Below are 47,487 nucleotides of genomic sequence, written 5' to 3'. Positions count from 1 at the left end.
CGAGCTACCGGGCTGCTCCACCCCGCGTCAGAAAAAATATTCAAACAGCGACAATAAATAATATACAGTACAAATTGGGTCTACGTCAAGGAAGAATTTATAAAAGTTCTCAAGGCAGAAATCTAACTCCGTATCTTCCCTTACGGGAACGATAAATTTCTACAAAACGTGGGTCATGATAACCGTAAATCCAGCCATCTTGTTCCAATCTTTTAGCCAAACAACCTGCTTGAAATCTGGTCCTGAACAGTTTCGCGAAGTATATCCAATTCATGATGCCCTCTTCTCCTTTTCGCAAATTTATGATACACCGCTCTGAACTTATCATGCCCAAGTTCCACAAAATAAGCCACCAGAAAACTGGTGGCTAAGGGCATATTCCATAGTCAATCACCGAGCGAGTCGAAATAGACCGTCGGATCCTTTCCAAGTGTATCCAGCATGGTATTCCCATGCTTCTCCCAAGCTTTGAGTGCATTCTCGACGGTTTTCTTCCCCTGATAAACTTCAATGAATAATTGACGTCCAACATCGCTAATCCGGCTAATCCCAGGCTTCTGCATCTGTAAACTGATCAATAAAGGATCCGTTGCAGGTAAAGGCTTAAGCGTATAAAAAGCTTCCAAATTTGCAGAAGGGGTTTGAGTGGTAATATAATCCTTACGGGAAGTCAGTTCACTCTTGTTATGGGCTTTAATTTTCGCAACCTCATTACTGTTGACGAACTTAATCAAATCCCAAGCATCTTCCTTATTAGTAGCCATAGAATTAATAGCCATCATATTACCAAGCCATGTTCCTATGGCAACATCCGGTTTTTCCAGAAAGGTAGGTACAGTAACCACGCCCCAATTGATGGGACTGTAATTTTTGATCTTAGCAGCATTACGGGCCACTCCCGCCAGTTCATTGAGATAACCATATTCTCCCATGACCATTGCTGCTTTTCCTGTGAGGAACAGATCGCCTTGGATTGGACTGTAGGCATTCCCTTCTGTTCCTGCAAAATCCAACCCATTGAACTCAGGTACAATTTGTTTCTTAACCAACTGGCTGTAAGTAGTCCAAGCCTGATTCCACTGTGTAGTATTTACAGTCATGTGCTGACCCTTATTATCGTACATCGTAAGTTCCAACGGTGCGACATAGCTCTGCATATCCCAAAATGGATCACTTAAGTAACGGTTCATCGAGAACCCGTATATCCGAGTTTCTTTATTAGATGACTTCTTCGTAACCTTATCTGCCAGCGTAAACAATTCATTCCAAGTCATCTTGTCCGTTGGATAGCCCACACCAGCAGCATCAAAGATTCCCTTGTTATAAAAAAGTGCACTAGACGAGAAGATCGGCGCCAACGCAAAAAGACTTCCTCTACCCAGCTCACGAACTCCATTCAGCATTGTAGGCGCCATATTGCTTAAATCATACTGATCACGCGCTATAAGCGGCTCCAGCGATTGGAGAAGATTATGATCCACCAAACTCTTCACTAATGCGCTATCACCGACGATCACATCAACAGGCTTATCCCCGCCCATAATCGCTCGGATATTTTCCAAATTGTCAGAGCTTACGTCTGAGGAGCTGTTATTGTATCGAAGGTCATTCGTATCTATAGCCGGAATAATCTCCAATTTGATTTCTGGATGCTGCAACTCATACATATCCGTAAACTGCTGACGAAAAAACGTATCGTCCTCCCCAGACCATAGACTCCCAATACGCAATACACGCTGCTCCACTGAAGACTTAGAAGGCTCAGCCCAAGCCGTATTCCACCCATCAGAGATTAGTGGTAGTATCAGCGCAGCGCATACCCCAAAACATAACCAGCGGCGCCACAGCCGTTTATTGTTGTTTATATGATTCATTATTATTTCCTCCCATAAAATACTTGATTCTTCTACATCGAATGGATAAATAATCCATATTTCTAGTAACAGTATAATGCTTTAATCAAGAAGGGAAGTTACAGGACGTTTAAAGTTATACTACGATTTCTTCATATTATTCTCATAAAAATGTTACTAGGAGCTTTTGCAGATACTTATCTCAACTTTACCACTCCTTACTACCTTTCCTATGAGCGAACATTCCTACCCTTTACGACTGGATAATTGCACTTTCTGCAGCTATTAGAGCCAAGTTTATTTTATTTCTCTTTTTAATTGCACTCTGTACAGTTAAAAACCGTTACTAGAAGGTTTCGGCGGATACTAGGCTGATTATAATTGCACAAAGTGCAACTATAGTGCCAATTCCTCTAAGAAAAGTTAGTTTAAATGTACGAAATACAACTATTCGTGTCTTGGATGGCAGTTGAGTATGTTGTGTCTCTCTTTTTAATCCCACTCTATGCAATAAAGAAATAAAAGCCCCTCACTGAAAAGTGAGAGGCTCGCCCAAACCAGGCTCATTTATTTAAGCTTAAACACCAAATGATGACGGATCTTTTCTCCAAGACTTCAGTGCTTCTACGTCCGTCAATTCAATTTTGCCTTGTGCAAGAGCCACATCAATCAATGTGCTGTAGTTGGACAAGCTTTGTAATGGCATTTCAGCTGCAGCAAAAGCATTCACTGCACGGTCCAGCTCATAGCTGAAGATTGCGAGTACAGCCAGCACTTCTGCGCCAGCTTCTTGCACGGCCTGAGCCGCTTTGATGGAGCTTCCACCTGTGGAGATCAAATCTTCAATAACAACAACCTTTTGTCCCGGCTTAATCAGACCTTCAATCTGATTCTGCTTGCCGTGGCCTTTAGCTTTATCACGGATATAAGCCATAGGCAGATTGAGCTTATCTGCTACCCAAGCCGCGTGTGGAATACCCGCGGTTGCTGTACCTGCAATCACTTCAGCGTCCGGATACTCGCTCTTAATAAGCTGGGCGAAAGCATCTGCGATATAGTTACGAACTTCCGGGTAAGCCATAGTCAGACGGTTGTCGCAATAGATCGGCGATTTGATACCAGAGGTCCATGTAAAAGGCTCCTGGGGACGCAGTGCTACTGCTCCAATCTCCAGCAGATAACTTGCTACTTGTTCACTTCTATTTAATGAGCTCATGCTAGGGTCATCTCCTCAATAATGTTTAGTGCTGCTTGACGTGGATCTGGTGAAGCTGTAATCGGCCGTCCTACTACAAGGTAGTGACTACCCTGACGAATGGCTTTTCCAGGTGTCATAACCCGGGACTGATCGTCCAAGGAAGCACCTGCTGGCCGGATACCCGGTGTAACCGTGCAAAATGCCGGGCCGCAAGCTTCTGCGATAGCTGCAGACTCTTGTGGCGATGCTACTACGCCATCTAGACCCGCATCGGCAGCCAGCTTGGCGTATCTTACCACAGTAGCTGCTACCTCTCCAGCGATCCCAATTTCGTTATTCATCACTTCTTGACTCGTACTGGTTAGCTGGGTAACTGCAATAATCAAAGGCATCTTCAGGGCTGCATTAGTACTAACTGCTGAAGCCGCTCCTTCGCGCGCTGCCGCCATCATAGCTGTTCCCCCTGCCGCATGTACGTTAAACATATCAGCGCCAAGATTCGTAAGACTTTGAGCGCCACCTTTTACCGTGTTAGGGATATCATGCATCTTCACGTCAACGAACACAGAGTAGCCACGAGATTTCAGCTCTTGAATAAAGTCTGGTCCTGCCGCATAGAACAGCTGCATACCTACCTTCATGTAGCAAGGAATTCCTTCCAGCTTATCGATTAAGGCTCTTGCTCCAGTCACATCAGGATAATCCAAAGCGATCATCAGACGATTCGCCATTGCTTTCCACTCTACTTCTTCAACTCCCATAACCATGCTCCTATCCAGTGCAGACTACATCCACACTGTTTATTTATTTGACCCTAGGCATAGCGGAACGGTCTGCGTAAACGCAAACCGCCCTATGCATCTTTATGAGATTAGTTCAATTGTCCTACAAAAGCAGGCATGGACTGTGACGAGAAGTTAATCGTCTGCAGCATTCTGAGAAGTGCCGCCACTGTATCCAGTGAAGTCATACATACGACGCCATTCTCAACCGCTTCGCGGCGGATACGGAATCCGTCACGTTCTGGCGTTTTACCTTTAGTCAGGGTATTAAAGACGAAGTTTGCTTGCCCACCACGAATCAAGTCGAGAATGTTTGGCGCACCTTCATCCAGCTTATTCACATTCATTACGTTAAGGCCTGCATCTTCAAGTGCTTGTGCCGTGCCTCCAGTAGCAATGATTTTGTAACCCATGGAATGGAAGCCCTTCATAAGTTCTACAGCTTCTGCTTTATCTTTATCTGCCACCGTAACAATGATAGCGCCTGTAGCTGGAATTTTCATTCCTGCTCCTACCAGACCTTTGTATAAAGCTTTTGCGTACAATTTATCACGGCCCATAACTTCACCAGTTGATTTCATTTCAGGTCCAAGCGTAGGTTCTACTCTGCGCAGTTTGGCAAAAGAGAACACTGGTACTTTAACCGATACATAATCGCTTTCCGGCCACAAACCTTCTGTATAACCGTCATCCTTCAGCTTGCTGCCGAGAATGATTTTGGTTGCCAAATGCGCCATTGGAATTCCAGTCACTTTACTCAGGAAAGGAACTGTACGCGAGGAGCGTGGATTTACTTCGATTACGTATACTTCGTTCTGATAGATAACAAACTGGATGTTGACCAGTCCAATCGTCTTCAGTTCCTTAGCGATCTTGATAGTGATTTCAGCGATTTTTGCTTTTAGACCTTCATCCAGATATTGCGGAGGATATACAGCGATAGAGTCACCGGAGTGAACACCTGCGCGCTCAACATGCTCCATGATGCCCGGAATAACTACCGTCTCACCGTCACAAATCGCATCTACCTCAACCTCTTTACCTAACATGTAACGGTCAATCAATACCGGATGCTCTGGATTCACTTTAACCGCTTCTACCATGTAGCTAAGCAGTTCAGTATCGTTATATACAATTTCCATTGCGCGTCCGCCTAGTACATAGGAAGGACGAACCAGTACCGGATATCCAAGGGATTGTGCGGTTTCTACGGCTTGATCCACATCGGTAACTGTCTTACCTTTTGGTTGAGCGATATCAAGACGACCCAGCAAAGCTTCGAATTTCTTACGGTTCTCAGCTTCATCAATGCTATCGAGGCTAGTTCCGAGAATCTTCACACCAGCAGCACTTAGGGGTGCCGCAAGGTTAATCGCGGTCTGACCACCGAATTGAACGATAACCCCAATCGGATTCTCTTGTGCGATTACGTTCATAACATCTTCAAAGAATAGAGGTTCAAAATACAACCGGTCCGAAGTATTGAAGTCTGTAGATACAGTCTCAGGGTTATTATTGATGATAACCGCTTCGTATCCAGCCTTTTGAATCGCCCATACCGCATGCACTGTGGAATAATCGAACTCAATTCCCTGACCGATCCGAATTGGACCAGATCCCAGCACGATAACTTTTTGCTTATCAGAATGAATGACCTCATTCTCAGTCTCATAAGTCGAGTAATAGTAAGGTGTAGAAGCTTCAAACTCAGCCGCACAGGTATCTACCATCTTGAACACAGGTGTTAATCCTTGCTCCAAACGTAGCGCGCGCACATCTGCTTCTTTAGTATACTTGCCGTCCGCTTGTCCTTCTGCACGAATCTCAGCAATCGCACGGTCTGTAAAGCCTTTGCGTTTCGCTTGGTATAGCGTTTCCGCTGACAAGGTTTCTTCTCCGCGAATCACATCTTCAAAGTTAATCAAACCTTCAATTTTGGAGAGGAACCACCAGTCCACGTTCGTAATATCCTGAATTTCTTGCAGCTCATAGCCACGACGGAAAGCTTCAGCAACCAGGAACAGACGCTCGTCATCAGGCTTCGCAAGACGTTCACGCAGCACATTCTCTTCCAATGCTTCTGCACCTGGCAGACGGAAACGATGAACACCAATCTCCAAGGAACGAATTGCTTTATGAATGGACTCTTCAAAAGTACGGCCGATTGCCATTACTTCACCAGTTGCCTTCATCTGCGTACCAAGCTTACGGTTCGCATGAATGAACTTATCGAAAGGCCAACGTGGAATTTTACTTACGATATAGTCAAGTGTAGGTTCGAAGCATGCATAAGTCTGTCCGGTAACCGGATTGACGATTTCATCCAGCGTGTAGCCCATTGCGATTTTAGCAGCCATTTTGGCAATTGGATATCCAGTTGCTTTGGAAGCCAAAGCCGAGGAACGGCTGACACGCGGGTTTACTTCGATTACATAGTACTGATAACTTTGTGGATCAAGTGCGAATTGTACGTTACATCCACCCTCAATATTCAGGGCCCGAATGATTTTGAGCGAAGCTGTACGCAGCATTTGGTATTCGCGATCTGACAGCGTTTGGCTAGGTGCCACAACAATACTGTCACCTGTATGTACGCCTACAGGATCAAAGTTTTCCATATTGCAGACAACGATACAGTTGTCATTAGCATCCCGCATAACCTCGTATTCAACTTCCTTCATGCCGGCAATACTTTTCTCCACTAGACATTGTCCGATCGGGCTATAACGAATACCTGCTTTGACGGTTTCACGCAGTTCTTCTGCGTTATCGCAGATCCCGCCGCCTGTGCCGCCAAGTGTATAAGCTGGACGTACAATCAGAGGAAAACCAATCTCTTCAGCGAAATTCATTGCTTCATCTACAGTAGTGATAATGGTGCTATCCGGTACAGGTTGTTCCAATTCACGCATTAGGTCACGGAACAAATCGCGATCCTCTGCTTTCTCAATGGAATCAAGCTGTGTACCGAGAAGCTTAACATTCTCTTGCTCAAGTACACCTGCACGAGCCAATTCTACAGCCATATTTAGGCCGGTTTGGCCACCTAGCGTTGGAAGCAATCCATCGGGACGCTCTTGGCGAATAATCGCAGTTACGAATTCAAGCGTAATAGGCTCGATGTACACTTTATCAGCAATATTTGTATCAGTCATAATTGTTGCTGGATTGCTGTTAATCAGTACGACTTCCACGCCTTCTTCTTTAAGGGCTTGGCAAGCCTGAGTTCCTGCGTAGTCAAACTCCGCTGCTTGACCGATGACGATCGGTCCGGAACCGATCACTAGTATTTTTTTAAGCTTATCGTTCTTTGGCATGTTATAGAGCTCCTTTCACGGCTTCAAGCTGTAAGTTAGTTTTTGGCGCCGTGATTCTGGCGTTTGCCGCAAGTTGTGCCTGACGTGAAATAACAGGTGTCTTTGCTTTATGATCTGCAATCAATTGAAGGAAGCGATCGAATAAGTAGCTGCTGTCATGTGGTCCTGGCGCTGCTTCTGGATGATATTGCACCGAAAATGCAGGGTAACGAGTATGTTTAATTCCTTCAACCGTCTTATCATTATTATTAATGTGAGTAACTTCTAGTTCAGTGTTCTTCACAGATTCCTCATTTACGGTATAACCATGGTTCTGAGAAGTGATGAAGCAGCGTCCGCTTTCCAGTTCCTTCACAGGGTGATTGCCACCGCGGTGACCGAATTTCAGCTTCTCTGTGTCCGCTCCACAAGCCAGTGCAAACAACTGATGACCTAAGCAGATGCCGAAGATCGGATATTCGCCAAGCAATTCAGAAATGGTCTTAACAGCGTGAGGCACATCTTTCGGGTCCCCAGGGCCATTGGACAGCAGGATACCATCCGGGTTCAGGCGGCGAACTTCTTCCGCTTTTACATCATGTGGCACTACAACAACATCACAACCACGTTCGTTAAGCTCACGCAGGATACCGGCCTTCGCACCGTAATCCACAAGTACAATTCTTTCTTTGTTGCCTGGGCTGCTGTACGAACTTGCAGTTGATGTACGAGCTACCTGATTGCGCAATTCCTCAATCGTAGTATTTCCCATCATTTCCATCAGTTCCTCTACACGTTTGTTAGAGGTAGTTAGGATGGCTTTCATTGTTCCGTAGTGGCGAATAATCCGAGTCAACATCCGAGTATCAATCTCGCTGATCCCTGGAATATCGTATTCCTTTAGCAGATCGTCCACACTATATTCAGCACGCCAGTTACTAGGTACTTCTTCATGACGACGCACTACAAAGCCGTGTACGAAAGGTCGAACAGATTCAAAATCATCCCGAGTAATCCCGTAGTTCCCGATCAATGGGTAAGTCATTGTAACGATTTGTCCGCAATATGAAGGGTCAGACAGCACCTCTTGATATCCTGTAATTCCTGTATTAAAAACAACCTCGCCTGTCTTTTCGCCCTCAGCGCCAAATGCGGTACCTGTAAATAAAGTTCCGTCTTGCAGCAGCAATCTCGCCTGCATTCCATTCCACTCCTTCTTGTTTCTGTAGTCTAATGCTTATGCCTTACAAGCCTTCCGGAGTGAACGTGTACACAATCACTGCTCCGTAAAGATCAGCAACTCCGCCCCACCAGTCCGCTAGTTTTTCTCAGTCCATACGGCTTTGCCGTCTACCCATGTCATTACTGGCCAGCCCTTAAGCTTCCAGCCACCAAAAGGAGTATTCCGTCCTTTACTTGCGAAAGATCCTGGGTCTACTTCTTTCTCCTGCTCCAAATCAATCAGTGTCAAATCTGCAGGAGCTCCGATATCCATCACACCGGTGTTCAGTCTGAATACCCGTGCAGGATCAGCTGTCATTCTTTGTACCAGTAAGGATAAATCCCATTTCCCCGTTGCTACAAACGCTGTGTATAGTAGTGGGAAGGCTGTTTCGAATCCAACGATACCAAAAGGTGCAAGCTGCATGCCTTTAGCCTTCTCTTCTTCACTATGCGGCGCATGGTCAGTAACAATCATATCTAGTGTGCCGTCTAGCAAACCTTCGATACATGCCTCAACATCGCGGCGGGAGCGAAGCGGCGGGTTCATTTTCCAATTGGCATCAAGGCCTGGAATATCTTCTTCAGACAGCAGCAAGTGATGCGGACACACCTCAGCAGTCACTTTAATGCCGATTTCTTTCGCTTGGCGTATCAGGCGTACCGATTGTTCAGTACTTACATGGCATACATGGTAATGAACGCCTGTTGCTTCAGCCAGCAAAATATCGCGTCCAACATGGATCGCTTCCGACTCATTTGGAATTCCTTTCAGGCCATGCTTTCTTGCGAACTCACCCTCGGCTACACAGCAGCCTTCAACCAGTGAATTATCCTCACAGTGAGCAATGACTGGCATATCCAATGCTGCGGCGATGTTCATAGCATCTTTCATCATTTGAGCACTTTGCACGCCCACGCCGTCGTCGGTATAACCAATCGCTCCCGCTTCTTTAAGCGCTGCAAAATCAGTCAGCTCACGTCCAAGCTCATTTTTCGTAATGGCTGCATAAGGAAGTACTTTTACGAGTCCTGCTTCACGCGCTTTGTCTTTCACAAATTGTACGATTTCCGGGGTATCTGTTACTGGACGGGTATTAGGCATACAAGCGATGGTTGTAAATCCGCCTTTGGCAGCCGAACGACTTCCGGTTTCCACGGTTTCCTTGTGTTCAAATCCCGGTTCGCGTAAGTGCACATGCATATCAATGAGTCCTGGAATGAGCAGTTTGCCTTCAGCATCAATGATCTCTCCAGCTTCTGGAGCAGCTTCATTTCCATCGATGAAGGCCGAGATAACACCTTCTTCAAGTACAATATGTTTCCGCTCTAACAAGCCTTCCTTATTCAATACGCTGGCGTTTCTAATAATCACTGTCATGATTCTACCTTTACCCACAGTTCCCGGCTGTGAGCCCTCTCATTATTATATAATAAAAATTCATGTTTGTGTATATTTATTAGTCCTTATTCATCATCATTCTTTGATCTTTATAGTAAAGCTCTTTCGAGAACCGCCATCCGAACCGGAACTCCATTAGACATTTGCGGGAAAATCCTTGATTGACTGCACTCTACAACTGCATCATCAATCTCGACATTCCGGTTAACCGGAGCTGGGTGCATAATGATTGTATCTTTTGCGAGCTTAGCTGCGCGTTCTTCCGTTAAACCGTACTGTCTGCGGTAATCTTCCGCGGAAAGTATGATGCCAGAAGAATGGCGTTCCAGCTGCACACGAAGCATCATGACTACGTCTGCTTTAAGAGCTTCCTCTATGGTTACATAAGGTGCGTATTCCATAAGCTCAGGAGCCTTCATATTCTCCGGTGCGCAGAATTGCACTTTAGCTCCTAGCTTTGTAAGTCCCCATAGATTGGAACGTGCTACCCGGCTATGCATGATGTCCCCGATAATTGAAACCGTGAGGCCCTTTAAATCTCCAAACGTTTTGGTCATGGTGTAAAGATCAAGCAGCGCTTGTGTTGGATGTTCATTGTTGCCGTCACCCGCGTTAATAAGCGGTATGGACACCTTCTCAGCTAACTGCTGCAGCACACCTGCAGGCTTCAAACGCACAACTCCGGCATCGATCCCCATCGATTCCAGTGTGCGTACTGTATCGTAGATCGACTCCCCTTTTTCTACACTAGAAGCTGCAGCCGTAAAATTCAGTACTTGTGCACCCAGTCGTTTCTCTGCCATTTCAAAGGAGAAACGTGTGCGTGTGCTGTTCTCAAAGAACATGTTAGAAATAAAATGCGAGTTCAAAATGGGGGTTAGCTTTGCACTTTGATTGTCCCAATAAGCTGTTCTGTCCAGCAACCCAGTGATTTCCGACCGATCAAGCTCTTTTATTCCCAGCAGACTACGTTCCTTTACCTTTGTAAGTGTCATGATGTTATCGTTCCTCCCGGTTTGAAATAATGTAGACCTCGTCTTTGCCGTCGTATTCCTTCAGCGCCACTTCAATCTGCTCATGCTTTGAGGTAGGTACATTCTTACCGATGTAGTCTGGTCTGATCGGCAGCTCGCGGTGTCCACGGTCGGCAAGTACTGCCAGTTGAATCATTCGGGGGCGTCCACAATCCATCAAAGCGTCCATCGCTGCGCGGATGGTGCGTCCGGTGTAAAGCACATCGTCGAACAAAATGACCTTCTTATCATGGATGCCATCACTGCCGGAAGTAATAATGACGTTACTCTTCACTACCGCTTCACTGCCTCCTACTTCGCGGTCATCCCGATAATGCGTGATGTCGAGCTCGCCGTAAGGAATCTCGACGCCTTCAATTTCCTTGATCCGCTCAGCGATGCGCTGTGCCAGGTATACGCCTCGTGTCCGGATACCGACCAGCAGACAATTCTCAATCCCTTTGTTCTTCTCCAAAATCTCATGAGCAATACGCGATAATGCCCGGCGGATAGCCGTTTCGTCCATAATTACATTTTTCTCAGTAACCATAATCTTGTCACCCTCCACTTGTTTCGCCTGTTCAAGTTCCTGGAAATCAAAAAACTCCTTGCCTATAACAGGCAAGGAGTGAAATCCGCAGATGAAGAAGATGGTGGCCGCGCGCATAAAAAGACAGTCCGGTGTATACACACGGATACCTTTCTAAGAGTCGCGAACCTCGATTCACGTTACCTTGCCAGCCTCACAGGACTGAATTAAAGGCGCTATTCATTTAATGAGAATTATGACAGAACAAACACGGCATGTCAACTTTATCTGCCTAAACTACAACACTTTCCAAGGCTGCTTCTATTAACAACAAAAGGAAGGCGGTATTATAGGGAAAACCTCCCTATAATTAGGCAACAATAGTCATTATGATCAGGTTATGCGGAATTCCTCCCTATAAATTGAAGTATTTCCTTGAATACAACCAAATATGCTGAAATAGAGGGGGAAATTCCCAATAATCTAGCGGATTGAAGCTAAAACACAAAATTAGAGGGAAGAATTCCCTATCTTACAGTAGCTCTATTCTACAGTAGTCTAATCCACAGTAGACTAGCCACTATATAAAGAAAAGCCACCCAAGGTTTCCCCTAGGCAGCTTCAATGTCTAACTAATGATTAAAATTCAAACTCCACATCGCTTAAGCGTCTTTGGATCTCAGAGATGACACGTCTTTCTTCCTCTTCCCCTTTAGCAATGAAGGTAACAGAGAAACGTACAAATGGACCTGCATCATCCCAAGGCACGGTAGAGATTAGCTTCTCACGGATCAGGAATTGCGAGAAATCCTCACCGGATTCGAAACGGCGGCCACCCTTGACACCCTTCGGTGCAGCCACATAAAGGAAGAAGGAACCCTTTGGTTTCTCAGCTTGGAAGCCGAGGCTGTTCAGTGCATCCACCAACAGGTTGTGACGACGAGAATACTTGGCAGCAATTGCTTCTGTAATCTCTGGATGCGCAAGGCCGTAAGCAGCAGCTTTTTGAATCGCGATAAATTGACCAGAATCGTTATTGTCCTTCACATCACTGAAGGCTTTTACCACTAAAGGATTTCCGGCAACAAAGCCGATTCTCCAGCCCGTCATATTGTAGGACTTGGACAAGGAATGCAGTTCCACCCCTACGTCCTTGGCACCTGGCACAGAGAGGAAGCTAAGTGGCTTCAAACCGTCATAGGTCAAGGCAGCATATGGTGCGTCATGAATTACGACTACATCATATTTTTTAGCCCATGCAACGACCTCAGCAAAAAACTCAGGCGTCGCACTAGCGCCCGTCGGATTGTTTGGATAGTTCAAGTAAAGAAGCTTAGCTTTATGAGCAACCTCTTCCGGAATTTCGTTCAAATCTGGAAGGAATTTATTCTCCTTCTTCAGCTCTACCGTAAACACTTGTCCACCCAAGTATTTAGTATGTGTACCCAGCACTGGATAACCCGGCACCGTCATGATCGTAATATCCCCAGGATTGATGAAGCAAGAAGGCAACATCGCCAGCGCAGGCTTTGATCCGATAGAATGGACTACCTCCGTAACGGGATCAATGCCTTCAACACGGAATACTTCCCGCAAATAATCAGCTGCAGCTGTCTTAAACTCAGCAATTCCATTGTCCGCATAACCACGATTTTCTTCCTTAGCTGCTTCTTCCGCCAGCTTAGCCACGATACCTGCATCAGCCATCTCGTCTGGCTCTCCTACGCCCATATCGATCAATTCAATATCAGGAAAATCCTGTTTTGCGGATGCTTTCGCACGTTTGATCTTCTCAAATTTATAAATCGAAGTGTCCTTGCCGTAGTTCGCACCGCCGATGCGGTCTGCAAAATTAGTCTGAATGAAGCTGTCTTGGTATTGTTCAATACTCATACTTTCATCTCATCTCCTGGCTATCTATTCTCATTTTAGAAGAAACGGCTTCGCCGTCCCTTGGATGGCTTATGTTTCTAGAGATCCGTTTCAGTTATAAAAATAAGGATAAAGAATAAGGCATAACCTTCTCTTTATCCTTATGTTATTAAATATGATGGAAAGCAGAGTTCAATTCCATAGACTAATTATCACTTCATTTGTACTTATCTGCTGCGCAATGTGAACAGAACCTCTTCCATGTCTTCCGGAATAGGTCTGCTGAATTCTTTATATTCACCTGATGTAGGATGAATAAATCCAAGCACCGCTGCATGTAACGCCTGTCCATTCATAGCTGTTCCTTTGCTGCGTCCATAAACCGGATCACCTACAAGCGGATGACCAATGAATTTCATATGCACCCTGATCTGATGCGTGCGGCCAGTCTCCAGTTGCAGCTCCAGTAGAGTACATTCACCAAAGCGCTCCATCACCGTAAAATGGGTCACAGATTTCTTACTGTTCTTTTCCGTGACAGTGTATAGCTTGCGATCATGTGGATCTCTACCGATCGGTGCATCAACCGTACCTTTGTCATGCGACAAGTTGCCGTGTACAACAGCTATATAGCGGCGTGTTACACTGTGCTCTTTAAGCTGTGCTGCGAGCGACGCGTGACTGGCATCATTTTTAGCCACCATAATAAGACCAGAGGTATCCTTATCAATACGATGTACAATACCTGGACGAATCTCACCATTAATACCGGATAGATCCTTACAATGATACATCAGTGCATTTACCAAGGTGCCAGACGGATGCCCGGCAGCCGGATGCACAACCATACCACGCGGTTTATTAATCACAATGACATCACTGTCCTCGTAGACAACATCAAGGGGGATATTCTCCGGAATCAAATCGGTCACTTCTGCTTCAGGAACGATGATGGAAACTACATCGCCTTCTGAGAGCTTATAATTAGCTTTCACGGGTGCTCCATTAACCGTAACATGGCCACCACTGATCCACAGCTGCACCTGAGAACGTGAAACATCCTCTTCCCAAGATTCCGTAATATATTTATCGATACGCTCCTTCGCGTTCTCCGCCGAAACAGTCCACTCCGTGACGTCCCTCTCTTCTTCGCTCGTAGTTGCCGCTTGGTGATTGACGTCTTTATTCAAATCATTCATTCCCTTCCCTTACTTCCTTTGCTTCTTTTACTTCTTTAATTTCCGTAATTTCTTCACCGTTCTTAAGATCGCGGAAGGAGTCCAAAAGAATTAAACCAACCCCAATGACGATACACGAATCTGCAACGTTAAAAATCGGGAAGCTATAGCTTCCAAAATTAAACAGAAGGAAATCAACAACCTCACCACTAATCATCCGGTCGAGGAAGTTACCTATCGCTCCACCCAGAACAAGTCCAAGGGCAACCGACAGCATCTTCCGCGAATGTCTAGTTTTGTTCAAGTACCAAACGATACCTGCAACCACTACAACCGTAACTAAAAAGAAGAACCATTGCTGACCTTGTAGGATCCCAAAAGCAGCTCCGCGATTACGATGTGAGGTAATTAGGAAAAAATTCCCGATGACCGGAATCTGTTCCCCGAGCTCCAGACGTGTGGCAATGAGATACTTCGTTCCCTGATCCACCAAAAATACAATAAGAGCAATCAAATAGTACACCACAGAAGTTGTCACTCCGTTCTTATTTTTCCCGCCAAATGCGGTACAAATACTGTTATAAGACTTGTATATTGTAGCACAGCCCTTAGAAGATCGTCTATTGCGTGACACCTCTCGGGCGCTTAATCTTGGGGACTATTTTCCATCGCTAAAATAACGCCTCTCAGGTCAACCTAACAAAGAACCATCCGGTGCAAATTGGTTAGTCGGAAGGATTCTTAGAAAAAGTACAGAAAGGAGCTTACTCATCATGACGCACCTGACAGTACAGCAGCTCTCAGAGCTGCGCGCCCGATTAGAAAAAGACCGTGATACTATTCAGCACAGGCTTCAGAATAATGAAAATTACGGCTTACAGGAATCCATGCGGGATGGCACCGGAGAACTTTCCGAGAATGACAACCATCCAGGAGATGCAGCCACCGATTTGTATAACCGCTCCATGGATATTTCACTGCTAGAGCGGGACGAGCATGAGTTAGATGATATTGAAGCTGCGCTCACCGCCATGGATGACGGCACCTATGGGATATGTAAGGCTAGCGGTCAACCGATCCCTTTTGAGCGTCTATCCGCCATTCCCTCCACACTTTATTCTAAAGAGCACGCCCCACGTCAAAATGCACCCTTTACTCGGCCCATTGAAGAAGAATTTTTATCTCCTCCATTTGGGCGAACTAGTCTCGATGAACGAGAGGATCAAAATGGCTTTGATGGTGAGGATGCCTGGCAGATTGTAGAAAGCTATGGCAGCTCCAATTCCCCCGCTATGGCGGAGGGCAATAATATTGACTCCTATAATGATATGGAAATTGAAGCGGATGAGCTGGAAGGCTGTGTGGAGCCTTGGGAGAACTTTATCGCTACCGATATTACAGGTAATCATTTAATGGTAGTGCCGGGACGTAGCTACGAGCGTTATAAGGATAGCGACGAGGGAAGTTTCATGCTTGATCCACTCGAAGGCGAGGAGTAAAAGCATTGTCGCTACAAGAAAATGAACAGCGCGCGGTTCCAGTATCATGATGGAATGGCCCGCTGTTTTTTTATTTTTTCTGCTCTATGTCATTTTGTTAAGAAAATGTTCAGATTCAGCTGGTAAACTGATCTAACGGATGCAGAAATGGACATACAAGGAGTGTAACGTAAGTGAATCAGGAGTATTTTAAAAATGTACAGAAACTCAGTCATGAAGATGATAGACGATATTTATTATTAATGAGAGGTTTGCGTATCATACACAAGAAAAAAAAGCAGTGCAGCCCTCTCCAAAGATTAAAGAACGAAAGATACGGACTGAGGAGAAACGTAGAAGCCCAAGGCTGGGTAAATACACCTAAGAAAATAGACCGAACCCTAATCACCCTACAACCGGAGTAAAGACCACTTTAAAAGCTATTTGAATTCCAGCTGACGCTGTACAATTCGTACAATATCCGCAATATAATCTCCGATGATCGGCAGATTCAAGGCTCCTAGCCCCTGAAGGACATAAATGATCGTTGCTGCAAAAAAAGTAAAGCCTAGCGCGATCCCAACGCCACGAGCCGTTCCATATAAGATATTTTTCCAAATTAAAGTCCAAGGTGAATGTAACAGCTCTGTATATTGATAAATTCGTGATTTCTCCAATATATTAGCCCATTCAAAGGTTAATCGATACATCGTATTCATTTTTTCTTCCAGTGGAATATCTTCTGGATTACGATGATCTGCTGTTAAACGCTCAGGGTTTTCCTCAGGAATAACCTTTTTCTCCGCTCCCTTATCTGGGCTGTTCTTGTTGTCGGATGTCTTGACGGAGATTCTGTTCTTCTGATCCTCCACAGCCACAGCTCCTCTCATACGTCTATATTCGCCACAAAGTAAACGAGCCCGGTCAAAGAGAATGAATCTCCTTGAGCACGGGGCTCGTTATTTTTGCGGGCGAAATATAAAGACTATATTTCCCGCATAAACAGAAGTTCTCTGTTTACACTTGTGCCGCTAGTATATGCTGTTTTGGGACAGGTAATGCAGATTTACGCTCCAATATGAATACCGATGGATTTACCACCGACATCTACCGATTCAAAAGCATGTTCTCCGCCAAAATCAACCGTAGTTACAAGTACATTGTCTCGCAATACATTCTCAAAGGCTGTAACTGCTGCTTTAAGCTCATCGTCTACATTCAGCGTGAGTGCGATCCGTTTCTCGATCGGCAGATCCAAACGTTTACGGTAATCTTGAACCGCACGAATGATCTCACGAACCCAGCCTTCTTGTTCAAGCTCAGGTGTGATTTCAGTATTGAGCGCAACCGTAATTCCATATCCGGAAGCTGCAGCGAAACCTGCTTTAGCTTCTTTTTCAACGAGTAGCTCATCAGAAGTGATCACCAGCTCTTCTCCCTCTGGTGTCGCAATCGCGATTGAGCCGTCTTGCACCGCTTTGCGGGTGGAGTCACTATCCAAAGCTTTCAGGAAGCCTTGCAGGAAGCCGACGTTTTTACCGTATTTTTTACCCGCAACTTTAAGATTCAGCTTGAGTGTGAAGTCAACAAATCCACTGTCGCTAGTCTCTAGCACGATGTTCTTGATGTTGATCTCGTCTTTAATGATCTCTTCATACTCAGCCAAATGAAAGTCGCGGTTCATCGAAACGATCAGCTCAGACAGCGGTTGACGATTCTTAATGCCTGTTTCGTTACGCACATTACGCGCCAGCTCAACAATTTGTCTCGCACTTTCCATATCCTCTTCCAGCTCTTTATCGATCAAGCTTTCATCAGCAACCGGATAATCTGCTAAATGCACACTTTCTCCGCCGCCAAGGTTCGTGAAGATATCTTCAGACAACATCGGTGTAAATGGAGCCATCAAAGACGCTGTCTTTAAAAGCACATGAGTCAGTGTACGGTAAGCATCCAGCTTATCTTCACCTAGACCACTACCCCAGAAACGGTCACGGGAACGACGGATATACCAGTTGCTCAGCTCATCTATAAAGTTCTCAATACCTTTGGATGTATTCACGAAGTCATTTACTGCAAGTCCTTTGTCTACCAAAAGAATCAAGCTGTTCAGACGGGACAAAATCCAGCGGTCCAGCTTATGTTCCGATACTTTAAAAGGATGATCGGCAGGATCATAACCATCGATGCCTGCATAAAGCGTCAAGAACGCATGCGTATTCACCAGTGTATCTACAACTTTGGATTTGGTTTCCCCTACAAGACCACGAGAGAAACGTTTGTTATTCCACGGTGCACTATCGGACAGAATTGCCCAACGGAAAGCATCCGTGCCGTAATCGTTCATGATATCCCAAGGATCAATAACATTGCCTTTTGATTTGGACATTTTTTGACCATTCTCATCAAGGATATGACCGTGAGCAATAACAGCTTTATATGGAGCTTTACCTTTAAACAAGGTAGATACAGCTAGTAAGCTATAGAACCATCCACGTGTCTGATCGATCCCTTCACAGATCATATCTGCTGGATATTGATCATTCAGCTTATCCTCGTTCTCAAATGGATAATGACTTTGCGCAAATGGCATCGAACCACTATCGAACCAAACATCGATAACCTCCGGTGTGCGAACCATCTCTGCACCTTCGCTGAAAGGACTGCGCAGCTTGATCTTATCTACAAAAGGCTTATGCAGCTCGATATCCTCAGGTACATCGCCAATCGCCATCGCTCTCAGTTCTTCAATGCTGTGTGGAGCGAACTCTTTGCCCGTTTCTTGACATACCCAAACATTAAGCGGTGTGCCCCAGTAACGATTACGGCTGATATTCCAGTCCACCAGTTCATCCAGGAACTTCCCGAAACGGCCTTCACGTACATGCTCAGGATACCAATCTACGCTGTTGTTGTTAGCAATCAGCTGATCTTTGATCGCTGTAGTGTTGATGAACCAGCTGTCTGTTGCGTAGTACAAGAGTGGTGTATCACAACGCCAGCAGAACGGATAGCTGTGCTCGTATTTTTCTTTGCCGTAAAGCAGTCCTTTTTCAGACAAAGCTTTAACGATATCCAAATCGCAATCCTTCACGAAGCGTCCAGCAAAATCAGACACTACATCCGTATACTTACCGGAGTTATCAACCACGTTCACGAAGCTGATGCCGTTCTCGCGGCAAGTCTTGTAGTCATCTTCGCCATGCGCTGGTGCCATGTGAACAATCCCTGTACCACTGGAATCTGTAACGAAGGAAGCACCTACGATGACATTGCTTTTCTCTGCCTTGATGTATCCGAATGGAGGAGCGTAAGTTTTGCCGATAAACTCGGAACCTTTATGTGTAGAAAGGACTGTGTGCTCGCCTTTCATTACTTCCTCCACCAAATTTTTGGCAACAATGTAGATACCATCTTCTTGTTGTACACGTACATAATCCATGTCAGGGTTCATGGCTAACGCCATATGTGCTGGCAGCGTCCATGGTGTAGTCGTCCAAGCTAGTACATAGTCTCCACTGTCATCCAGTTTGAACTTTGCAGTCGCACTGAGATCCTTGACGGTCTTGTAGCCTTGGGCTACTTCATGGGAGCTTAGGGTAGTCTGACAGCTTGGGCAGTAAGGACTAACGCGGTGTCCGCGGTAGAGCAATCCTTTGTCATGCACAGTAGCCAAGATGTTCCACACGCTCTCAATATACGTGTTATCCAAAGTTACGTAAGGATTATCCAGATCCGTCCAGTATCCGATACCCTCAGTAAACTCGCGCCATTGCTTCTCATAACCAAAGACGCTGTCTTTACATTCCTGAATGAATTTTTCTACACCATATTCCTCGATCTCTTGTTTGCCGGAGATGCCAAGCTTCTTTTGTACACCTAGTTCTACTGGCAGACCATGTGTATCCCAGCCGGCTTTACGAACCACGCGGTAGCCTTTCATCGTTTGGTAACGACCGATGAAATCCTTGATTACACGGCCCAGCACGTGCCCGATATGCGGAGCACCATTGGCTGTAGGGGGACCTTCGTAAAATACATAGTTCGGACGTCCTTCACGATTCTCCATGGATTTACGGAACGTATTTTCGTCGCTCCATTTCTTCAGTATGCGGACATCTCTTGCCCGCGCTTTTTCTTTGACATCTACTTTTTGCATGTGATGGTCAATCCTTTCATGGTTTAGTCTGTAAAGCCGTAAGCGGCACGCTTTATCTCAGGCATCCGAGCCGCGATCCCGTAGGGCAGCACTGGCTCGGGGTGCCACATGGAGCGGCGAGTGAAACGCCGGTCTGCTCTAGCAGTGAAGGCCCCGCAGGCTAACCTGCCAGGGGAGCCTAAGAAGGGCCGCTCCTTCAGCCACATGAGTCCGTTCGCTTCCACCACCGTACCTATATGCACGAGGCTTTACATTGCCGGTGTCCAGAGGGCGGCAGCCCTTGGGGTCCCCCTTAGAAAGGGGGATTTAGGGGGATGGCCACCCCGGAACAACAAAATAAGCGTCATCCCACCCCCAAAGGGGCGAGACAACGCTCGCGATACCACCCTAATTCTGCGCATGAGCACATCCTTAAGGGGAATGTATTCAGCACAATCTCAGTCCTGTGCGTAAATCTCATGCACAGGTCCGGTGTAACGTCCGGCAGACGGCTAAGCTTACGCACGATCAACGCTTCAGCTTAACTTCTAGGGGAAGATCTTCCGGCAGGGTTCGAACAATCGGCTCTCAGCAATCGCCGACTCTCTGGAGAACGTTACCTTGTCGTACTTGTCCCGTCATCGAATACATATATACATTATACAGATATGTTCTATTTATAGACTTTTTAAGTCTAAATGTCAACAACCGCTAGCGAAATCCGCAATTAGGAGTATACCAGTGTAGGCTGAATACTTTATTATGATCGATTTTAGCGGAAAATAAAAATAGAGGGAATAACTCCCTCTATTTAGCCGATTTTAGCATGAAATTATAAATTAGAGGGAATTCCCTCTAATCTGATCGAAGACCATTAAGCCCCAGATCTGGCCTAATCACACACCAAATCAGCATTCAATCGTCATAATGCATCAGATACGATGTAGAACATCATCCTTAAAAGTTACGCTCTCGCTTGCCTCACGACTCTCCAAGGCATTCCAGTCATCCTGAGACAACAGCTCAAGCTGTGCTTCCACCAATGTGCGAAAACGAGTGCGATAGATCGAAGCTTGCTTGCGCAATTCTTCAGTCTCAATAGCAACCTTACGGGATTTGGATAACGCTTCGTTAATAATCCGATCCGCGTTCTTTTCCGCTTCCTTGATAATGAGCTGCGATTCCTTCTTGGAGTTGTTCTTCACATCATCCGCCGCTTCCTGAGCGACTAAGATCGTTTTCGATAAACTCTCTTCAATATTCACAAAATGATCTAAACGCTCTTGAATGGACAAAAGCTGATTCTGCAGCTCTTTGTTCTCACGGATGACACTTTCGTAATCCTTAATGACTTGATCCAGAAATTCGTTGACCTCGTCCTCATCATAACCGCGAAGTCTCCGAGAGAACTCCTTGTTATGTATATCGAGCGGTGTTAATGGCATGCTGTGCACCTCCTAGAAATTTCGGACCTTCTAAGTCTCTGAACCAACCCTGCGCAGCAGACAAAGAAGCAAGACTGTACTTCAAGTAAAGGCAGAGGATTATATCAACGCTCCAACTGCCATTCATGGTTCGCCTCTTCTATAAAATATCGGCGTCCTGCTTTAAAAATGTTTGATTCCCTCGAAATAATCAATTTCGACAAGTAAAGCCGGATTCCTGCAAGGGATTCACACAAATTTACCAACCTGAACACGGTATCGGCCCTTTTTCGTCAAACTACCGACCTCTAGAACCTTGAATCGACCAAATCCTTGAATAGATACCATGTCACCATCTTTAAGTCCGCAGGAAGGGTCTTCTTCCACTTTCCAATTTACCCGAACGCGTCCAGCCTTGATGGGAGCAAGAATTTTGCTTCGGCTAAGCCGTGTTACATCTGCGGCAATGCCATCCAATCGTAGGGACGCTACAGTCAAATCCATCATTTCCAGCTTCACCTCACTATTACGCAAGGCAGAAAGTGGCAGTACCTCCGTGCTCACCTGTATTCGATGAACTCCAGTTAAATTCATGGCTAAATAATCTGCAATATCAGCAGCTACTACCACATGACAACCATCGTCCAGAACATGAATATCACCGATTTTGCCACGTTTTACTCCAACACCCAGAATAGAGCCCATGTAGTCCCCATGCTCTAGCGCCAGAAACTTTTGCTCCCCAGAGGTTATCGCAAAAACCTTCAGCTCCATGTCCTCATGTTCCAGATCACGATAATCAGGCGCAATGAGTGCTCGCTTCCGCTCTGCCTCAGGGTGGCCGCCTTCCCATCTGACGATAACATCTGGATGCCGATTGACGAGACTTTGCAGAATAAATCCTTGGCGCGGATCTAGAAATTCGGTCAGTTTCGTCTCATGATATTCTCCAGCATGGGTAACCCATTCCCAAGCCTTGTCCACAAATTGTCTTTCATCGGGATGAAAATGCCCGTAAACTTCTGTCTTCATCACTTCTGCCTAAAAAATTAAGTGCAAAATGGATTTGAGTCCACCTGCCGCAAATTCCAAGACAAGCAGTGCTATGATCGGGGAAATATCAAGCGTACCAAAGAGTGGCGGAATAAACCGACGAAATGGTGTCAAATACGGCTCAACAAGCTTGCTCAGCAGTTCTCCGATAAAGTTCTCACGAACATTTGGTAACCACGACATCAGTACGTAGAAAATAATCATGTAAAAATAAATATTAAACAGCATATCAATAATGTAATCAATTTGGAGCAAAGCTCATTCACCTCATTCTGTTATAGTCTGGATCGTCACCTAGGATTTCTGTAATGGCACCTTGAATTTCAACGGTATCTGGCGTGCACATAAATATATTGCCCCCAATTTTAGAGATTCCTCCCCCAAGGGCATAAACGGTTCCGCTAAGAAAATCAATAATTCTCATTGCCTGATCATTACGGACACGCTGAAGATTAATCACTACCGTCCGGTGAGAACGGAGATGGTCCGCAATTTCCTGTGCCTCATCGTACGAACGCGGCTCATAAAGTACAACTTTTACATTCTTCTGCGAATGGATACTGACAACGTTGCCCCTTTGATTTTTGCGGGTTTCGACAGGGGCTGGCTCATATTCATCCTCATCTTGGGAAATACGCTCCCGCTCCACAATTTCCTCTTCCTCCTGCAAGCCCAAAAAACTCATAAATCGGTTCATAACGCTCATCACGATCCCTCCTAATGGCCTACTAACACCGTACCTAGGCGTACCCAGGTGGCTCCTTCCTGTATCGCCACTTCAAAATCATTCGACATTCCCATGGATAACTCCGTAATCGGCTCAGGTGTCAAAGCAAGTTGATTGAGCTCATCGCGCAGCTCACGAAGTCCGCGAAATACAGGGCGGGTAAGCTCCGGATCACCTTCTAAAGGTGCCATCGTCATTAGTCCAATTACTTTTACACGGTCGAGACTAGCAATTTCACGCAAAAATCCAGGTACCGCCTCAGGCGACAGACCAAATTTCGTATCTTCTCCAGAGATGTTTACTTGAAGTAAGACATTCACTTCTTGATCTGCGGCAATCGCCTTTTTGTGTAATTCTTGCGCCAGGGATATCCGGTCTAAAGAGTGTATATATTGAAACTTGCCAATAACGTCTTTAACCTTATTGGTCTGCAAATGCCCGATAAAATGCCATGTCCCTTGGTCCCCTAAAACCTTCCATTTGTGCTCAGCATCCTGCCAGCGACTCTCGGCAATATGCTCTAGGCCTGCCTCCAATACGGAGGACACCATTTCCAGAGAAACATATTTCGTCACTGCAATTACCTTGACGTCATTTCGATCCCGGCCGCTTGCCGCGCAGGCACGTGCTACACGTTCCTCTACTTCAGCAATTCTCTCCTGCAGTGTTAAAGCCAACTTTCAACTCTCCTTTATTCCGATCCAGCTCGTCATCCTGCCTGTAACCCCATTTTCTTTACGATAAGAAAAGAACAAATCTTGATTACAGCTTGTACACCAAGAAGTACATTCGATATGAGTCGGCAATATTCCTGCTTTAATCATAATGCGTCGATTCATTTCTTTCAAGTTTAGCATGTATTTGTTCTCATCTGTGTCAGATGTTCTGTATAGCCCTACAGAATCGGCTGTTTCTGTCGGCTTGCTCAAATCACCCTCCAATTGACGGACATGCTTCATCACATAATCGTCCACCTCATAACAACAGTCCCCAATGGAGGGTCCGATCGCTGCAATGATATCCTGCGGATGGCTGCTGTAAACGGTCTCCATTTTACTCACCATCGCGGCTGCAATCTGGGCCACAGTTCCCTTCCAGCCAGCATGCGCAAGACCGACGACTCGGTGCACTGGATCATAAAAGTAAAGAGGCACGCAATCCGCATAAAAAGAAGTAAGCAATACACCCGGCACATCTGTAAGCAAGCCATCGGTTGTCTGAAATGCCGAGGCTCTATCCTTTTGGCCCCGACCACGATCGGCTTCCCTTACCACTGCTATTTCTGCTCCATGGGTTTGTTCCCCACAAGTCCAAGCTTCCGGCTTGAAATCAAGAGCTTCCGCAAGCGTCCTACGATTCGTTAAGACATCTTCCGGAGCATCCCCAACATGAAATGCACAATTCAGGCTGTCATAAGGCTTTTTGCTAGCCCCTCCCTGTCTACCTGTAAACCCTGCTGTAATTTCTTTATGCTCCACACACCAAGGCTCCAGATGGAGCAGCATAAGTGTTTCCTTCCCCTGCACAAACGGTTCCATATCCTCACCTCCGCCTAAGTGTACCACATGTAAATACCCCCACAAAATGCCGCTTTAGCTTAAAACCTCAAATTAACAGCTTTTTATGCGATGCACTCCAATTCTTTTATAAAAAACAAAAAACGCACCTAATTAATAAGTGCGCCGTTCGCCTCGGTCCCCTCGTTCCAGATACATCGTTTCTCGTTCATCCTGCCCTTGAGGCATTCTTGATTCTTCAATCTTCACAAGCACTACATCAGACCCGATTTTGACAATATTTCGCCATGGAATAATCAGATCCGTTCCTCCTCCGAACAAACCCATAAACCGTGTGTAGCCGGGAATTACAATGGCATCGATGACACCTCGGCGTAAATCGAGCTCTAAGTCACTGATTTGGCCTAGTCGTTTGCCATCCACAATATTAATAACGTCCTTAGTCTGAAAATCAGAGATTTTCATCTTTTTAGCTGATCCTAAATAATCCTCGTTCATTTCACCACCCCTGTACAATCAGACCTATAGTCCAATATATGTTATGAAAGCTTGGCCACATGCCTGAAATATCCCTGCAAAGTGAGGCTAAGCTTAAACAATAAAAAGAGGAGATCATCCAAAATCCTTATCACGGATTCTGGATATCTCCTCATTCAGACAATTTAAGACTTCACATGTTTTTGCATTTGCTGAATCGCAGATTTCTCTAGACGTGAGACCTGTGCCTGTGAGATACCAATCTCATCTGCGACCTCCATCTGTGTTTTCCCTTCGAAAAACCGCATGGATAAAATTCGTTTCTCCCTTTGACCTAACTTACGCATCGCTTCACGTAAGGCGATTTCTTCGATCCACGACACATCCTTATTCTTATCATCGCTAATCTGGTCCATTACATAAATAGGATCGCCACCGTCATGATAGATCGGTTCGAATAAGGACACTGGATCCTGTATAGCATCAAGGGCAAACACTACATCTTCCTTCGGTACACCAAGTGCTTCAGAGATTTCGAATATCGTCGGTTCCCGCGAATTCTGATTAGTCAGACTATCGCGTACCTGAAGCGCCTTGTAAGCAATGTCTCGGAGTGAACGCGATACTCGAATCGGGTTGTTATCACGCAAGTAACGGCGGATCTCACCAATAATCATCGGAACCGCATATGTGGAGAACTTAACGTTTTGTGATAAATCGAAATTATCGATGGCTTTCATCAGACCGATGCAGCCTACCTGGAACAAATCGTCAACAAATTCCCCCCTATTATTGAACCTCTGGATAACACTTAGAACAAGCCTAAGATTACCATTTACCAATTTCTCTCTGGCGGATCGCTCGCCCTGCTGCTGCAGCGAAGTGAACAGTTGCCGCATTTCCACATTCGTTAGAACAGGCAGCTTAGCAGTATCCACACCGCAAATCTCGACTTTATTACGGGTCATGATGATTTACCTCCCAAGGAGAAACATTACTGTACATTATCTCCCGGGTTGGCCATTTTATTCCTTGCTAATTTCACCTTATACCATCTTGTTAAACTCCTTACGCAGCCGCTTAATAATTCGTTTCTCCAGACGAGAAATGTAAGATTGGGAAATTCCGAGCAGATCCGCCACATCTTTTTGCGTCTTTTCTTCGCCCCCACGCAGTCCGAAACGCAGCTCCATAATGAGTCTTTCCCGTTCACTCAGCTTTTCCAGCGCCTTTTGCAGCAGCTTGCGATCGACCTGTTCTTCAATGTTCCGATAAATGGTATCATTTTCCGTTCCTAATACGTCTGAGAGCAGCAACTCATTACCATCCCAATCGATATTAAGAGGCTCATCAAAAGAAACCTCACTTCGTGTCTTGCTATTACGCCGCAGATACATCAAAATTTCATTCTCTATGCAACGTGATGCATAAGTTGCTAGTTTTATTTTTTTCTCGGGATCAAAAGTGTTAACCGCCTTAATTAATCCGATAGCCCCTATCGAAACTAGGTCTTCAATATTGATTCCGGTATTCTCGAATTTACGAGCGATATACACTACGAGGCGCAGGTTACGCTCAATCAGCATCGCACGAACAGCTGCATCGCCGCTGGATAGCCGCTGAAGCAGATACTCTTCTTCTTCCCGTGTCAGCGGTGGAGGTAGAGCCTCGCTCCCGCCGATATAATAGATTTCCTGACTCTTCAACCCCAGTAGAAACAGCATGCGGTAATATTGCAGCTGCAGAGCAATTTTCCATTTGACCATTATTGTTCCTCCTCCAAGAAGTACACGGTTAGCGTATAAAGCTTTTAATTCCCGCTTTCAGCCATCAGAAGTTTGGTTCAGCTAGCTTTAAAGATTAGGAAGGTAGTGCTGCATCAGTGGCGCTCTCTTTTTGAGTTAAATCTGGATGAATGACCGCCCGATAGGCTCCATCTCCTGAGAGTGTCCCGCCATCCAGCCCAATTAAGACTCTTTTACTATAAAAGATATCTTCACCGAGCTTTATCGTCACAAGGTCTGGCTTCAGTGCGAGCATAAATGATGCCCCTCGGTTAATCCCCCTGTAAGGTACTAGTCGCATCCTATCCTGCCAAGCAAACGACTGCCCGTCCGTTTCTAGCAAAAGTTTGTCCGCACCATCCTGAGTGAGTCTCCCTTTCCATGCAGCAGGCAGATGCCCCTCCCAGAGCGTCGATTCCATCACCATCACCGGTATGCGGGTCAAAGGATCACAGAGACGATTACCTGTGTCTAACAGGCCAGGACAGGAAACACTTACACCATCAATTTCAACAACCACCTCACCGATATAGGTTTCAAGCTGCTCCCTTCTGATTCGTGAAGAATGCACTGCCTTGAAGCAGATTAACACCAGGGGGAATACTGCAATGACAAACCAAAAGCCGATCTTTAGGCCGTAGGCATGCCCTCCTGAAGCAGTGAACATAATACCATTCCAAATGTCGCTGGAGCTCTGCAGCAAATAGTGAATACCAACAATTCCACCTGCGGCTGCAAAATTGATAATATAGAAAGCTCCCATAGTGCGAAGATAGCTTTGCAGACTCCCAAAACCAAAGGCAATCCATAACATAACTACCGACAATCCAAACTTGATAAGGAAGGTATACATGAAAGACAGCTCCGGTACAAACATCATCACTACATACAGTGCGCCAACGAGAGCTGAGACGATTAAACGCCACCATGAGATTCTCAGCTTAACCATCCAGCCTGTCAGCCACAAAAGAATTCCGTCGATCACTAGATTGGCGGCGAATATCAAGTCAATATAAACAACCAGTGCATTCACCTGCTTAATGGCGGAATCTATCCTCTAGCCAAATTGGATCAGGCTCTGTTTTTTGGACGATATGATTAGTATAGAAAGTCTCGCTTTCAAAGTCTGTCTAAACTTGGGGGGCATTCTTGCGGTTTTTTTGTCGAGTTATAGCGCGTGAGGATTTATTCCTTCTTCATGGAATTTTTTAGATCTTTTATTTCAAAAAAAACACCGTACCGCCATAGCTAATTAGCTAAGCGATACGGTGTTCTCGTATTAACTTGATTCTCTTTAATTAATCGTTGTTGCCCCGAGTACGATTACGCAGGAACGTCGGAATATCGAGCTGGTCAGAAGAACTCTGATTGCCGAAAGGACGTAAATTTGCTGCGCTCTTATCCGGTGCTGCCGCAGGCTCGTTATTCGTCGAGACCGGACGACGTCCTGGAGTTTCAGGCGAAGGTTTATGTTCAAAGCCAGTAGCAATTACTGTTACTTTGATATCATCCTTCAGATCCTCATCTATAATCGCACCAAAGATCATATTCACTTCAGGGTCAGAGGCGGATGTAACGATCTCAGCCGCTTCATTCACTTCGTATAGAGAGAGGTTGGATCCTCCCGTAATGTTCATAATTACGCCACGAGCACCTTCAATAGACGTTTCTAAGAGTGGGCTCATGATGGCTTTGCGTGCGGCTTCTGACGCACGGTTCTCACCATTTGCGATACCAATACCCATGAGCGCTGAACCGCGCTCGGTCATGATGGTCTTCACATCCGCAAAGTCAAGGTTAATTAGACCAGGAACCTTAATTAGATCAGAGATACCTTGAACAGCCTGCCGGAGAACATTATCTGCTTCACGGAAAGCTTCTAACATCGGTGTTTTCTTATCAACGATCTCAAGCAAACGGTCATTTGGAATGACGATTAGCGTGTCGACTTTTTCTTTCAAAGCTTCGATACCAAGCATTGCCTGGTTATAACGTTTTCTTCCTTCAAAGGTGAACGGACGAGTAACTACACCCACAGTCAAGGCTCCGCACTCTCTAGCAATTTCAGCTATAACTGGCGCAGCACCTGTACCGGTACCGCCACCCATTCCTGCAGTAACAAACACCATGTCTGCACCTTTAAGGGTATTCGAAATCAGATCACGGGATTCCTCCGCTGCTTTCTTACCGACTTCAGGGTTGGCGCCTGCACCCAAACCGCGGGTTAGCTTGTCCCCAATCTGCAGCTTGTGCTCCGATTTGGCCATATGCAACGCTTGGGCGTCTGTATTAACCGTAATAAACTCTACACCCTGAACGCCGTTTTCAATCATCCGGTTGACAGCATTACTACCTCCGCCGCCTACGCCGATGACTTTTATTTGCGCCAAGCTCTCCATTTCAAAATCAAATTCTAACATATAGTTCCATCTCCCCCTCAATGTGCTTGGATGGCCGGTCCAAGTATATCTGGACTTACACTTATATAAACTCGCTGAACATGTTCTTTAGACGCTCGACAAACCCGGTCTTCTGAGCCGTTTCCTGATTTGGAGTGGCGTTCTGCTTACTCCGGTTGACCGTCTTTTTGTTGCTGCTTCCACCACTGCTTCTTCCACGGAAGCTACGGACAACATTATGCAGGATACCAACACCTCCGGTAAACCCAGGGTCCCGTACACCGATATAATCCGGTACAGCGATGCGTACAGATGCGGCCAATTCAGTCTGGGCCGCCTTTAATACGCCAGGCATCGAAACAGTTCCACCCGTTAGTATATAACCTCCAGGTAGTTCACTGTAACCAAGCCGTTTCACTTCCTGTTTAATCAGATGGAAGATTTCTTGCACCCGTGGTTCGATAATTGCCGCTAAATCCTCTTGGTTAAATTCCTTCTCTACATTACTGCCAATGCGCAGCACCTTGAAGACAACGTCAGAGGCTGCATCGTCAATCCATGCGCAACCATACTTTAGCTTTACTTTCTCCGCTTGATCAGTAAGTGTACGTAGTCCGTATGCAATGTCATTTGTTACAAATTCTCCGCCGATCGGAATCGTAGAGGTTGCACAAAGGGAACTTTCTTCGTATATGGCTATCGTTGTCGACCCGGCACCGATATCAACCAGAACAGATCCCATCGATTTCTCGTCCTTGGAAAGCGCCAATCCACCAGCACCAAGAGACATCAGCACAAGATCCTTCACTTTCAGCCCTGATTTCTCAACACAGCGCAGTAGATTATGTATTGGCGTCTTAGCACCCGTAACGATGGTTGCGTCCACTTCTAAACGAACACCAATCATTCCGCGCGGGTCCTGAATACCTTCGAGACCATCGACGATAAATTGTTTAGGAACAACATCAATCACTTCTCGCTCCGGAGGCATAGCGATGACTTCCGCAGCTTTAATAACGCGATCGATATCATCCTCACCGATTTCACGATCCTCATTCTGAACGGCCACGACACCGTGGCTGGATTGCAGGCCAATATGATTACCGGAAATGCCTACATAAACCTCTGATATTTGAATACCCACCATTTGCTCTGCATGATCTATAGCACTTTTGATCGATTGCACAGTTTGGTCGATATCTACAATCGCGCCTTTACGTATTCCTTCCGAATCAGCAGATCCAACGCCAATAATATTAAAGGTTCCATTGGTAACTTCCCCAATTATTGCCCGAACTTTGGATGTACCGATGTCCAAACTAACAATGATGTCATTGTTGCTCAAGTCCTATGGCACCTCCTGTTATAATCGAAATAATTTGCATAACCTTATCCCGGTCCCGGGAAACTTCTCTGTACATATTCAACATACCTAACCCTTTCCCTCTTTTTTCTACAAATTTTTTGAACGGAATAATATTCCAACATCCCTAAATGTGATTAGTTACTCATAATTTTTTATAAGAATGATAATTATCACAAGAAATATAAGACTTTTTGGTTATTACTAACCATATATAGTATTATATTTCAAAAAAATCGAAGAAAAAAGAGGGATATAGCTTCTTGCCCGTAAATCCGATTGTAGCATTTTTTGAACTCTATTAGTAGGGACTATTGACCTCTACTCTACTCTTGCACATCTTTTTGCTCATCGCCCTTTTGCTCCTCACTTTCGACCTGAAAAGGAACATACGAGTCGGCTTCAAGCATCGTGATAAGTCCAGGCTCCTTTGTCTCTATTACCTGATTCAAGTATGACACTTTGCTCTTTAATAAAGAGATGGATGTGATCACTTCGAAACGGGATCTAGTATAGAGCTTGATACGATCCGGAAATGACAAGGTTGGCGACGGAACAATCTCAGAGATATCACTTGTCAATTCATTAGTAATGCTTGCTAACGCTTGACATAGCTTAGCCTTATTCGGATCGTCCGGATCCCAGTTAGTTAATATGGGCTTCTCAACGGCTATCCCCGTATCATTTACTGGCACTGCAGCTCCACTCGACAGAATCGCCTTCAAGATGCCACCCTGTTCCAGTTCATAGGCCACCGCAGGGAATTCTTCAATCTTCACTGTGATTACCCCGGGAAAATCCTTCTTTACGGCCACTGCCTTAACCGTCTTAAGCTCCAGCAGAGATTGTTCCACAGACTTCGTAGAAACGGCAAAGAATTGTCCACCTATATGAATTCCACTTTGCGAGAGTAATTCTTCACTAGTAGAATACTTGCTTCCCTGAAAATCTATCACTGTAATGTGACTAATAGACGATCTAAAAAAAATCACAGCAAGAAGTGCAGTGAACAGTAGCAGAAGGATCGCCGTAATCTTACGGCTCATTTTTTTCTTAGGCTTGTCCTCTTTAAGAAGAGGTAATCGGGTTGTTGTCATTCTCATATCTCCGTAATAAGGCCCTGTCTCCTTCCTTGGTAGAACTGAAGGAGACAGGGAGCTTTAATTGGCCAAATCAAGTGGATCCGGTACGGGTACCTTGCGGCTTATACGCGCGCCAAGCTTCTGAAACAGCTTCTCTATTCCGTCATACCCGCGGTCAATATGGTGTGCTTGCTCAACGACTGTAGTCCCTTGTGCAGCGAGCCCAGCAATGACCAGAGCCGCACCTGCACGCAAATCAGTAGCTTCCACAGTAGCACCATACAATCTCTGAACGCCGCGAATAAACGCACGATTCATATCAATAGAAATATCAGCGCCCATCCGCGCCATTTCTTCAACATGCTTGAATCGTCCCTCAAACACCGTCTCCTTGATTACACTGAAGCCATCAGCGAGAGACAACAGCACCATGACCTGAGATTGCAGATCGGTTGGAAAAGAAGGATAAGGAGAAGTCACAATTCTCTCAACAGCACGTGGACGCCCCATACAACTGATATTAATTATATCATTGCACACTGTGATTTGAACACCAGCCCGCTTGAGCACATGAATAAGCGAAGTCAGATGCCCCGCGTTGGCATGTGTCAAAGTCACATTTCCTCGTGTAGCTGCCGCAGCAATCATTACGGTTCCAGCCACAATCCGGTCAGGTATCACCTCGTACGTACAGGGATATAGGTTTTTCACCCCTTGAATTGTGATGGTGTCCGTACCTGCACCGATAATCTGAGCACCCATACTATTTAGAAATTGCTGTAGGTCCTGTATCTCCGGCTCTCTCGCGGCCCCCGATATCGTTGTTGTTCCCTCTGCCTTTGCGGCAGCCATCATAATATTCTCCGTTGCTCCTACACTTGGATAGTCGAGATGAATATCACTCCCTATAAGCTTAGAACCCCGACAGAATATTCTTCCGTTGCTCTCCTCGATCTCCGCCCCTAACGCCTTAAGTCCTTGTAGATGAAGATCTATTTTACGCTCTCCGATCGCACAGCCCCCGGGCTGATAGATCGTTACCTCTCCAAATCTGGATAACAACGGTCCCATTAGAAAAATAGAAGATCTCATCTGCCGCATTAAATCCTCAGGGATATGAGATGTCCCGACGGCAGACGTATCTATCGTCACCGTATCCTCTTGATGCACGCACCTGCAGCCCAGCCGATCTAGGATGTCTAGCATAGTCTCGATGTCCAGCAGCTTCGGCACATTATGCAGTGAGTGAACTCCTTCGGCCAGCAGGCTTGCCGCTAGAATCGGCAGCGCCGCATTTTTTGCTCCATGGATACGAATGGTGCCTGACAGGGGACTTCCACCCTCAATCACCAATTTGTCCAATGTATCACCTCCGAGATTACCGCTCACCCACCACAAACACTTCCGTTACAAGCTCATATGAAATGTACAAGTATAAACGTCTTCGGCGTCCTTTATAAGGACGATAGGCGTTTAAGCGAGAAATATAAGGATGATGTATAACGTGAAACTTATACTTTCTTATATTTCAAGAATATCCTGCACTACATCTCAGGTTTGGAAGTGTCCTGGGTGATTGTCACGATTATAGGATTATCCTATGTTCGTTCCTCCAAGTGTGTGACAGAGAGCTGCCAATAAGGAAAACCCGTATGGAAAACGATGATATCTTAAGACTTCTTACCTGCAAGTCTTCGGAGCTCGCTTGTGATTACTGCCGCAGAATCTCTTTTACCAAGTCGTTTGGAGGCCGCTGACATCTCCTCACGCACGGCTTCAGTTCCGATGATTTTTTGAACCGCCTCAAATAGAGCCGTGCCGTTTAAATCTTTCTCAAGCAGTACCACAGCAGCACCTTCACGTTCCAACTGTCTTGCATTCGCCTCCTGATGGTTATTCGTCACATTAGGAGATGGAATAAGTACAGAGGGAATACCCAGCGCTGTAATCTCAGCGAGAAAAGATGCTCCCGCCCGATTAACGATCAAGGAGGTACAAGCCAACACCTCTGGCATATTATGAACATAAGGAAGGACATGCAACCAGTTTGGTAAGCTACCCAGCTTTTGACGTAATTCCGCCCGTGTCTCTTCGAAATAAGGTTCACCTGTAACATACACATAATGAACACCATTACCCTTACCCACTTTAGGGGCCATTTCAATCATGGCTCTATTAATAGCCTTAGCCCCCTGACTGCCACCAACCACCAAAACCACTGTACTGCCATCCGAAATCCCCAGCGATGCGAATCCACGTTGTGGGCTTGCTGTAGTAACTGTTGTAGCACGTGGATTACCAGTATAGATCACATTTTTGCTGCCCGGAAAAGAGGACTCTGTTCCTTCAAAGCTTACGGCAACTGTACTCGCATACCGACTCAGAAAGCGATTGGTCAGACCTGGTATGGCATTTTGTTCATGGATCAAAGTAGGGATGCCCAACCGGGATGCAGCATAAACGACTGGACCACACACATAACCGCCTGTTCCAATCACAACATCTGGTTTGAATTCTCTTAGCATTTCTTTGGATGCCTTAACACCCTTCAAGAAACGCATCACGGTCTTGACATTGTCTATGGATAGCTTGCGCCGAAAACCAGTGATGTCAATAGATTTGAAAGGGATATTCTCTTGAGGAACAAGCTTGCTCTCTAAGCCGCGCGTTCCACCAATATACAGGAAGGTAGATTTGCTATCTTCCAACTCCATTTGCCTAGCAACAGCGACCGCAGGATAGATATGTCCACCCGTGCCTCCGCCGCTTAATACGATACGCATCTCTTTCACCTCGCAAAACGGGATAAGTTCAATAGAATGCCAAGGGATGTTAGCATTAATGTAAGTGAAGATCCGCCATAGCTAATCAGAGGAAGCGTGATGCCCGTTACAGGCATTAGACCAATAACAACACCAATATTAATAATGACTTGCACAGCCACCATACAGACGATGCCAACGGCCAGATAGCTTCCAAAACGGTCAGGCAGACTCATCGCCACCTTCATCCCGCGCCAGATTAGAATAAGAAATAGGATCAACACAGCCAAACCACCGATAAACCCCAGCTCCTCGGCCAATATAGAAAAAATAAAATCTGTTTGTGGCTCAGGCACATAACTGTACTTCTGCCGACTCATTCCTAATCCAAGGCCACCGAGCCCCCCAGGACCGATCGCATATAGCGACTGAATGATCTGGTAACCTGCACCAAGGGGGTCGGACCATGGATCAAGAAAAGCGGTAATCCGCTGCAACCGGTAAGGCGCTGCTGCAATCAAAGCAACAAACCCTGCCGCACCAGCTACTCCAAGGGAAAGTAAATGCTTCATTCTAGCCCCTGCTGTAAAAACCATCATCAAGGCTGCACCAAACATGACAGTACCTGTACCCAAATCCGGCTGGAGCATGATCAACGCGAAGGCTGACCCAATGAGCGCAAGCGGTGGGAGCAGGCCGCGTGTGAAGGAAGTGATGTCGTATTCCTCTTTTCCTAGCCAATTGGCTAAGAATAGAATCATCCCCATCTTCATGAATTCAGAAGGCTGGATCCCGAAGGAGCTAATTCCTAGCCAGCTGCGCGCTCCCCCGCGTACTACACCAATACCCGGGATAAGCACAATAACAAGTAAGAAAAAGCAGATTAGAAGTGCCGGCTTAGCCAGCTTTTTCAGCACCCTGTAATCGGTATTCGCCGTAACGAACATTGCGACTAGGCCTAGTCCTGCAAACAAAAGCTGTCTTTTCACAAAGTAAAACGAATCTCCATAATTGCGGAAGCCCAGAACGGACCCGGCGCTGTATACCATCACCATGCCGATCACCAGTAAAGATAGAATAGGAATCAGCAACCAAATATCGGGAGCATGACGAGTTTTGTTCATCAGGAGCACACCTCTTGCATCCGTAGTAGGGATGGGCTTATCCACCCCCCTACTTAAAGGTTATGCACCGCCTCTTTAAAAATACACCCGCGCTCTTCATAGGATGTAAACATATCCCAGCTTGCACAGGCAGGAGACAAAAGAACAACATCTCCTTCTTCCGCCAGAGCGGAAGCTTCCTGCACAGCTTGCTCAAGCACGGCAGCGGCACTCTCCCCATTATCGACGGAGATAATCTGCTTTAATCCTGCCAACTGTGCTACATTTGTTAGCTTGTCCCTAGTCTCCCCTAACGCCACTATCGCTTTGACTCGGCCGCTCAGGACTGGCAGCAGTTCCATATAATCGGAGCCACGATCTAATCCACCAGCGATCAGCACTACGGGACGCTGGAAGGATGTTAGTGCCATAATCGTCGCTTTGGAGTTAGTTGCTTTGGAGTTATTATAATAAGTGACTCCAGCCTTATCAGCTACATACTCCAGCCGGTGCTCCACACCGCGAAATGAAGCAAGCACATCACCCAATAAAGAGGGGTCTGCTCCAGCAGCAATGGCAATTCCACATGCAGCAAGTGCATTCTCCACATTGAAACGCCCCGGAAGGCTAATGGAATCTACATCAGCAATGATTGTTTCTTGGCCTGCAGAATTGCGATAGATAATGCGACGCATCAGATCGTCATCTTGACCTGTAATATAGGACGGGCTAACAAATACGCCGTAGGTCAGCTCCTCAGACCTAGAGAATGGGAGAATCGAAGCCTTCACATATGGTACCAGTTCCCGGCAAAAAGGATCGTCCCAGTTCAGCACAGCCGTATCCGTAGCTACTTGATTGGCGAACAGCTTTGATTTGGAATCGACATAATCCTTCATGCTGCCATGATAATCCAGGTGGGTCTCCGCAATATTCAACAAACAACCTATTTTGGGGCGGAAAGTCTCCGTACCTTTGAGCTGGAAGCTGCTGAGTTCGACCACCATCCAGTTATCCTCTGTAGCTTCTTGCGCCGCCTCACAGAGAGGCGTGCCAATGTTACCTGCAACAATCGGATTCATACCTGCAGCTTCCAGCATTTGACCTACCCAGGTCGTCGTTGTCGTCTTGCCATTGGATCCCGTGATGCCAATTATCGGCGCTGCACAAAGACGGTATGCAACCTCTACCTCTGTAACTACTTCAATGCCAAGCTCAGAAGCCTTTTGTACAGGAGGCGCAGAATAAGGAATGCCTGGATTCTTAATGACCAGACTTACGCCTTCATGAATCAGTCCATCCGGATGCCCACCGCTTATAACACAAATTCCCAAAGATTCCAATTCGGAAGCTTCGGGACTTTGATCTCTTTCCTTTTTATCGTTCACCGTAACTACAGCGCCTCGATCATGCAGCACTTTAGCAACCTGGACACCGCTTTTTGCGAGTCCAAGCACAACAACTTCTTCACCACGGTACATATCTGGATGTTTCATTTGCTACAACCCCTTGCTAATAAATAGTCCAACAGCAGCTAATATCAAGCTTACCGCCCAGAACGAAATTACCACACGCCATTCCGACCAGCCACCAAGTTCAAAATGATGGTGAATCGGGCTCATTCTAAATACACGTTTGCCACGGGTTTTGAAAGAAACCACCTGTATCACGACTGATAACATTTCCACCACAAACACACCGCCAATAATTAAAAACAGCAGTTCGCTCTTTGTGACAATAGCAATCGCACCTATCGCACCGCCAATACCAAATGAACCGGTATCTCCCATGAATACCTTAGCAGGATGGGCATTAAAGACCAGAAATCCAAGAACAGCCCCGATCATAGCCGCTGCACACACTCCAGCTGCAATTGACGTAGCCTGCATCGCTACAACAGCATAAGCTGCCAAAGCAATAGCACTTACACCAGACAGCAAACCATCTACTCCATCGGTAAAGTTAACAGCATTCGTTACGGCCATCATCATAATAATAATGAATGGATAGTAGAAAAAGCCGCCCCAATCAAAGCTGAAATCAGTACCCGGAACGCTGATGCTTGTGCTATGTCCTGCAGAAATCAGCAGACCGCACATCACAGCACCTACCAACAGCTGCCCGAACAATTTTTGACGCGCCGTAAGGCCCAAAGAACGCTTGAATACGATTTTGATATAATCATCCAAAAATCCGATCAGTCCAAAACCAAGCGTAGCCACTAGTAGTACGTAGAAATCGTTATTCACCACAGAAAATTTCAGATAAGCCAATGTAAAAGCCACGATGATTACGATACCGCCCATCGTCGGCGTTCCCGCTTTCTTTAAATGGGATTGCGGTCCGTCATCTCGCACCTGCTGTCCGAATTTCATCCTGCGCAGTAGCGGAATGAAGAGCGGAGCGGCAATGACCGCAAGGATAAAGGAAACAGCAATAGTCAATAACAATAGTTGATAATCCATGGGTACACCCCCTCCATTTATTTAGGTCTCTTTAATCTCTTTACTCAGGCTCTGAAGAACTTCCTCAAGCCTCATCCCTCTGGATCCTTTGAATAGTACAATATCCTTGGAGCTGCTTTTCCCGATAAGGACGGCTGTTAATTCTGACTTATCCGTAAAAGCCAGCACACGCTCGTTTCCGAATCTTTCCTTTGCAGCTTCTGCAATATGGACTGACAATGGGCCATAGGTATATACAAAATCAGTCACTGCGGGGTCTAGATAGTAGCCAATTTCTTTATGAAACTCTATTTCATCCGGCCCAAGTTCCAGCATGTCCCCCAATACTGCGATTTTTTTGCCACTGCATTTCATAGTTTGAAGCACATCAATGGCCGCCTTCATAGAAGTCGGACTGGCATTATAAGCATCATTCAAAAGGGTAAGCCCGGAAGAAGTTTGAATCACTTCAATCCGCATACCTGTCAACTTAAGCTTACTTAACCCATTCTCTACATTTTGTTCTGTAACTCCAAAATGGCGAGCAACCGCTAGTGCAGCCAACGCGTTGACAACGTTATGCTGGCCTGGCAGCGGTAATGTAAAAGCATGTTCCTTATGAAGGCTTGACGTAAACGTCATACCACCATTATGGGACATCATCCCTGTCGGATAATCATCATTATCTCCGTTCAGACCGAAACGGAAGGACACCATCCCCTCCGGAGCCTCAAAAGCGGACTCTTGCATTACCTCAGTCAGCAGCGGTTCATCACCGTTATAAATTAGCAATCCCCCTGGCTTTAGCCCTTCGACGATTTCCAGCTTGGCACGGGCGATTTCTTTGCGGGATCCCAGTTGCAGCAGATGCGACTCACCTATATTAGTAATGACTGCAACATCTGGTGCAGCCAAAGAAGCCAGCAGAGCAATTTCTCCCCGCGAGCTCATACCCATTTCAAGCACTGCAATCTCTGTATCCTCAGCCATGGATAGAATCGTGAGCGGAAGACCAATATGATTATTGAAGTTTCCCTCTGTCTTGTGCACCTTGTACTGCATTTCGAGCATGGCCATAATGATATCTTTTGTCGTAGTTTTGCCATTACTCCCCGTAACAGCGACAACCTTCGGAGCGACCTCATTTAAATACGCAGCGGACAGCTTCTGAAGCGCCTGTAGCGTATCTTCAACAATAATGACTCCGCCACCCTCAGGTGCAGGACCTTTATCACGCTGCCATAAGGTCCCAGCAGCACCGGCAGCAATCGCTGTAGCTGCATAATGATGACCGTCGAATTTGTCTCCCGTTAGAGGAACAAACAGGCAACCTGTAGTTATCTTACGGGAGTCAGTAACGACGCCCGTAACAGTTATATTCACAGTTTCAGCAGCAGGAACTTCACCTGCGCACATCACAGCAATTTGTCCTAGTGTTCTTGTAATCAATAGATTCGACCCCTTATAACTTCTTTAGCGACGATGCGGTCATCGAAATCGTGAACCACTCCGCCAATCAGTTGGTAGGTCTCATGACCTTTCCCCGCAATCAATACTACATCGCCAGAGCTTGCCATTTCAATAGCCTTCCCAATGGCTTCTCGGCGATCAACAATCATATGATACTGGTCAGAGGTGACTCCATCCTCTACTAGCCCTGCTTCTATATCCTTCAGAATTAGCCCAGGGTCCTCCGTCCGAGGGTTGTCAGAGGTTATGAATACCATGTCGCTATATTTTGCGGCAATCTTACCCATCAAAGGTCGTTTCGTGCGGTCTCTATCTCCTCCACAGCCAAACACAGTAAGCACTTTACCTGTAGCAAATTCGCAGACTGTTTTTAATACATTTTCCAGCCCGTCTGGTGTATGTGCATAGTCAACGATAACGGCATAGTCTTGCCCCTCATCTACTGACTCCACCCGTCCAGCTACACCATCAATCGCTTCAAGACTAGTCTTGATATCTGACAGTGACACATCTTCCAACAACGCTGCCGTAATCGCCGCAAGTGCATTATAGACATTGAATTTACCAACCATACGAAGTGAAATGTCCGTCTCACCCTTAAACGTATCTACATGGAAAAAAGTTCCTTTTGCAGTGATCGAGATTTGCGAAGCTCGGACATTAGCGTTGTTATCAATGCCATATGTAATCACTTCCGCTGCAGTTTGGGTTGCAAAATAGTGGCTCGCCTCATCATCAGCATTAAGCACCGCATATTTGCGTTCTTCTTTCCAAGGAGAGATCACATTTCCTAGTCTAGAGAAGAATAGACCTTTAACCGCCCGATACTCCTCCATTGTATGATGATAATCCAGATGATCCTGGGTTAAGTTCGTAAATATTGCTGTACGGAAGTCTGCACCCTTCACACGTCCTTGCTGAAGCGCATGGGAGGAGACTTCCATTATGCAACATTCCACACCTTTGGAGGCCATATCATGAAGCGAGCGCTGCAGATCTAGTGATTCTGGAGTGGTCCCTGACATAGGGTAGCTTTTGCCGTCATAGCGCATTTGAATGGTCCCAATCAGACCCGTCTTCATATTCTGGTCTTGCATAATTCGCTCAATAAGATAAGTCGTAGTTGTCTTCCCATTTGTACCCGTAACCCCGATCATTCTCATTCGGCTGCTAGGTGAGCCAAAGAAGGCATTCGACATGACAGACATCGCAAAACGGCAGTCATCCACAACGATCTGTGGAATATCAAGCTCTAGCTTATGCTCACATACGATAGCAGATGCTCCAGAGGCTACGGCTTGCGGCGCAAATTTATGTCCGTCTACGGTGTGACCCGGTAAACAGATAAACAGATCACCCGGACTTACACGGCGGGAATCAATCTGAAGATCAGTAATCTCCACCTCCCCGTCCCCGTATAGACGCGAAGTAGCAAGACAAGCAGATAATTCATTAACTTTCATAGTAATCCCTCACTCTACATTTTCGGATACAAACTGAACCCTTATATCTTTATCATTATTCACTAGAAGCTCCCATATAAATCCTGATGGTTGAGCCCTGTTCTACTCTTGCCCCAGCTTTCGGAGCCTGATTGATGACCGTATTGCCAGAGCCTGAACGCGCCAGATTAAAATTCATATTTAAATCCTCATAGATATCTTGTACGGTTGCACCTGTAAGGTCAGGCACGGTCACAATCGGAGTTTCACCGTATTTATAGGTTTTTGGAAGCTGATCACTGCGCTCAGGAACCTTCATATAGTGCAGCGAGTCTTCCAAAATATTTTGCACGATTGGAGCTGCAACTACACCCCCAAATTGAATCCCTTTCGGGTTATCCACTGCAGTGTAGACAACGATCTGTGGATCATCCGCCGGCGCAAAGCCAATAAAAGAAACAATATGCTCTGTCGGAGAATAACGTCCATTTACAACCTTCTGTGCAGTACCCGTCTTGCCACCTACACGATAGCCGTCGATAAAAGCCGGCCGTCCCGTGCCTTTGGCAACTACGCTCTCAAGTGCTGCCCGCACCTTCTTGGATGTCTCCTCCGAAATCACCTGCCGCACAAGCTCAGGCTTCACCTCTGATACCGTCTCTCCCGTTTCCGGATTAACCCATGACTTTGTTACATGTGGTTTATAGAGATTACCACCATTGATAGCCGCGGACACCGCAGCAATCTGCTGAATTGGTGTAACCGAGACCCCTTGGCCAAAGGCCGTAGTTGAAAGCTCTACCGGACCTACTTGACTAAGCTTGAATAGAATCCCATTAGATTCTCCGTTTAGATCAATTCCCGTTTTGCTGCCGAAACCAAAATCACGAATATATTTGAAGAGTGTTTCTTTGCCCAGCCGTTGCCCAAGAGCAACAAAACCAGGGTTACAGGAGTTCTCAACCACCTGAAGGAAGGTCTGGCTGCCATGGCCGCCTTTTTTCCAACAGCGCAGCTTCGCACCCGCCACTTCGATAAACCCAGGATCATAGAAATGATCGTTTTGCAGGTCTACCTTACCTTCTTGCAATGCTGCAGCAAGTGTGATGATTTTGAACGTCGAACCAGGCTCGTAGGTCATCCAAATGGGCAAATTCCGATTATAGATCTGCGGATCATATTCCTTATATAGACCCGGTTCATAACCCGGTCTACTAGCCATGGCCAGAATTTCACCATTCTTCGGATTCATCGCTATAGCCCAAGCGCCCTGCGCCTGATATTTCACCATAGCTTGATCCAGCTCACGTTCCATAATGGATTGAATCTGTTTATCAATCGTCAATTGCAGATTAAGCCCATCCTGAGGGGCAGAATACTTCTCCGATGATCCAGGCATGAGTCTTCCACCTGCGTCAGACAAATACGAAATATTGCCTGCTATTCCTTTAAGTAAATTATCGTAAATGTTCTCGACGCCGGTAATCCCTTGGTTATCAATACCTGTAAAGCCTAGTATATGCGCGGCAAGATCGCCGTAAGGATAATATCTTTTGCTATCCTCAGCGACAACGATGCCCGGCAACTGCAAATCACGGATGCTCGCGGCAAGTTCCATCGTAATTTTGCGGCCGCCGGGCTGTAGTTTCACCGACATTGATTTTTTAGTCAGCAAGCTCATCAGCTTCTCCTCGGTCATCCCAAGTAGAGGCGCCAATTGCTGCGCTGTCTTTTGCTTCTCCTTCACCTGCACAGGCACCGCATAAACCGTAGGCGTACTGATATTATAGGCCAGCGGTATACCTTCACGATCCAAAATTTCACCACGCTTGGCTGTAAAAGGAATATTCCGGCGCAAGGAATCTTCTACCTTGTCACTTAATTTCTCGCCTTGGGATAATTGCACGTAAGCAAGACGTACGACCAGCGAACCGAATAACACTGCCAGTCCCAGCAGCGTCCATAGCATTCTCCGCCGTGTTACGACCTTCGAAACCTTCATTCCGTTCTCCCCCGCTTTCACCTATAGACATGAGCTCTTATCTTCATGACTATTCGGGACAAACTGGGGTTAGAACAAGCCTATGGCCCACTCTGCGATTCCGTACCCTCATCAGCAGACGAAGTTGCCGGAACATCTTCACTATTATCATTGAATGGTTTCAGCTTTAATGTAAGTAGTGGTTTTCCATTTTTTGTTCCTTCAATCTGCTCGGACACATATCCTTCGCCTTCTACCGCTATCTCCACTTTTAGAAGGGTTAGAACCTCAAGAGCATCGCGCAGCGACTCTCCTTGCAAATTGGGAATAGTAGGCTTGTCCCCTTGCTTGCTTAACAGGTAGATACGCTGGCCAGGAGAAAGCTTCGTTCCAGCCTCTGGATATTGGGTTTCCACAGAAGCTTCTTCACCGACAACAGCAAAATCAAATCCTTGATCCAGAAGCGTCTCTCTTGCTTCCTTCATCGTTTTCCCCTTCAGATCAGGTGTAGTCCGGAGCACAGGTGCATCCGATTTAACTGTTTTTTTACTGTCCTTATCACTAGTTTCAGTTGCTAATTTAGGAACTCCCATGTATTGCAGTGACTGCGATACGATTTCTTTAAATACAGGAGCTGCAGCTTTACCGCCGCCAACCTCAACGTTCGGTTCATCAATAATAACAATAACAGCGATTTTCGGATCATTCACAGGCGCATAACCAATAAAGGAGACCAATACTTTGGACTTCACGTAGTCCTTACCTTCAACCTTAATAGCCGTTCCTGTCTTCCCCGCCACACGGTAACCTTCAATGTGAGCGTTCCGTCCTGTCCCTTTGACTTGGTCGGCAACTACCTGCTCCAAGTATTCACCTGTTTGCTTGGCACTTGCCTCATCAATCACCTGACGCACTACACTAGGCTGAGTAACCTTAGTATTTCCGGTGTTTGGGTCCGTAACCTCTTTTACCACATATGGAGTCATCAGTTTCCCGCCATTGGCGATCGCAGATACAGCAACCAATTGTTGAAGTGGGGTAACTAGCACTTTACCATGCCCATATGCGAGTGTAGCAATTTCGATAGGACGTCCAAGGTTAGGGTTAACGACCCCACTGGCTTCCCCTGGCAAATCGATTCCCGTCTTCCCATTAAAGCCAAAATCATCAATATACTGTAAAAGTCTATCTTGTCCGAGCATTTCATAAAGTTTTACAAAAAGAACGTTACTAGACCGCTTCACACCTTCCAGGAAGCTTATTTGCCCCCAACCGGAACGATTAATATCATGTAATGCCTTACTGTAGCCCTTAATTCTGATAGATCCTGACAGAAATGTTGCTACGGGATCAAAAAGCTTCTCTTCTACAGCTGCTGCAAGTGTAACAATCTTGAAGGTGGAACCAGGTTCATAAGTTGATTTGATAGCATGGTTGTAGAAACCCGCTGCATCAGCACCCGTATCCATATACTTATTAGGATCAAAGGTGGGCATATTCGCCATCCCCAAAATCTCCATCGTATTCGGATCAGCGGCAATGACACTCATACTTTTCGGCTTATATTGCGCATATGCCTTTTCCATGGCCGCTTGTATATATTGCTGGATCGTACTGTCGATGGTAAGCTTGAAATTACTGCCATTTACTACAGGTTTATAGGTATCTTTTGAATCCGGCAGCTTAACCCCTTGACCGTCACTTTGATAAAGCAGCTTGCCATCAGCACCCTTAAGCTGTGCATCCAGGGACTTTTCCAGACCCATAATCGCCTTGCCATCCCGATCTGTGTAGCCTAATATATGTGCAGCAAGCGAACCCTTAGGGTAAAATCGTTTCTGCTCTCTAACCAGACCAATCCCGGTCTCTTGAATTTTATGCTCTTTACCCAGGGCTACATAAAACTCTTTCACCTTATCAGCAAGTTCCTGATCAATCTTCCAGCCTTCATTACGAATTTCACGATTCTTGAGGTATTTGCCATCCTCGCCTTTAGCCTCAATCAGCTTCCGCAGCTCATCTACTGGCTTGCCGAGTAGCTCATGCAATCCCTTGACGACCTCATCACCAATTCCCTTTTCAGCAATGACTGCCGGGTTTACAACTACAGTATAAGCAGGGACATCACTTGCGAGCACACTCCCATTACGGTCAGAAATCGTTCCTCGCTCGGCTTTGATAGTCGAAGTGTGCGCCCAAAGTGTAGCAGCCTTTTCTTGCCATTCTGAACCCTCCATAACTTGAATCCAGAAGACTCTAGCTATCAAAACAAGAAAAAAGAGGGTAATACACCCTCCTATAAACAGCGTGCGAAGTTTTATTCTCTTTACCATAAGCGAACCTCACAATTTTTTTATTGCGATCTTGCCAATCGCTCACTAATTATCGCCTTCTGTCGATATCGGATTCGCCGGAATAAAGATGGTAGCATTTTCATCCGGTGCTACATATCCAAGATCCTTTGCCTTTTGGGCAACCTTCTGCTCCAAATTCTGCTTCTCCATCTCATACGTGGAAATTTGCTTCTTAGCGGTCGCTATATCCTTATCTAATTTCTGAGCCTGCAAGTTCAAATCATAAATGTGAACGTAACGTGAAATCAGGGTGATAGCCACTAAAACGCATACTCCTAGCGTCAGCATATACAAAAGTTTCTCTTGCAGCGGAAGTACTCTTCGTTTGGTAACTACTTTTGTCTTCTCGCGGTAAAGGGGGTTTACTTCTTCTTTTCTTTTGGGCTGAACTGCTAAATTGCCGCGGGTATAGGCCATCTCTGACTCTCCTTTATCGTCAATTACAATTTTTCTGCAATGCGCAGCTTAGCTGAGCGGGCTCGAGTATTAAGCTCAAGCTCTTCCTCAGAAGGCACAAGCGGTTTGCGGTTGATTAACTTAAGCGTGCCTTTCGCGCCGCATACACAAAACGGAAAGTCAGGCGGGCATGTACATCTGCTTAAATAGCTGCTTAGTATTTGCTTGCAAATTCGGTCCTCGAGCGAATGAAAAGTGATAACGGATACTCTACCTTCTGGTGCAAGGCAACGTACTGCGCTATGTAATCCTTCTTCAAAAGCACCCAACTCGTCGTTTACAGCAATCCGTAAACCTTGAAAGCTGCGTTTAGCGGGATGTCCTCCCGTTCTTCGTGCAGCCGCCGGAATACCTTCCTTGATAAGCTCAGCTAATTCTCCTGTGGTCTCCACAGGACTTTCTTCTCTTCTGTCTACAATTTTCTTAGCGATTCTCCGCGAGAACTTCTCTTCTCCATATTGGAAAAGCACACGGGCAATCTCCTGCTCAGACCACGTATTCACAATATCAGCAGCCGTTAATAGCGCTGTCTGATCCATCCGCATGTCCAGCGGAGCATCATGATTGTAACTAAATCCGCGTTCTCCCTCATCAAACTGGGGAGAGGATACGCCAAGATCAAAGAGGACTCCATCCACTTGGGGAATGCCATCTTTTTGTGGTACAAAGGGCACATCCTTAAGTACACTCTCCAGATCACGGAAATTGGTCTTAATGAGTACAACCTTATCTCCGTATTCAGCTAGTCTTTCTTTTGCGTTCTCCAGAGCCCAATCATCTTGATCCAAACAGATTAATCGGCCTTCGCCGCTAAGTTTGGAAGCGATTAGTGCGCTGTGGCCTGCTCCACCGAGAGTGCAATCTACATAGATTCCGTCTTTTTTGATGTGCAGCCCTTCTGTCGCTTCTTCTTTAAGCACCGTGATGTGGTGAAACAAGCTGCATCCCTCCAGGACAGTATTCGATATTGTGTTTTTATAGATCAAAATTGAAATCCACCAATTTTTCGGCAATTTCGTTGAACGATTCCTCGGACTGTTCGAAGTACTGCTCCCATAGCTCTTTGTTCCAGATTTCCACCCGGTTCGAAACGCCCAGAATAACACAGTCTTTGTCCAGTTTGGCATACTGCCTTAAATTGGCCGGCAGATTTACCCTTCCCTGCTTATCCCATACACATTCTGTTGCGCCTGAGAAAAAAAAGCGACTGAATGCACGGGCATCTGATTTCATCAGTGAAAGGCTTTTTAGCTTTTGTTCCATGATTGCCCATTCTTCCATGGGATAAACAAATAGACAGGAGTCTAGACCACGGGTCGTCACAAAGGAGGTTCCAAGCAATTCACGGAGTTTAGCCGGAATAATAATTCGGCCTTTGTCGTCAATGCTGTGTTGATACTCTCCCATGAACATCCTTTTTCCCACCCCTAATCCCCGAATCCCCACTTTACCCCACTTTTCACCACTTAAGCATAATAGATTCGCCATTAAAAATCAAAAACCTTTTTCTGGTGAAAGGAATTTTTTGCTAAATCAAATAGATCATTACCCAATTCACAATTCGCCACATAAAAAAAGCCATGCAATCGGAATCCTATCCGCTGCATGGCTTTTCAAGCATTAACGCCTTTGTCGTCCTTATAAGGACGACGAAGCGTCTATGCGAGAAATATAAGGATAATGTATAGC

40 protein-coding genes and 1 other annotated feature are annotated in these 47,487 nt (G+C 45.9%); of the genes, 1 reads left to right on the top strand and 39 read right to left on the bottom strand.

Annotated features, from left to right (window positions below; genetic code table 11):
* Positions 1–109 precede the first annotated feature (109 nt).
* The 12 genes from CA598_RS32360 to lspA all read right to left on the bottom strand — a co-directional run bounded on the left by CA598_RS32360 (position 110) and on the right by lspA (position 14,870).
* Positions 110–274 (bottom strand): hypothetical protein, encoded by a 165-nt coding sequence (locus CA598_RS32360; protein ID WP_019909365.1) that lies wholly within the window; start codon positions 272–274, stop codon positions 110–112.
* A 112-nt stretch (positions 275–386) separates the two neighbouring features.
* Entirely contained in the window at positions 387–1,874 is a 1,488-nt protein-coding gene (locus CA598_RS20355; protein WP_094877678.1) for an ABC transporter substrate-binding protein, read from the bottom strand.
* A gap of 556 nt (positions 1,875–2,430) precedes the next feature.
* Positions 2,431–3,069 carry an orotate phosphoribosyltransferase gene (gene pyrE, locus CA598_RS20350; RefSeq protein ID WP_094877677.1) on the bottom strand — a complete coding sequence of 213 codons (639 nt, stop codon included), beginning with the start codon at positions 3,067–3,069 and terminating at the stop codon, positions 2,431–2,433.
* Positions 3,066–3,812 carry an orotidine-5'-phosphate decarboxylase gene (gene pyrF / locus CA598_RS20345; RefSeq protein WP_094873047.1) on the bottom strand — a complete coding sequence of 249 codons (747 nt, stop codon included), beginning with the start codon at positions 3,810–3,812 and terminating at the stop codon, positions 3,066–3,068. The genes pyrE and pyrF overlap by 4 nt, the downstream gene beginning before the upstream one ends.
* Positions 3,813–3,922: 110 nt before the next feature.
* On the bottom strand, positions 3,923–7,150 hold the full coding sequence (carB, locus tag CA598_RS20340; RefSeq protein ID WP_094873049.1) for a carbamoyl-phosphate synthase large subunit: 3,228 nt from the start codon (positions 7,148–7,150) through the stop codon (positions 3,923–3,925).
* Position 7,151: 1 nt separating this feature from the next.
* Positions 7,152–8,330, bottom strand: coding sequence for a glutamine-hydrolyzing carbamoyl-phosphate synthase small subunit (gene carA, locus CA598_RS20335; RefSeq protein ID WP_094873050.1), 1,179 nt, complete (start codon positions 8,328–8,330; stop codon positions 7,152–7,154).
* A gap of 117 nt (positions 8,331–8,447) precedes the next feature.
* Positions 8,448–9,731 (bottom strand): dihydroorotase, encoded by a 1,284-nt coding sequence (locus tag CA598_RS20330; protein ID WP_179281705.1) that lies wholly within the window; start codon positions 9,729–9,731, stop codon positions 8,448–8,450.
* A gap of 110 nt (positions 9,732–9,841) precedes the next feature.
* Complete coding sequence (locus CA598_RS20325; protein WP_094873052.1) at positions 9,842–10,747, bottom strand: aspartate carbamoyltransferase catalytic subunit; 906 nt, start codon at positions 10,745–10,747, stop codon at positions 9,842–9,844.
* A gap of 4 nt (positions 10,748–10,751) precedes the next feature.
* The gene (gene pyrR, locus CA598_RS20320; RefSeq protein ID WP_042130202.1) at positions 10,752–11,315 is read right to left on the bottom strand and encodes a bifunctional pyr operon transcriptional regulator/uracil phosphoribosyltransferase PyrR; all 564 of its coding nucleotides are present in this window, start codon (positions 11,313–11,315) and stop codon (positions 10,752–10,754) included.
* Between the two features lie 618 nt (positions 11,316–11,933).
* The gene (locus CA598_RS20315) at positions 11,934–13,187 is read right to left on the bottom strand and encodes an LL-diaminopimelate aminotransferase (protein ID WP_094877676.1); all 1,254 of its coding nucleotides are present in this window, start codon (positions 13,185–13,187) and stop codon (positions 11,934–11,936) included.
* A 206-nt stretch (positions 13,188–13,393) separates the two neighbouring features.
* Complete coding sequence (locus CA598_RS20310) at positions 13,394–14,365, bottom strand: RluA family pseudouridine synthase (protein ID WP_094873055.1); 972 nt, start codon at positions 14,363–14,365, stop codon at positions 13,394–13,396.
* On the bottom strand, positions 14,358–14,870 hold the full coding sequence (gene lspA, locus CA598_RS20305) for a signal peptidase II (protein ID WP_094873056.1): 513 nt from the start codon (positions 14,868–14,870) through the stop codon (positions 14,358–14,360). Before lspA ends, CA598_RS20310 begins: the two co-directional genes overlap by 8 nt.
* Before the next feature lie 247 nt (positions 14,871–15,117).
* On the opposite strand from lspA, the gene CA598_RS20300 reads away from it, so the two are divergent.
* Positions 15,118–15,843 carry a TraR/DksA C4-type zinc finger protein gene (locus tag CA598_RS20300; RefSeq protein ID WP_094877675.1) on the top strand — a complete coding sequence of 242 codons (726 nt, stop codon included), beginning with the start codon at positions 15,118–15,120 and terminating at the stop codon, positions 15,841–15,843.
* Positions 15,844–16,262: 419 nt separating this feature from the next.
* On the opposite strand, the gene CA598_RS20290 is transcribed toward CA598_RS20300, so the two are convergent.
* The 27 genes from CA598_RS20290 to mraZ form a co-directional block, all read right to left on the bottom strand.
* Complete coding sequence (locus CA598_RS20290) at positions 16,263–16,553, bottom strand: DUF5665 domain-containing protein (protein ID WP_373455841.1); 291 nt, start codon at positions 16,551–16,553, stop codon at positions 16,263–16,265.
* 335 nt (positions 16,554–16,888) lie between these two features.
* Entirely contained in the window at positions 16,889–19,981 is a 3,093-nt protein-coding gene (gene ileS, locus CA598_RS20285; protein WP_094877673.1) for an isoleucine--tRNA ligase, read from the bottom strand.
* Positions 19,982–20,336: 355 nt separating this feature from the next.
* Positions 20,337–20,611: a binding site (T-box leader), on the bottom strand.
* 281 nt (positions 20,612–20,892) lie between these two features.
* Positions 20,893–21,405, bottom strand: a complete 513-nt coding sequence (locus tag CA598_RS20280) for a DivIVA domain-containing protein (protein WP_076299650.1) — start codon at positions 21,403–21,405, stop codon at positions 20,893–20,895.
* Between the two features lie 228 nt (positions 21,406–21,633).
* A complete protein-coding gene (locus CA598_RS20275) occupies positions 21,634–22,416 on the bottom strand; it encodes a YlmH family RNA-binding protein (protein ID WP_094877672.1) in 783 nt (260 codons plus the stop codon).
* Between the two features lie 9 nt (positions 22,417–22,425).
* Positions 22,426–22,665 (bottom strand): YggT family protein, encoded by a 240-nt coding sequence (locus CA598_RS20270; RefSeq protein WP_060622150.1) that lies wholly within the window; start codon positions 22,663–22,665, stop codon positions 22,426–22,428.
* 34 nt (positions 22,666–22,699) lie between these two features.
* Positions 22,700–23,143, bottom strand: a complete 444-nt coding sequence (locus CA598_RS20265) for a cell division protein SepF (protein WP_094873064.1) — start codon at positions 23,141–23,143, stop codon at positions 22,700–22,702.
* A gap of 11 nt (positions 23,144–23,154) precedes the next feature.
* Positions 23,155–23,841, bottom strand: a complete 687-nt coding sequence (locus CA598_RS20260) for a YggS family pyridoxal phosphate-dependent enzyme (RefSeq protein ID WP_094877671.1) — start codon at positions 23,839–23,841, stop codon at positions 23,155–23,157.
* Between the two features lie 3 nt (positions 23,842–23,844).
* Positions 23,845–24,702, bottom strand: a complete 858-nt coding sequence (gene pgeF / locus CA598_RS20255; protein ID WP_094877679.1) for a peptidoglycan editing factor PgeF — start codon at positions 24,700–24,702, stop codon at positions 23,845–23,847.
* Positions 24,703–24,834: 132 nt separating this feature from the next.
* Positions 24,835–25,179, bottom strand: coding sequence for a YlmC/YmxH family sporulation protein (locus tag CA598_RS20250; RefSeq protein WP_076284758.1), 345 nt, complete (start codon positions 25,177–25,179; stop codon positions 24,835–24,837).
* Positions 25,180–25,343: 164 nt separating this feature from the next.
* Positions 25,344–26,126, bottom strand: coding sequence for an RNA polymerase sporulation sigma factor SigG (gene sigG / locus CA598_RS20245; RefSeq protein ID WP_036683631.1), 783 nt, complete (start codon positions 26,124–26,126; stop codon positions 25,344–25,346).
* Positions 26,127–26,204: 78 nt separating this feature from the next.
* On the bottom strand, positions 26,205–26,927 hold the full coding sequence (sigE, locus tag CA598_RS20240; RefSeq protein ID WP_028530613.1) for an RNA polymerase sporulation sigma factor SigE: 723 nt from the start codon (positions 26,925–26,927) through the stop codon (positions 26,205–26,207).
* A 91-nt stretch (positions 26,928–27,018) separates the two neighbouring features.
* Positions 27,019–27,966, bottom strand: coding sequence for a sigma-E processing peptidase SpoIIGA (gene spoIIGA / locus CA598_RS20235; RefSeq protein ID WP_094873089.1), 948 nt, complete (start codon positions 27,964–27,966; stop codon positions 27,019–27,021).
* Between the two features lie 274 nt (positions 27,967–28,240).
* Positions 28,241–29,362, bottom strand: coding sequence for a cell division protein FtsZ (gene ftsZ / locus CA598_RS20230; protein ID WP_094873067.1), 1,122 nt, complete (start codon positions 29,360–29,362; stop codon positions 28,241–28,243).
* Between the two features lie 61 nt (positions 29,363–29,423).
* The gene (gene ftsA, locus CA598_RS20225; protein WP_094873069.1) at positions 29,424–30,686 is read right to left on the bottom strand and encodes a cell division protein FtsA; all 1,263 of its coding nucleotides are present in this window, start codon (positions 30,684–30,686) and stop codon (positions 29,424–29,426) included.
* A gap of 344 nt (positions 30,687–31,030) precedes the next feature.
* Positions 31,031–31,801: a cell division protein FtsQ/DivIB gene (locus CA598_RS20220; RefSeq protein WP_094873070.1), complete on the bottom strand. Its 771-nt coding sequence runs from the start codon at positions 31,799–31,801 to the stop codon at positions 31,031–31,033.
* 63 nt (positions 31,802–31,864) lie between these two features.
* Positions 31,865–33,148 (bottom strand): UDP-N-acetylglucosamine 1-carboxyvinyltransferase, encoded by a 1,284-nt coding sequence (gene murA, locus CA598_RS20215; protein ID WP_094873072.1) that lies wholly within the window; start codon positions 33,146–33,148, stop codon positions 31,865–31,867.
* Between the two features lie 308 nt (positions 33,149–33,456).
* Positions 33,457–34,569, bottom strand: coding sequence for an undecaprenyldiphospho-muramoylpentapeptide beta-N-acetylglucosaminyltransferase (gene murG / locus CA598_RS20210; RefSeq protein ID WP_094873073.1), 1,113 nt, complete (start codon positions 34,567–34,569; stop codon positions 33,457–33,459).
* A 5-nt stretch (positions 34,570–34,574) separates the two neighbouring features.
* Complete coding sequence (spoVE, locus tag CA598_RS20205; protein ID WP_042130238.1) at positions 34,575–35,672, bottom strand: stage V sporulation protein E; 1,098 nt, start codon at positions 35,670–35,672, stop codon at positions 34,575–34,577.
* Between the two features lie 53 nt (positions 35,673–35,725).
* Entirely contained in the window at positions 35,726–37,147 is a 1,422-nt protein-coding gene (gene murD, locus CA598_RS20200; protein WP_094877670.1) for a UDP-N-acetylmuramoyl-L-alanine--D-glutamate ligase, read from the bottom strand.
* A gap of 3 nt (positions 37,148–37,150) precedes the next feature.
* Positions 37,151–38,116, bottom strand: a complete 966-nt coding sequence (gene mraY / locus CA598_RS20195) for a phospho-N-acetylmuramoyl-pentapeptide-transferase (RefSeq protein WP_042190854.1) — start codon at positions 38,114–38,116, stop codon at positions 37,151–37,153.
* A 21-nt stretch (positions 38,117–38,137) separates the two neighbouring features.
* Complete coding sequence (locus CA598_RS20190) at positions 38,138–39,544, bottom strand: UDP-N-acetylmuramoyl-tripeptide--D-alanyl-D-alanine ligase (RefSeq protein ID WP_094873076.1); 1,407 nt, start codon at positions 39,542–39,544, stop codon at positions 38,138–38,140.
* Positions 39,541–41,028 (bottom strand): UDP-N-acetylmuramoyl-L-alanyl-D-glutamate--2,6-diaminopimelate ligase, encoded by a 1,488-nt coding sequence (locus tag CA598_RS20185; protein WP_094877669.1) that lies wholly within the window; start codon positions 41,026–41,028, stop codon positions 39,541–39,543. The genes CA598_RS20190 and CA598_RS20185 overlap by 4 nt, the downstream gene beginning before the upstream one ends.
* A 55-nt stretch (positions 41,029–41,083) precedes the next feature.
* On the bottom strand, positions 41,084–43,009 hold the full coding sequence (locus CA598_RS20180) for a stage V sporulation protein D (RefSeq protein ID WP_076284763.1): 1,926 nt from the start codon (positions 43,007–43,009) through the stop codon (positions 41,084–41,086).
* An 80-nt stretch (positions 43,010–43,089) separates the two neighbouring features.
* Complete coding sequence (locus tag CA598_RS20175) at positions 43,090–45,321, bottom strand: penicillin-binding transpeptidase domain-containing protein (RefSeq protein ID WP_094877668.1); 2,232 nt, start codon at positions 45,319–45,321, stop codon at positions 43,090–43,092.
* Positions 45,322–45,366: 45 nt separating this feature from the next.
* Complete coding sequence (locus CA598_RS20170) at positions 45,367–45,759, bottom strand: septum formation initiator family protein (protein WP_094873081.1); 393 nt, start codon at positions 45,757–45,759, stop codon at positions 45,367–45,369.
* 23 nt (positions 45,760–45,782) lie between these two features.
* Positions 45,783–46,736, bottom strand: a complete 954-nt coding sequence (rsmH, locus tag CA598_RS20165) for a 16S rRNA (cytosine(1402)-N(4))-methyltransferase RsmH (RefSeq protein WP_042190866.1) — start codon at positions 46,734–46,736, stop codon at positions 45,783–45,785.
* A gap of 37 nt (positions 46,737–46,773) precedes the next feature.
* Positions 46,774–47,211, bottom strand: coding sequence for a division/cell wall cluster transcriptional repressor MraZ (gene mraZ, locus CA598_RS20160; protein WP_036683674.1), 438 nt, complete (start codon positions 47,209–47,211; stop codon positions 46,774–46,776).
* Between the last annotated feature and the right edge of the window lie 276 nt (positions 47,212–47,487).

Origin of the sequence: Paenibacillus sp. VTT E-133291 (assembly GCF_002264395.1) — a bacterium.
In the GTDB taxonomy this organism is placed as follows: Bacteria; Bacillota; Bacilli; order Paenibacillales; family Paenibacillaceae; genus Paenibacillus_AQ; species Paenibacillus_AQ nitricinens.
This window is presented reverse-complemented; position numbering and strand designations above follow the sequence as displayed.

Excerpts from the sequence above, each read along its gene's own strand:
- CA598_RS20270 (WP_060622150.1), bottom strand. The coding sequence starts at position 22,665 with ATGCTGTTTAATATTTATTTTTACATGATTATTTTCTACGTACTGATG.
- CA598_RS20175 (WP_094877668.1), bottom strand. The coding sequence starts at position 45,321 with ATGGTAAAGAGAATAAAACTTCGCACGCTGTTTATAGGAGGGTGTATT.
- CA598_RS20280 (WP_076299650.1), bottom strand. The coding sequence starts at position 21,405 with ATGCCATTAACACCGCTCGATATACATAACAAGGAGTTCTCTCGGAGA.
- CA598_RS20220 (WP_094873070.1), bottom strand. The coding sequence starts at position 31,801 with ATGACAACAACCCGATTACCTCTTCTTAAAGAGGACAAGCCTAAGAAA.
- pyrE (WP_094877677.1), bottom strand. The coding sequence starts at position 3,069 with ATGAGCTCATTAAATAGAAGTGAACAAGTAGCAAGTTATCTGCTGGAG.
- CA598_RS20310 (WP_094873055.1), bottom strand. The coding sequence starts at position 14,365 with ATGAATGATTTGAATAAAGACGTCAATCACCAAGCGGCAACTACGAGC.
- sigG (WP_036683631.1), bottom strand. The coding sequence starts at position 26,126 with ATGACCCGTAATAAAGTCGAGATTTGCGGTGTGGATACTGCTAAGCTG.
- CA598_RS20180 (WP_076284763.1), bottom strand. The coding sequence starts at position 43,009 with ATGAAGGTTTCGAAGGTCGTAACACGGCGGAGAATGCTATGGACGCTG.
- mraZ (WP_036683674.1), bottom strand. The coding sequence starts at position 47,211 with ATGTTCATGGGAGAGTATCAACACAGCATTGACGACAAAGGCCGAATT.
- spoVE (WP_042130238.1), bottom strand. The coding sequence starts at position 35,672 with ATGAACAAAACTCGTCATGCTCCCGATATTTGGTTGCTGATTCCTATT.
- CA598_RS32360 (WP_019909365.1), bottom strand. The coding sequence starts at position 274 with ATGAATTGGATATACTTCGCGAAACTGTTCAGGACCAGATTTCAAGCA.
- mraY (WP_042190854.1), bottom strand. The coding sequence starts at position 38,116 with ATGGATTATCAACTATTGTTATTGACTATTGCTGTTTCCTTTATCCTT.
- ileS (WP_094877673.1), bottom strand. The coding sequence starts at position 19,981 with ATGCAAAAAGTAGATGTCAAAGAAAAAGCGCGGGCAAGAGATGTCCGC.
- CA598_RS20265 (WP_094873064.1), bottom strand. The coding sequence starts at position 23,143 with ATGAGCGTTATGAACCGATTTATGAGTTTTTTGGGCTTGCAGGAGGAA.
- CA598_RS20275 (WP_094877672.1), bottom strand. The coding sequence starts at position 22,416 with ATGAAGACAGAAGTTTACGGGCATTTTCATCCCGATGAAAGACAATTT.
- carA (WP_094873050.1), bottom strand. The coding sequence starts at position 8,330 with ATGCAGGCGAGATTGCTGCTGCAAGACGGAACTTTATTTACAGGTACC.
- pgeF (WP_094877679.1), bottom strand. The coding sequence starts at position 24,702 with ATGGAACCGTTTGTGCAGGGGAAGGAAACACTTATGCTGCTCCATCTG.
- CA598_RS20315 (WP_094877676.1), bottom strand. The coding sequence starts at position 13,187 with ATGAGTATTGAACAATACCAAGACAGCTTCATTCAGACTAATTTTGCA.
- ftsZ (WP_094873067.1), bottom strand. The coding sequence starts at position 29,362 with ATGTTAGAATTTGATTTTGAAATGGAGAGCTTGGCGCAAATAAAAGTC.
- pyrR (WP_042130202.1), bottom strand. The coding sequence starts at position 11,315 with ATGGTTACTGAGAAAAATGTAATTATGGACGAAACGGCTATCCGCCGG.
- carB (WP_094873049.1), bottom strand. The coding sequence starts at position 7,150 with ATGCCAAAGAACGATAAGCTTAAAAAAATACTAGTGATCGGTTCCGGA.
- CA598_RS20325 (WP_094873052.1), bottom strand. The coding sequence starts at position 10,747 with ATGACACTTACAAAGGTAAAGGAACGTAGTCTGCTGGGAATAAAAGAG.
- CA598_RS20185 (WP_094877669.1), bottom strand. The coding sequence starts at position 41,028 with ATGAAAGTTAATGAATTATCTGCTTGTCTTGCTACTTCGCGTCTATAC.
- CA598_RS20355 (WP_094877678.1), bottom strand. The coding sequence starts at position 1,874 with ATGAATCATATAAACAACAATAAACGGCTGTGGCGCCGCTGGTTATGT.
- murG (WP_094873073.1), bottom strand. The coding sequence starts at position 34,569 with ATGCGTATCGTATTAAGCGGCGGAGGCACGGGTGGACATATCTATCCT.
- CA598_RS20250 (WP_076284758.1), bottom strand. The coding sequence starts at position 25,179 with ATGAACGAGGATTATTTAGGATCAGCTAAAAAGATGAAAATCTCTGAT.
- CA598_RS20170 (WP_094873081.1), bottom strand. The coding sequence starts at position 45,759 with ATGGCCTATACCCGCGGCAATTTAGCAGTTCAGCCCAAAAGAAAAGAA.
- CA598_RS20330 (WP_179281705.1), bottom strand. The coding sequence starts at position 9,731 with ATGACAGTGATTATTAGAAACGCCAGCGTATTGAATAAGGAAGGCTTG.
- CA598_RS20300 (WP_094877675.1), top strand. The coding sequence starts at position 15,118 with ATGACGCACCTGACAGTACAGCAGCTCTCAGAGCTGCGCGCCCGATTA.
- pyrF (WP_094873047.1), bottom strand. The coding sequence starts at position 3,812 with ATGGGAGTTGAAGAAGTAGAGTGGAAAGCAATGGCGAATCGTCTGATG.
- murD (WP_094877670.1), bottom strand. The coding sequence starts at position 37,147 with ATGAAACATCCAGATATGTACCGTGGTGAAGAAGTTGTTGTGCTTGGA.